The sequence below is a fragment of the Thiobacillus sp. 65-1402 genome (assembly GCF_001897685.1).
GTDB lineage: Bacteria > Pseudomonadota > Gammaproteobacteria > Burkholderiales > Thiobacillaceae > Thiobacillus.
This window is the reverse complement of record NZ_MKUG01000171.1, coordinates 1-54,264: the sequence shown is the minus strand read 5'-3', so window position 1 is coordinate 54,264 and position 54,264 is coordinate 1. Positions and strand designations below refer to the sequence as shown.

At 65.3% G+C, this 54,264-nt stretch carries 65 protein-coding genes and 2 tRNA genes (1 of these 67 only partly in view); 45 read left to right on the top strand and 22 right to left on the bottom strand.

From position 1 onward, the window contains the following. Positions 1–889: the 3' portion of a universal stress protein gene (locus BGO62_RS12990; RefSeq protein ID WP_296643189.1), read on the top strand. 8 nt of this gene lie to the left of the window's left edge; the window shows 889 of its 897 coding nt (coding positions 9–897); the start codon falls outside the window, past its left edge; its stop codon occupies positions 887–889. 155 nt (positions 890–1,044) lie between these two features. Here the strand turns inward: BGO62_RS12990 and BGO62_RS12985 are convergent. Both BGO62_RS12985 and gltX read right to left on the bottom strand, forming a co-directional pair. Next, positions 1,045–1,120, bottom strand: a tRNA-Thr gene (locus BGO62_RS12985). A gap of 30 nt (positions 1,121–1,150) precedes the next feature. Continuing rightward, a complete protein-coding gene (gltX, locus tag BGO62_RS12980) occupies positions 1,151–2,554 on the bottom strand; it encodes a glutamate--tRNA ligase (RefSeq protein WP_296643187.1) in 1,404 nt (467 codons plus the stop codon). 195 nt (positions 2,555–2,749) lie between these two features. Between gltX and BGO62_RS12975 the strand changes: the two genes are divergently transcribed. Then, a tRNA-Val gene (locus BGO62_RS12975) sits at positions 2,750–2,824 on the top strand. Positions 2,825–2,829: 5 nt separating this feature from the next. Here BGO62_RS12975 and BGO62_RS12970 read toward each other — a convergent pair. From BGO62_RS12970 to BGO62_RS12915, 12 genes are all read right to left on the bottom strand, one after another. After that, positions 2,830–3,780, bottom strand: coding sequence for a site-specific integrase (locus tag BGO62_RS12970; RefSeq protein WP_296643185.1), 951 nt, complete (start codon positions 3,778–3,780; stop codon positions 2,830–2,832). A gap of 163 nt (positions 3,781–3,943) precedes the next feature. Then, positions 3,944–4,408, bottom strand: coding sequence for a hypothetical protein (locus BGO62_RS12965; RefSeq protein ID WP_296643183.1), 465 nt, complete (start codon positions 4,406–4,408; stop codon positions 3,944–3,946). Next, on the bottom strand, positions 4,405–5,346 hold the full coding sequence (locus tag BGO62_RS12960) for an integron integrase (RefSeq protein ID WP_296643198.1): 942 nt from the start codon (positions 5,344–5,346) through the stop codon (positions 4,405–4,407). Before BGO62_RS12960 ends, BGO62_RS12965 begins: the two co-directional genes overlap by 4 nt. Before the next feature lie 111 nt (positions 5,347–5,457). Continuing rightward, on the bottom strand, positions 5,458–5,727 hold the full coding sequence (locus BGO62_RS12955) for a hypothetical protein (RefSeq protein ID WP_296643181.1): 270 nt from the start codon (positions 5,725–5,727) through the stop codon (positions 5,458–5,460). A gap of 56 nt (positions 5,728–5,783) precedes the next feature. Then, positions 5,784–6,125 carry a hypothetical protein gene (locus BGO62_RS12950; RefSeq protein ID WP_296643178.1) on the bottom strand — a complete coding sequence of 114 codons (342 nt, stop codon included), beginning with the start codon at positions 6,123–6,125 and terminating at the stop codon, positions 5,784–5,786. Next, entirely contained in the window at positions 6,126–6,740 is a 615-nt protein-coding gene (locus tag BGO62_RS12945; RefSeq protein WP_296643176.1) for a hypothetical protein, read from the bottom strand. Between the two features lie 97 nt (positions 6,741–6,837). Further along, positions 6,838–7,095: a hypothetical protein gene (locus tag BGO62_RS12940; RefSeq protein ID WP_296643173.1), complete on the bottom strand. Its 258-nt coding sequence runs from the start codon at positions 7,093–7,095 to the stop codon at positions 6,838–6,840. Positions 7,096–7,110: 15 nt separating this feature from the next. Further along, positions 7,111–7,971, bottom strand: coding sequence for a DUF2303 family protein (locus BGO62_RS12935; protein WP_296643171.1), 861 nt, complete (start codon positions 7,969–7,971; stop codon positions 7,111–7,113). 9 nt (positions 7,972–7,980) lie between these two features. Next, a complete protein-coding gene (locus tag BGO62_RS12930) occupies positions 7,981–8,325 on the bottom strand; it encodes a hypothetical protein (RefSeq protein WP_296643168.1) in 345 nt (114 codons plus the stop codon). A 50-nt stretch (positions 8,326–8,375) separates the two neighbouring features. Further along, entirely contained in the window at positions 8,376–8,951 is a 576-nt protein-coding gene (locus BGO62_RS12925) for a hypothetical protein (RefSeq protein WP_296643165.1), read from the bottom strand. A gap of 2 nt (positions 8,952–8,953) precedes the next feature. Continuing rightward, on the bottom strand, positions 8,954–9,187 hold the full coding sequence (locus tag BGO62_RS12920) for a hypothetical protein (protein WP_296643163.1): 234 nt from the start codon (positions 9,185–9,187) through the stop codon (positions 8,954–8,956). After that, positions 9,187–9,333 (bottom strand): hypothetical protein, encoded by a 147-nt coding sequence (locus tag BGO62_RS12915; RefSeq protein ID WP_296643161.1) that lies wholly within the window; start codon positions 9,331–9,333, stop codon positions 9,187–9,189. Before BGO62_RS12915 ends, BGO62_RS12920 begins: the two co-directional genes overlap by 1 nt. Positions 9,334–9,594: 261 nt before the next feature. Between BGO62_RS12915 and BGO62_RS12910 the strand changes: the two genes are divergently transcribed. Next, positions 9,595–9,900, top strand: coding sequence for a hypothetical protein (locus BGO62_RS12910; protein ID WP_296643158.1), 306 nt, complete (start codon positions 9,595–9,597; stop codon positions 9,898–9,900). A 105-nt stretch (positions 9,901–10,005) separates the two neighbouring features. Here BGO62_RS12910 and BGO62_RS12905 read toward each other — a convergent pair whose 3' ends face one another. The 3 genes from BGO62_RS12905 to BGO62_RS12895 form a co-directional block, all read right to left on the bottom strand. Then, on the bottom strand, positions 10,006–10,401 hold the full coding sequence (locus BGO62_RS12905; protein WP_296643156.1) for a hypothetical protein: 396 nt from the start codon (positions 10,399–10,401) through the stop codon (positions 10,006–10,008). Continuing rightward, complete coding sequence (locus BGO62_RS12900) at positions 10,398–10,796, bottom strand: hypothetical protein (RefSeq protein ID WP_296643152.1); 399 nt, start codon at positions 10,794–10,796, stop codon at positions 10,398–10,400. The genes BGO62_RS12905 and BGO62_RS12900 overlap by 4 nt, the downstream gene beginning before the upstream one ends. A 69-nt stretch (positions 10,797–10,865) precedes the next feature. Beyond that, on the bottom strand, positions 10,866–11,309 hold the full coding sequence (locus BGO62_RS12895) for a helix-turn-helix transcriptional regulator (protein ID WP_296643149.1): 444 nt from the start codon (positions 11,307–11,309) through the stop codon (positions 10,866–10,868). Between BGO62_RS12895 and BGO62_RS12890 the strand changes: the two genes are divergently transcribed. Next, entirely contained in the window at positions 11,308–11,748 is a 441-nt protein-coding gene (locus BGO62_RS12890; RefSeq protein ID WP_296643146.1) for a YdaS family helix-turn-helix protein, read from the top strand. The two genes, BGO62_RS12895 and BGO62_RS12890, sit on opposite strands and share 2 nt — an antisense overlap. Before the next feature lie 93 nt (positions 11,749–11,841). Here BGO62_RS12890 and BGO62_RS12885 read toward each other — a convergent pair whose 3' ends face one another. Then, positions 11,842–12,186, bottom strand: coding sequence for a hypothetical protein (locus BGO62_RS12885; protein ID WP_296643143.1), 345 nt, complete (start codon positions 12,184–12,186; stop codon positions 11,842–11,844). 222 nt (positions 12,187–12,408) lie between these two features. Here BGO62_RS12885 and BGO62_RS12880 point away from each other — a divergent pair, with 222 nt between their 5' ends. The 31 genes from BGO62_RS12880 (at position 12,409) to BGO62_RS12730 (ending at position 42,079) form a co-directional block, all read left to right on the top strand. Further along, on the top strand, positions 12,409–12,852 hold the full coding sequence (locus tag BGO62_RS12880) for a phage regulatory CII family protein (protein WP_296643140.1): 444 nt from the start codon (positions 12,409–12,411) through the stop codon (positions 12,850–12,852). A 177-nt stretch (positions 12,853–13,029) separates the two neighbouring features. Continuing rightward, the gene (locus BGO62_RS12875) at positions 13,030–15,285 is read left to right on the top strand and encodes a VapE domain-containing protein (RefSeq protein ID WP_296643137.1); all 2,256 of its coding nucleotides are present in this window, start codon (positions 13,030–13,032) and stop codon (positions 15,283–15,285) included. Between the two features lie 288 nt (positions 15,286–15,573). Then, a complete protein-coding gene (locus BGO62_RS12870; protein ID WP_296643134.1) occupies positions 15,574–15,774 on the top strand; it encodes a hypothetical protein in 201 nt (66 codons plus the stop codon). Further along, the gene (locus BGO62_RS12865) at positions 15,771–16,037 is read left to right on the top strand and encodes a hypothetical protein (protein ID WP_296643131.1); all 267 of its coding nucleotides are present in this window, start codon (positions 15,771–15,773) and stop codon (positions 16,035–16,037) included. Before BGO62_RS12870 ends, BGO62_RS12865 begins: the two co-directional genes overlap by 4 nt. Continuing rightward, positions 16,034–16,642 (top strand): phage tail protein, encoded by a 609-nt coding sequence (locus BGO62_RS12860; protein WP_296643130.1) that lies wholly within the window; start codon positions 16,034–16,036, stop codon positions 16,640–16,642. Before BGO62_RS12865 ends, BGO62_RS12860 begins: the two co-directional genes overlap by 4 nt. 140 nt (positions 16,643–16,782) lie before the next feature. Continuing rightward, a complete protein-coding gene (locus BGO62_RS12855) occupies positions 16,783–17,253 on the top strand; it encodes a terminase small subunit (RefSeq protein ID WP_296643124.1) in 471 nt (156 codons plus the stop codon). Beyond that, positions 17,253–19,409: a terminase gpA endonuclease subunit gene (locus BGO62_RS12850; protein WP_296643123.1), complete on the top strand. Its 2,157-nt coding sequence runs from the start codon at positions 17,253–17,255 to the stop codon at positions 19,407–19,409. The genes BGO62_RS12855 and BGO62_RS12850 overlap by 1 nt, the downstream gene beginning before the upstream one ends. After that, the gene (locus BGO62_RS12845; RefSeq protein WP_296643122.1) at positions 19,396–19,659 is read left to right on the top strand and encodes a hypothetical protein; all 264 of its coding nucleotides are present in this window, start codon (positions 19,396–19,398) and stop codon (positions 19,657–19,659) included. Before BGO62_RS12850 ends, BGO62_RS12845 begins: the two co-directional genes overlap by 14 nt. Before the next feature lie 312 nt (positions 19,660–19,971). Then, complete coding sequence (locus BGO62_RS12840; RefSeq protein ID WP_296643120.1) at positions 19,972–20,226, top strand: hypothetical protein; 255 nt, start codon at positions 19,972–19,974, stop codon at positions 20,224–20,226. A 72-nt stretch (positions 20,227–20,298) separates the two neighbouring features. Then, positions 20,299–20,862, top strand: a complete 564-nt coding sequence (locus tag BGO62_RS12835; protein ID WP_296643116.1) for a hypothetical protein — start codon at positions 20,299–20,301, stop codon at positions 20,860–20,862. Beyond that, positions 20,859–22,508: a phage portal protein gene (locus tag BGO62_RS12830; protein ID WP_296643112.1), complete on the top strand. Its 1,650-nt coding sequence runs from the start codon at positions 20,859–20,861 to the stop codon at positions 22,506–22,508. Before BGO62_RS12835 ends, BGO62_RS12830 begins: the two co-directional genes overlap by 4 nt. A 2-nt stretch (positions 22,509–22,510) precedes the next feature. Then, positions 22,511–24,619, top strand: a complete 2,109-nt coding sequence (locus BGO62_RS12825; protein ID WP_296643111.1) for a phage major capsid protein — start codon at positions 22,511–22,513, stop codon at positions 24,617–24,619. A gap of 60 nt (positions 24,620–24,679) precedes the next feature. Continuing rightward, positions 24,680–24,991 carry a hypothetical protein gene (locus BGO62_RS12820; RefSeq protein ID WP_296643109.1) on the top strand — a complete coding sequence of 104 codons (312 nt, stop codon included), beginning with the start codon at positions 24,680–24,682 and terminating at the stop codon, positions 24,989–24,991. A 42-nt stretch (positions 24,992–25,033) separates the two neighbouring features. Then, positions 25,034–26,083: a hypothetical protein gene (locus tag BGO62_RS12815; RefSeq protein WP_296643108.1), complete on the top strand. Its 1,050-nt coding sequence runs from the start codon at positions 25,034–25,036 to the stop codon at positions 26,081–26,083. Between the two features lie 184 nt (positions 26,084–26,267). Beyond that, entirely contained in the window at positions 26,268–26,564 is a 297-nt protein-coding gene (locus BGO62_RS12810; RefSeq protein ID WP_296643106.1) for a hypothetical protein, read from the top strand. A gap of 11 nt (positions 26,565–26,575) precedes the next feature. Next, positions 26,576–26,998: a hypothetical protein gene (locus BGO62_RS12805; protein ID WP_296643102.1), complete on the top strand. Its 423-nt coding sequence runs from the start codon at positions 26,576–26,578 to the stop codon at positions 26,996–26,998. A gap of 15 nt (positions 26,999–27,013) precedes the next feature. Continuing rightward, positions 27,014–27,781, top strand: coding sequence for a hypothetical protein (locus BGO62_RS12800; RefSeq protein ID WP_296643100.1), 768 nt, complete (start codon positions 27,014–27,016; stop codon positions 27,779–27,781). A 12-nt stretch (positions 27,782–27,793) separates the two neighbouring features. Beyond that, the gene (locus BGO62_RS12795) at positions 27,794–28,390 is read left to right on the top strand and encodes an HNH endonuclease signature motif containing protein (RefSeq protein WP_296643098.1); all 597 of its coding nucleotides are present in this window, start codon (positions 27,794–27,796) and stop codon (positions 28,388–28,390) included. Next, positions 28,387–28,881: a hypothetical protein gene (locus BGO62_RS12790; RefSeq protein WP_296643097.1), complete on the top strand. Its 495-nt coding sequence runs from the start codon at positions 28,387–28,389 to the stop codon at positions 28,879–28,881. Before BGO62_RS12795 ends, BGO62_RS12790 begins: the two co-directional genes overlap by 4 nt. After that, complete coding sequence (locus tag BGO62_RS12785) at positions 28,878–29,108, top strand: hypothetical protein (protein WP_296643095.1); 231 nt, start codon at positions 28,878–28,880, stop codon at positions 29,106–29,108. The genes BGO62_RS12790 and BGO62_RS12785 overlap by 4 nt, the downstream gene beginning before the upstream one ends. Before the next feature lie 2 nt (positions 29,109–29,110). After that, positions 29,111–29,299: a hypothetical protein gene (locus BGO62_RS12780; RefSeq protein ID WP_296643092.1), complete on the top strand. Its 189-nt coding sequence runs from the start codon at positions 29,111–29,113 to the stop codon at positions 29,297–29,299. Further along, positions 29,292–31,433, top strand: coding sequence for a hypothetical protein (locus BGO62_RS12775; protein ID WP_296643090.1), 2,142 nt, complete (start codon positions 29,292–29,294; stop codon positions 31,431–31,433). Before BGO62_RS12780 ends, BGO62_RS12775 begins: the two co-directional genes overlap by 8 nt. Continuing rightward, positions 31,433–32,062 carry a DUF2460 domain-containing protein gene (locus BGO62_RS12770; RefSeq protein WP_296643088.1) on the top strand — a complete coding sequence of 210 codons (630 nt, stop codon included), beginning with the start codon at positions 31,433–31,435 and terminating at the stop codon, positions 32,060–32,062. Before BGO62_RS12775 ends, BGO62_RS12770 begins: the two co-directional genes overlap by 1 nt. Continuing rightward, entirely contained in the window at positions 32,059–32,928 is an 870-nt protein-coding gene (locus tag BGO62_RS12765) for a DUF2163 domain-containing protein (RefSeq protein ID WP_296643085.1), read from the top strand. Before BGO62_RS12770 ends, BGO62_RS12765 begins: the two co-directional genes overlap by 4 nt. Beyond that, positions 32,925–33,350 carry an NlpC/P60 family protein gene (locus BGO62_RS12760; protein ID WP_296643083.1) on the top strand — a complete coding sequence of 142 codons (426 nt, stop codon included), beginning with the start codon at positions 32,925–32,927 and terminating at the stop codon, positions 33,348–33,350. The genes BGO62_RS12765 and BGO62_RS12760 overlap by 4 nt, the downstream gene beginning before the upstream one ends. Continuing rightward, positions 33,351–38,183 carry a phage tail protein gene (locus BGO62_RS12755; protein WP_296643081.1) on the top strand — a complete coding sequence of 1,611 codons (4,833 nt, stop codon included), beginning with the start codon at positions 33,351–33,353 and terminating at the stop codon, positions 38,181–38,183. 9 nt (positions 38,184–38,192) lie between these two features. Then, entirely contained in the window at positions 38,193–38,837 is a 645-nt protein-coding gene (locus BGO62_RS12750; protein WP_296643080.1) for a DUF2793 domain-containing protein, read from the top strand. Positions 38,838–38,849: 12 nt separating this feature from the next. After that, entirely contained in the window at positions 38,850–39,149 is a 300-nt protein-coding gene (locus tag BGO62_RS12745) for a hypothetical protein (RefSeq protein WP_296643078.1), read from the top strand. Position 39,150: 1 nt separating this feature from the next. After that, positions 39,151–39,684: a hypothetical protein gene (locus BGO62_RS12740; protein ID WP_296643076.1), complete on the top strand. Its 534-nt coding sequence runs from the start codon at positions 39,151–39,153 to the stop codon at positions 39,682–39,684. Next, a complete protein-coding gene (locus tag BGO62_RS12735; RefSeq protein ID WP_296643075.1) occupies positions 39,681–40,259 on the top strand; it encodes a hypothetical protein in 579 nt (192 codons plus the stop codon). The genes BGO62_RS12740 and BGO62_RS12735 overlap by 4 nt, the downstream gene beginning before the upstream one ends. 392 nt (positions 40,260–40,651) lie before the next feature. Further along, positions 40,652–42,079 carry a DEAD/DEAH box helicase gene (locus BGO62_RS12730; protein ID WP_296643072.1) on the top strand — a complete coding sequence of 476 codons (1,428 nt, stop codon included), beginning with the start codon at positions 40,652–40,654 and terminating at the stop codon, positions 42,077–42,079. A gap of 39 nt (positions 42,080–42,118) precedes the next feature. Here BGO62_RS12730 and BGO62_RS12725 read toward each other — a convergent pair whose 3' ends face one another. Beyond that, positions 42,119–43,036 (bottom strand): IS481 family transposase, encoded by a 918-nt coding sequence (locus tag BGO62_RS12725; protein ID WP_296643070.1) that lies wholly within the window; start codon positions 43,034–43,036, stop codon positions 42,119–42,121. A 113-nt stretch (positions 43,037–43,149) separates the two neighbouring features. On the opposite strand from BGO62_RS12725, the gene BGO62_RS12720 reads away from it, so the two are divergent. Continuing rightward, on the top strand, positions 43,150–44,646 hold the full coding sequence (locus BGO62_RS12720; RefSeq protein ID WP_296643062.1) for a class I SAM-dependent methyltransferase: 1,497 nt from the start codon (positions 43,150–43,152) through the stop codon (positions 44,644–44,646). A gap of 65 nt (positions 44,647–44,711) precedes the next feature. After that, positions 44,712–45,335, top strand: a complete 624-nt coding sequence (locus BGO62_RS12715; protein ID WP_296643060.1) for a nitroreductase family protein — start codon at positions 44,712–44,714, stop codon at positions 45,333–45,335. Between the two features lie 67 nt (positions 45,336–45,402). Here BGO62_RS12715 and BGO62_RS12710 read toward each other — a convergent pair whose 3' ends face one another. The 3 genes from BGO62_RS12710 to BGO62_RS12700 form a co-directional block, all read right to left on the bottom strand. Continuing rightward, positions 45,403–45,894, bottom strand: coding sequence for a hypothetical protein (locus tag BGO62_RS12710; protein WP_296643059.1), 492 nt, complete (start codon positions 45,892–45,894; stop codon positions 45,403–45,405). Positions 45,895–45,965: 71 nt separating this feature from the next. Next, complete coding sequence (locus BGO62_RS12705) at positions 45,966–46,718, bottom strand: DUF4197 domain-containing protein (RefSeq protein ID WP_296643057.1); 753 nt, start codon at positions 46,716–46,718, stop codon at positions 45,966–45,968. Positions 46,719–46,743: 25 nt separating this feature from the next. Beyond that, positions 46,744–48,141, bottom strand: coding sequence for a PhoH family protein (locus tag BGO62_RS12700; RefSeq protein ID WP_296643055.1), 1,398 nt, complete (start codon positions 48,139–48,141; stop codon positions 46,744–46,746). A 167-nt stretch (positions 48,142–48,308) separates the two neighbouring features. Here BGO62_RS12700 and BGO62_RS12695 point away from each other — a divergent pair, with 167 nt between their 5' ends. From BGO62_RS12695 to BGO62_RS12660, 8 genes are all read left to right on the top strand, one after another. Continuing rightward, on the top strand, positions 48,309–48,701 hold the full coding sequence (locus BGO62_RS12695) for an HIRAN domain-containing protein (protein WP_296643053.1): 393 nt from the start codon (positions 48,309–48,311) through the stop codon (positions 48,699–48,701). Continuing rightward, entirely contained in the window at positions 48,698–49,801 is a 1,104-nt protein-coding gene (locus BGO62_RS12690) for a PQQ-dependent sugar dehydrogenase (protein WP_296643049.1), read from the top strand. The genes BGO62_RS12695 and BGO62_RS12690 overlap by 4 nt, the downstream gene beginning before the upstream one ends. 193 nt (positions 49,802–49,994) lie before the next feature. Further along, positions 49,995–50,681, top strand: a complete 687-nt coding sequence (tsaB, locus tag BGO62_RS12685) for a tRNA (adenosine(37)-N6)-threonylcarbamoyltransferase complex dimerization subunit type 1 TsaB (protein ID WP_296643048.1) — start codon at positions 49,995–49,997, stop codon at positions 50,679–50,681. After that, positions 50,678–51,145 (top strand): ribosomal protein S18-alanine N-acetyltransferase, encoded by a 468-nt coding sequence (rimI, locus tag BGO62_RS12680; protein WP_296643045.1) that lies wholly within the window; start codon positions 50,678–50,680, stop codon positions 51,143–51,145. The genes tsaB and rimI overlap by 4 nt, the downstream gene beginning before the upstream one ends. Beyond that, positions 51,139–51,807, top strand: coding sequence for a uracil-DNA glycosylase (locus BGO62_RS12675; protein WP_296643043.1), 669 nt, complete (start codon positions 51,139–51,141; stop codon positions 51,805–51,807). The genes rimI and BGO62_RS12675 overlap by 7 nt, the downstream gene beginning before the upstream one ends. Before the next feature lie 11 nt (positions 51,808–51,818). Further along, a complete protein-coding gene (locus BGO62_RS12670; RefSeq protein WP_296643041.1) occupies positions 51,819–52,871 on the top strand; it encodes a class I SAM-dependent methyltransferase in 1,053 nt (350 codons plus the stop codon). A 33-nt stretch (positions 52,872–52,904) separates the two neighbouring features. After that, positions 52,905–53,543, top strand: a complete 639-nt coding sequence (locus tag BGO62_RS12665) for a LemA family protein (RefSeq protein ID WP_296643038.1) — start codon at positions 52,905–52,907, stop codon at positions 53,541–53,543. A 7-nt stretch (positions 53,544–53,550) separates the two neighbouring features. Then, positions 53,551–54,264 (top strand): YgcG family protein (locus tag BGO62_RS12660; protein ID WP_296643036.1); only part of this gene is annotated, 714 nt, incomplete at its 3' end.

Below are 54,264 nucleotides of genomic sequence, written 5' to 3'. Positions count from 1 at the left end.
CCTCCGATACATCGTTGCCGCCACCGATTTTTCAGATTTTTCCGAACGGGTGGTGCAGCGCGCCGCGCACCTGGCCGAACAGCACCAAGCCGAGCTGCATCTGCTGCACGTGGTGCGCCCGCTCGACCTTTATCCCGGCCTGACGCTGGCCCCGGATGAATTCAAGCATACCGACCAGGATTTGTTGCAGGCGGAGCAGACCCGGCTCGACGCCATGGCTGCCAGCCTGGTCAGCCGGCTGGGGATCCGCGTCCGCACCGCCACCCGTCTGGGCCGGGCGCATACCGAAATCGCCGCCTATGCGCAGGAGGTGTCCGCCGATCTGGTGGCTGCCGGAGTGCGCGGCGAAAACACGCTCATGGATCTGTTCCTGGGATCGACCGTGTCGCGTCTGCTGCGGGTGGCCACCTGCCCGGTGCTCATCGTCAGGAATCCCGCGGACGGACCCTACCGCCAGGTGCTGGCGGCGGTCGATTTCTCCCCGGTGTCGGCGGCAGTGGTCGCCCATGCGCTGACGCTTGCCGGCGGCGCGCCGGTGCACACACTGCACGTGCTGGGCAGCGAGGTCGAGCAGCGCTTGCGCAGGGCGAAGTCGGACCAGGTGGACATCACGGGCTGGCTCGCCAAACTGCGCAGCGAGGCCGAGAAACAGCTGGATGCCCTGCTGGCCCCGATCGACAACAGCCCGGCTGTCGTGCGCCTGATCCAGTCGGGTTTTCCCCCCGCTGCAATCTGCCAGTGCATCGAGGACAACCATGCCGACCTGGTCGTTCTCGGCCGCCATGGCTACGGCGGCGGCTTGCAGGACTGGCTGCTGGGCAGCGTGAGCAAGGATGTGGCCCTCGCCGCGACGTGCGACGTGCTGCTCATCAGCCCGGGCGGACAATAGGGGCTCTCGCCATGGCCGGCTGGCTTGGGATTATCAGCCTGCTGTGCCGGGGCCTTCCTTCCTTCGCCTTGCCTGGCTCAGGGACGCGGGCCGGCAGGAGGCAGTGGCCAGGACACAAACAAAAACGCCGCTCGGAGAGCGGCGTTTTTTACAACTGGTGCCGGCGATCGGAATCGAACTGACGACCTTCGCATTACGAATGCGCTGCTCTACCAACTGAGCTACGCCGGCGAAAAACAGCGCGCATTATAGCGGAATCGATCAGGCTTGTGCGGCCTGCAGCCCGGCTTTCAGGCGCGCGACCACCTTGTCCTGGCCGATCAGTTCGAGCGTGGCGTCGATCGCCGGCGTCTGCGGTTCGCCGGTGACCAGCACGCGTACCGGCATCGCCAGCTTGGGCATCTTGAGGCCGTGCGCGGCGAGCGTTTCCTTGAACGCCGCGCTGATCGCGCTGCGTTCCCAGTTCAGCGCTTCGAGGCGAGCGGCGAGTTCGCTCAAAGCGGGCAGCACCTCGGGGGTGACGTGCTGCGCCAGCAGCTCGGGCGTGGGATGCAGGGTGCGATAGAACAGCGTGGCGGCGTCGGCCAGTTCCACGATCGTCGCTGCGCGCTCCTTGACCAGCGCGCACACCGCGGCAAGGGCGGGGCCGTCGTCCGGATTGGCGCCGTTGCGCAGCAGGAAAGGGCGCATCAGTCCGGCCAGCCGCGCGTCGTCGGCTGCCTTGATGTACTGCTGGTTGAGCCAGCGCAGCTTCTCGGTATTGAACTGCGCGGCCGACGGCGTGATGCGGTCGAGGTCGAACCACTGCACGAACTGTTCGCGGCTGAAAATCTCGGCGTCGCCGTGCGACCAGCCGAGCCGTGCCAGGTAGTTGATCACGGCTTCCGGCAGGTAGCCGTCCTCGCAATACTGCATCACCGACACCGCGCCGTGGCGCTTGGAGAGCTTGGTGCCGTCGTCGCCGAGGATCATCGACAGGTGGGCGTACTGCGGCACCGTCGCGCCGAGCGCCCTGAGGATGTTGATCTGGCGCGGGGTGTTGTTGACGTGGTCGTCGCCGCGGATGACGTGGCTGATCCGCATGTCCCAGTCGTCCACCACCACGCAGAAGTTGTAGGTCGGCGTGCCGTCGCCGCGCGCGATGATGAGGTCGTCGAGCTCGGCATTGGAAAACTCGATGGTGCCTTTGACCAGATCCTTCCACGCCACCGTGCCCTCGGCGGGGTTACGGAAGCGCACCACCGGCTGCACGCCGGAAGGCGGCACCGGCAGCGCCTTGCCGGGCTCGGGGCGCCAGCGCCCGTCGTAGCGCGGTTTTTCGCCGCGCGCGCGCTGCGCCTCGCGCATGGCGTCGAGTTCCTCGGTGCTGCAATAGCAGTGATAGGCCTGGCCTTTTTCCAGCATCTGCGCGATCACTTCCTTGTAGCGGTACATCCGCTCCAGTTGGTAGAACGGGCCTTCGTCGTGCGCAAGATCCAGCCAGGCCATGCCGTCGAGAATCGCCTGCACCGCCTCGGGGGTGGAGCGCTCGATGTCGGTGTCCTCGATGCGCAGGATGAACTGGCCGCCGTGATGGCGCGCGAACGCCCACGAAAACAGCGCGGTGCGCGCGCCGCCGATATGCAGGTAACCGGTGGGCGAGGGGGCGAAACGGGTGCGGATCATGGCAAGACCGAATGGAAAAAGGCGCTATTTTACTGGATAGGCGCTGCCAAAATTGACCTTCCCCGCCGGGATGTGGTTTAATTCGCGCCGCTTCGGGGCAGTTAGCTCAGCGGTAGAGCATCGCCTTCACACGGCAAGTGCTTTCCTTGATTGGCGTGGCTTCCCGAGCGGTCTGTGTAATTTCCGGTGTAATCCGGGCGGTTAACTCAGCGGTAGAGTGCCACCTTCACACGGTGGAAGTCACTGGTTCGATCCCAGTACCGCCCACCATTCCCCTATTTGGCTTTGAACGCCCGCAGCATCGCGTCGCGCTGCTGTTCGATCTGCATGTGCGCGTAGCGCTCGGTCGTTTTCACGCTGCTGTGGCCGAGGATCTTGGACACGGTGAAGAGGTCGGCGCCGGTGGCGATGAGGATGCTGGCGCAGCTGTGGCGGAGGTCGTGGAAGTTGACGTCGGGCATGCCGGCGTCTTCGCGCGCGCGGCGCCAGGCGCTTTTGATTCCTTCGATGCCGACTTCGAGCGGGAAGTGCTTTAGCCACGGGCGCAGGGCCGGCACGATGGGCACGGTGCGGGTGCGCAGGGTCTTGGTGTTGCCGGCGTGGATGATGAGGCTGTCGCGGCCGATGTCTTCGCGGCGCAGTTTGACGATTTCGCCGCGCCTAGCGCCGGTGAGCAGGGCGGTCCAGATGGCGGCCTGCACCGGCGTGCTGCAATGGCTGGCGATGGACTGCACCTGGTCGAGGCTGAGGTAGGTGCTGCGGGCGTTGTTCTCGGGCAGGCGCTTGACGTGAGCGCTGTAATCGACGGGGATGAGTCCGCGCTCCCAGGCGAGGCGCAGGGCTTTCTTGAGGGTGCCGAGGCTGCGGTTGATGGTGCCGGCGGCGTAGTGGCCGGCCATGTCCTTGACGATGTGGGCGGCAGCCTGGCGGGCCTGACTGGCGCGGTATTTTTCGAGCCAGAGCGCGATGCGGCGGGCGTGGTCGAGGGCGGTCTTGGTGCTGCGCAGGGTTTCGGCGTGGGCGACGTACAGGCTGATGACTTCGGTAAGGCGCGGGTCGCTGGGGATACGCGGCGTTTTGGCGACGGCGAGCGCGGCGCGCAGGTCGGCTTCTAGCTGCTTGGCAGCACCCGCAGTTGCGTCTTGCGGCAGGATGCGGTGAACTCGGCGCCCGTCGACCATAATGCCGACGTGCCGGCGTCCCTTCTTGTCTGTCCAGATTGACATGGTTGATTCTCCCGCAGCCAGGCTTTGCACTCTTCCAGATCGTAGCGCTTGGCCCTGATCCCGACGGGAGTATAGGGCATGCCGTCCAGTTCGAGCCGCCGGACGGTGGACTCGCTGATGGTGAGGGCCGCGCAGAGCTGCTGGCGGGTGAGGGCAGGGGTGGTCATGCCGGCACGCGCTCCAGGATGTGGCCTTGCGCAGCCCGGCGTCGCGCTTCGAACAGGGCGTCGCGGCATTCGGCGCGCGGCACGTTGGCGATCTGCTGTTCGTGCAGTTCGGCGCCGCGGTTGATGGCCTGCATTTCGCTGCCGGAGAATCCCCATTTACCGGTGCGCTCGTGGCGGGCCTTGATCTCCATGAGGGCGTCCTGCAGGGTGTAGACGACGTCGATGTATTCGGGGCCGACGTCGCGTTCGCACAGGATGAGGCTGACGTTGGCCATGGCGGCGAAGGTCCAGAAGTCATCCTCGATGCCGAGTCCGTTGCGCATGCGCAGGATGCCGGTGTGGATGGCCTTGCCAAGGTCGTCGAGCTGGTCGCGGGTCATGCCGTGCTGCATGGCGATGGTGTTCTGCCAGGCGAGGGGGTCGGCTACCCAGCGGGTTCTGCGCTTGCCGTGTTTTCTCATGCTGTGATCCTGTCAAGCGGGCTGGTGGCGCCGCACGCGCCCCGGTTGAGTACGTGGGTATAGATCATGGTGGTGCTCACATCGCTGTGGCCGAGCAGTTCCTGCACGGTGCGGATGTCCGATCCGGTTTCGAGCAGGTGGGTGGCAAAGCTGTGGCGTAGGGTGTGCGGATGCACCAGTTTGTGGATTCTGGCTGCTTGAGCAGCGGCCTTTACAGCGCGCTGGATATTGCGCTCGTTCCAGTGGTGGCGGCGCACGCTGCCGCTACGCGGATCGGTGCTGTAGCTCGGCGCGGCGAAGACGTATTGCCATGCCCACTCGGACGCGGCGCGCGGGTATTTGCGGGCGATGGCGTCTGGCAGCTCGACGTCGGCGTGGCCGGTGGATAGGTCGAGGTTGTGCCAGCGGAGCCGCTCGTCGATGTGCTGTATCAGGTCTTCAACCAAGCTGGCCGGCAGCATGGTGACGCGGTCCTTGTTGCCCTTGCCTTCTCGAATGGTGATGAGGCGGCGCGCGAGGTCGACGTCCTTGATGCGCAGCCGCAGGCACTCCTTGATGCGCATGCCGGTGCCGTAGAGCAGCTTGATGATGAGGCCGTTGGTGCCGCTGACGTGTGCGAGCAGGGCGGCGATCTCCTGCTGGGTGAGCACGCTGGGCAGGCGCTTGGCCGTTCGGGCACGGGTGATGCCGTCGAGCCATGGCAGATCCACGCGGAGCACGTCGCGGTACAGAAACAGGATGGCGTGCATGGCTTGGTTCTGGGTGCTGGCGGAGACGTTGCGCTCGGTGGCCAGCGCGGAGAGGAATGCCTCGACCTCGGGCGCGCCCATCTCGGCCGGGTGGCGCTTGCCATGGAACAGGATGAAGCGCTTGGCCCAGTGCAGGTAGGTCTTCTCGGTGGAGTAGCTGTAGTGCCTGGTGCGGATAACCGCGCGCATCTGCTCCAGCAGCTTGGGCTTGGGCTGGGTGCCGTTCAACACTTGCGACGGTGTCGCGTTTGGTTTTTCGAGTGTGTGCATTGGCGCGGGTCTCCGTTGGGTGGGGTGGAGTTATGCGACAGGGGGTGTCGGAGAATTTAAGTTGGGCACCAGCAGTTCGGCCAGCTTTGTGTTGCCGTCGCCGCCGTAGGGGATGCACTCGCCGTCCCATCCGTGGCGCAGGTCGTCAACCTTCAACACCGCGCCATCCACTTCAATGCGCGGGTTCCAGTCGTCGCTGAAGATGTCGAGCTTGTAGCTATCTGCCACTTGGTGCGCGTGTGATTCATCCTCGGCCATCACCACGCCGTAGGTGGTTATTTCAACCATGTAGAGTTTCATGTCTTCGCTCCAGTCCGTGTCCAACAATCCGGTCGAGCCGAGGCCCGCCAGCGTCTTTAATCCTTGCCTGATTCCGTAAGGCCCGGCTCACCGCAAGCGTTAGATGACTCATCACCGAGCCTCACGCGGGCTTCCCATGCTCGCCCGTCGTCAGTCCAGCTTGCCGCCATCGCAGCGCAGCACTCCGAGCACCAGCGGTAGCTCATCAGCGAGCCGTCGAACACAGCCGCCAGCAGTCGCACGCGCTCGCCCGGCACAATCTCTTGCCGGCACATGCCGCAGGTTCCACCCTTGCGCGCGGTGCCAATCTTGTCCTTCAGCACCTTGTCGCCAGGGCTTCCGAAATCACCCTCGAAGGGGTTCGTTTTCAAACACTCAGCTTCGTCAAACGTCGTCATCTAACCCTCCGTTCGTTCGGACGCTCCGCCTGCGGCTCCGCGCCGCACAACTTGAGCGTTATGCCCCTTGCACCGTGCGGCCAGCTCAACCAGCCATTCCGCCAGCGCCGGGGGCGTGTGCTCCCGCTCTGCCTTCGTTATGTGCGGGCGGTAGTCCTCGCGTTTCCGGCTCTGCACCACGTAGGCCGCCTCGCCCATCACGTAGGGCAGCGCCGGTATCTCGCCAGGTGCGCAGCCGACCACATAAAACCATGTGGCCTTTTCTGCCTTGTGGCCCCACCACTTCTGCGGCGCAGCCAGCGTCCATCCTCCGAGCTGGTCGCGTTCGCCAGGTCGCGGTAGTTTCTGCGCATCCCAAAGCGTCGAGCCGGCCGGGTGTTCGAGCACGCCGCCGAATTCCCGCACCAGTGCCACAGCCAGGCGCCCGAGGTTCCTTTCGTCCGGCCTCGGGTTTGCAAAGGCCCGTAGCCGGCCCCAGGCTCGGCAAGGAGGGTGCGCTACCACAGGCCACGGCCCGTCGTAGGTGCGCGCGTCTCGCTCGGCATCAAACACGTCCACGTCGGAAAGTTCCTTGTAGTGGCTGTCGGCGCGTGCGAAGAGGATGGCTACGGTCATCGCGTTTCTCAATCGTCGGGGCACAACCCGTCGTGCGAAGGGACGCGCCGCGATGAAGCTGCATCGCGCCCCTCCACTCTGTCATTGAGTGGCCCGCTCACGCCGCACCCTTCTTCATATACCGCCGATGCACGTACATGCTGGCGGTGATTCCAAACGGGCCGCCGAGCATGTAGGCGGCGACCTCGCTAAAGCCGGCTTCCGGCATCAGCCGGTAGAGCGCCAGGTGGCCGGCGCCGATTAGAAAGCTGGTGAGGAATGCCGCCACGTAGTGCCCCTGGTTGACGTTCTGGCTCTGGAAGCCGAGGGCGAACACGCTCATGAAGCAGCTGGCGAAGAGGAGGAGTTCGTTCACGACGGCCGCCCTTGGTCAGCTGTTGGCGAACGGGTTGCCGAAGAAGAACGGGGTCCCGGTCTTCTCCTTGATCTGGCCGATCAGGGTCGAGGTGGCATCTTCGAGCACCTTGTCCTGGCGGATCAGTTCAAACCAGAAGGTCAACTTGCCGTCGCGTACGCGGTAGCGCAGCCGGGCGTCGATGCGATAGGCGTCGCCGTTCCAGAAGACCTGCAGGCCGATGCTGAAGCGGTCGAAGACCTGCATTTTCTGGATGGTCTGGGCGTCGTCATCCTGGGTGAAACTCATCTGCACGCCGCCGCTCTGCAGCCGGATCGCGCTTTTGAAGCGCATGTCCTGGTTGGCCTCGAAGGTGAGTGCCATTTCGAGCATCTGCGCGCCGGTGGGGCTGCCGTCGACGCTGGCGATGTCCTTGAGGTTTTCTTCGATGAACGAAGCGAAGTCGGGTTGGTTGAATGGCTGTTTGTTCTTGCCCACCCAGCGGTTCCACTCCTCCGAAAACTCGGGCGAGAAGCTGGCCTTGTGGTCGCGCCAGGCTGCTGCGTCCTTGTCCTCGCCGTGGTCGTTGAGGATGCCGGTGAACTTGACGTCGCCAGCCTTGTAATTGGCGATGCACCAGATCGTGCTGCTGTTGAGCGATCCGTGGCGCTTGATGTAGTCGACGAAGCTGTCGGCATCGTTGAGCTCGATGGTCGCTTTCTTGCGGCGCGGGGCGTCGAGCAGCTTTTCTTCGTCGCGCTCTTCCAGCTTCCAGCCCGGGGGCATGGCAATGCGCTTGATGTGCGACTCGGGTTTGCTGCCGATCTCGGTCGGCGCCTTCATCTCGCGGGACAGGGTCTGCGCGAGGTTTTCGGTTTCGGTGCTTGCGAGTTCCATCGTGGTTCCTTATGCGGATTTGAGTTGTGTGGGCGCGGCCTCGGAGGCGGACGGCACGCTCTTGAGATCCAGCTTTTGCTGGTGTGGATCGTCGGCGACCAGGTTGCCCTCGGGGGTGGCGAACAGCATCGCTTCCATCGGCTCGTCGGCGGGCTTGGTCACCTTGACCTTGCCGGTTAGGATCATGGCGCCGCCGCGCGTGGCCTTCTTCACGTTGATGCTCAGGTCGATGCGCCCGGACTTGCCGGACGAATCGACCGCCGCCACCAGCTCGGCGAGTTTGTCGCTGGCGGTGTCGATGAACACGCCGCCGCCGATATGGCGGAGGGTGTCGGTGATGGGTCTTGCTGACATTTTGATACTCCTTTTACGGCCTGGCTCGATGGGGCAGGCTTCCCGGGTGGTCAAGCGGTTTGCTCCAGGCGTTCGGCGACGGCGAGCGTGGTCAGCTCGCGGATGAGGTCGGCGTGTCGTTCCTTCAACGCCGGCAGGCCAGCCAGGACTTCCTGGCGCCTGGTCGCTGGGTCGAGCTTGTCGCGGGCGCAGGTGTGGGCAATTGAGTGGATGGCGTCGCGAGCCTTGGTATGCAAGCTATTTCCAACGGGGCTGCTGCGATCCCGGAACGACCGGAGCTCGAATCCGTAAAACGGTACGCGCTCGGCTGTTGCAATCAGCGCGATGCAGTCCGCCACGTCGGCATACAGCAGCGTGGCGAATTCCTTCCTGGCCGCCGTGAGGCGCTTCTCGTAGTCTTTCCTGATCGCGTCGGCCTCGCGGGCATCCTTCGCGAGCGAGGCGATCACCTTGTCCATCGCCGTGAGTGCGGCGCGGATGGCGGTCGACTCGCCTGCCGTGAGGCCGTAGTCGTTCGGGTCGATCTTGCGCAGGGCGGTGGCTGTGCGCGCCATGTGGGCCTTGCGCGCTGCGATCACGGCGCCACCGTCGTGGAGCGCCTGGCTTTTCTGGAGGTCGCTCAGCATGATCAGGCCGCCATTTCCTCGGCCGCCATCGGTTGCATGCCAAGTTGATGCGCATGCGCCACATGCGCCAGGGTGCGCAGGTCGTCGACGATCGGCGAGCCCGGGGTGTAGACCGAGGCGTTGACGACCATGGAAGACAGCATCTGCGTGAGGCTGTGCCAGCGCCCGATGCTGGGCCGGGCCAGCGCCTCCTGCCAGCGCAGCGAGACGATGGAGGGGATGACGATGGGCTGCATCACACCACTCCGGCGGCGGCCAGCAGCACCATGACGGCCATTCCGGCCAGGCACACCGCAGCGATGATGGTGTCTGCGCGTTCGGCCTGCTCGGCCCGGCGCTGGGCGTTGTATGCACTCAGTTCGTTTCTGGTTCCGAAGTTCATTGCGATTCCCTCTCCCGTGGTTAATCGGTTCACTGCTCCCCAACATCACCCTGCGTCTTCGTGAGGCTCCTAGCCGGTTGCCCGACCGTGGGATGGGTCCAGGCCCATCACGTCTGCCGCTTGGGGTGCGCAACGGGGCGCGCGGCTACGGGGTATGTCGTTACTTTATAACCATGGTTCTCAATCTGTCAAGAACCAAGGTTATATTTTGTGGCACAATGAAGCCGCGCCCGATGTGGGCGAGTCGAAAAGGAGTCAGGGATGGATCAGAAAGAACTGGCGGAAGCGGGGGCGCCTGGCCTGCTGTACCGGCGCGAGGATGGCGTGGAGATCCCGCTTGATCAGGGTAATGTGTGGGTGTGGCGCATGGGCCCGTCTGGCCGCTGGATGTTGGCGCGATACATGGATGGCATGATCGAAGAAAGCTATGCGCCTATGGAAGACGCTGAGCTTGGGATCGCGCTCGCCGCAATCAGTCGTGGTTATCAACCACCACGTACCCTTCATCGTCTAGAGACACTGTCTGGGCGAATTCCGCCTGAAGGTGGCTCGGTGCCCGAGGCTTGAACCGCCTGAACACGAGCCCGCCGAAATCGACGGTGTAGTGCGCTGGATAGTTGCGAAGTTCGTCCAGCAGCTCGCCGACGGTGATGGTGGGGTGGGGTTTGTTGGTCATGGCGTCGCCGGTGGGCGGTAGTTGCTTGAGCCGATCAGCGATGCGCCTTGCTCGGTGGTCGCGCTCGATGTGGACTGGAAGACGCCGTTTGTGTCGAGGCTGAAGGTGACTTCGTTGGTGCGCACGTCGCTGCCGCCCACCAGGCCGCCGATGAAGGGGATGAAGGTTTCGCCGCGCACCCGGACGTCGACGTGTTGATAGACGATTTCGGTGGTGCCGTCCGACTTGTTTCTCACCACGTTGGGGCGGCCCAGGGCGGCCTCGATCTCGGCGCGCGTGCTCTTGCCGGGCTGGAAGGCGCGGGCCTGGTCGGGCTTGACATCCATGCCGGCGGACATGCAGCCGGCAAGCACTGTGGCCGCGATGATTGTAGTGGCTAGAGTCGTTTTCATGGCTTTGCTGCCGCCACGGTGCGGTTGAAGTCCAGCGCCTTCTCGTACTGGTCGGGGATACAGCCAATCCAGTTGTCACACCATACCGTGACCAGCATCCGGTACTTGCCGCCACCCAGTGGCTCTTTCGTTACCCTGGCTGCAAGATACGGGCTGCTGTCGGCTGGGTTGTAGGTTTCGATCAGGACGTTCGTCGCCGTCTGGATTTTGTAGCGGGCGTTGTGAACCACCCATAGCTGAGCGGCTTCCCATTTGACGTTGCAGTCGTCGGCGCCGGCGCAGGTCGGGATCGTCCGGTTGATCTCGTTGAGTACGGCTTGGCGTTGCGGGTCGGCTGTGGTGGCGCAGCCGCTCAATGTGGCGGCGATCAGCACTGCCGTCAGTGTGTTCTTCATGATGTTTCCCTCTCCCCTGTTTATTCGAATTGAAGCTCCAACTGTACCGCGAACATCAACACTCTGGCGCTACGCTGGTTTCTTGGTTTTGGTGCTGAGTTCCTTAAGTGCATCGCCAGCCTGAACGAGCCTTTGCACGTCGTAATCGGCAAGGTCCTGGCATACCTGCACCAGGTGCTTGATCCTTTCGTCGTGCACGTAAAGGCCGTCAACCATATCGCCCTGCCCCTCTGCCAGCCACATTGCCCTGACGCCGCATGCCTCGGCGAACTGCGCTGTGAACTCCGAGCCCGTGGCGTCGCTTCTTTCCAGCTTGGAGATGTTCTCCTGCGTGCACACGTTATTGATCCTATCCGCCAGCTGCTGCTGGGTCAGTTTGGCGTGGACGCGTGCCGTGCGTAAGCGTTCTCCGTATTTCATGGCTTGGAACCTATAACCACGGTCATAAACAGTCAAAGAACTGTAGTTGTTGACATCAGTAGAACCTTGGTTATATTCTGAGGGCATGAGCATGGAATCTCTCCAACAGGCAGTCGATTTGGCACACGGCCAGGCGCAACTGGCGCGCGGCATTCGCGAGCGAATCCCCGGGTCGAAAATCAGCCAGCCACATGTGTACAAGTGGCTTAACAGCCCCAACCCCGATCAAATGCCACCGGCCGACGTGGTGCTTGCGATCGCGGACTTTCTTGAGTACCGGATGACGCCGCACGATCTGCGGCCCGACCTGTACCCCAACCCCGGCGATGCTCTGCCGTCCCATATGGCTCCGGTATGCAAGTGCGCTTCGACCTTCGGGGAATTCGGCGAGCCGCGCTCGGGTGTCGAGCGCCGCGATGGCGACCGCCGCCAAGTGAGCGATCCCGACTTTGGTGATTTCGGCGAGCCGCGCGACGGGGAGCGGCGGGAGGAAGACCGCCGGCGCAGCGACGGCGATGAGGCCGCCGCGTGAGCAAGCGCGGCTGGTGGGAACGCTTGTTCGGGCGCGGCGATGAAGCCGAGATGTCGCGTGTGCTGTCGATTTCGACGCGCAAGGCGAATGATCTCAGGGCGCTGCGGGACGATCCGAATCCGGCCGCTCCAGCTTCGCGCGTATATCGCTCGACTGAAGAATCGCAGCAGAGAATACGTCGAGTGCTCGACGCGCTGCGGCCCGAAACTCGTCGTCCGCTTTGTCGAGCTTGCTGTCGATGCTGTCGTATGCGATCACGAGTACGCTGCGGATCATCGGCTCGGGGGCAGAAATGAGCGGCAGCATGGATAGGCATAGCTGCTCCATGCCGATGAGCAGGGCCGCGCGCTCGTCGCTGGTTTTTTGCGTCTCGATGAGTTCCGAGGAGAGTGTCCGCACGGCGTTCTCCAGGCGCTTGAGCCGTTCTTCGGTTTCCATGTCCGTTCCTTTCGGTGTGTGGTTTGGTGAGACTTGCCATTCTACCGAGCCTGGAACGGGCGCCTTTTCCGCCCTGGCAGATGGCGGTGCTGTTCGTAATCTGCCGCATGCAGTCCTCCTCCAATCCTTCCCCGGCGCTGTCCTGGCCGGGGCTTTTTTTCGATCAATGGATGCAGGCTACGCAATGGCCCGGCCGGCGTCAGCGTTCACGAGGGAGAGGCAATGAACATCACCGATGCGGCGTTCGCGACGGTGCACGATTACCCGGGCGGGTCTGAGAGCCTGGGGCCGCGGGTTGGGCTTGATCCGGCGGTGCTGCGGAACAAGGTCAATCCCAAGAACACGACGCATCACCTGCGCCTGGATGAGTCGGTGCGCATTCAGGGGGTGTCTGGCGACCACCGCATGTGCCGGGCGATGAATGAGGCGCTGGGCTATCTGCCGCCGATTCCCCGCATCGATGTGGCGGTGTCGGATGCGGCGCTGCTGGAGACGTACACGCGCTTGATGAGCGAGCTGGGCGACTTTTCCGGCAAGTTCCACCAGGCGCTGGCGGACGGCAAGTTGACCTCGCGCGAGATCGATGGGCTGCAGTCCGAAATGCTGGAATTTTTCGCGGCGGGCGAGGAGCTGTTGAACCGTGCCCGCCAGATTGCGGAGGGTTGACTTGGCGGGCCGCGCGATGAGCCAACCGGAGCGCCAGGCATGGGCGCTTTCGTACGCAATGCGTGCGCGGCCTACGCCGGAGCTGGCGTCGCGCTATTTCGAAACACTCAAACGAATGCTGGGCGATGACCCGGCAAACAATCAGAACACGGGGCCGGCGACGGCCGAGGGGACGGCGTGCAGGACAAGACAGATACAGCAGGTCTGAACGCCGTGGCGTTCGATGCGATCCCCCCCACGCTGGCTGCGCGCGCGCAGTGGTTGGTGTGGCGATTCGAGTCGAAGCCGGGGGATAAGAAGCCGCGCAAGGTGCCGTATTACGTTTCCGGCGCGCGCCGCACGGGTGAGCAGGGTTCGGACGCGGATCGGGCGGCGCTGGTCGATCTGGCCACGGCGCGGGCGGCGGTCGAGAAGGCTGGCAGTCGTTGGACGGGCGTGGGCTTCGCCTTTCTGCCGGGGGATGGCCTGATCGGGGTGGACCTCGATGGCATGTTCGATCCGGCGACGGAGCTGATGACGGAGCGCGGCGCGGCGATCATCGCTAACTGCAACAGCTACACGGAGTTCTCGCCGAGCGGCAAGGGTGTGCACATCATCTGCTCGGGCGAGACGGAGACGTTCAAGTCGAACGAGGTTGGCGTGGAGGTGTTCTGCGGGCGCCAGTTCTTCACGTTTACTGGCAAGCGCTATCCGGCCACGCCGGAAGAGGTGAACCCGCTGCCCGAGAAGGTGCTGAAGCGCCTGAAGGCGACGGTTGAGAGCGGCAAGAAGCGCGCGGCCACCGGCAAGCCATCCACTGCGCCGGCGCCAGCCCTGGAGGGCCGCGCCAAGGTCGAGAGCGCGCTGGCGTTCATTTCGCCGGAGTGCGGCTACGACGACTGGATTCACATCGGGATGGCGATCTGCTCGGAGCTGGGCACGGGCGCGGGCGATGTGTTCGATGCCTGGTCGGCGAAGTCGGCGAAGTATCCCGGCAGCGCCCAGGTGGCGACGCACTGGAAGAGTTTCGAGCCGGGCAAGGGCGTGACGGGGGCGACGATTTTCAAGCTGGCGATGGATGCCGGCTGGTCTCCGCCCAAGCCGCCGAAAGCATCACGGGCGCGGGCGCAGCCCGGTGGGGGGGGCAAGGCTTCCTCGCTGCCGGACGATATGCCGGACTGGCGCAAGAAACTGCTGTACGACAAGGGCGACCTGAAGGCCTGCCTGGCGAACGTGTACGACATCCTGCTCAACGATCCTTCGTGGCAGGGGGTGCTGGCGTTCGACGAATTCGCTCAGCGCACGGTGAAGCGTGCGCCGCCGCCTTTTGAGGGCGGCATGGCCGGCGAGTGGGACGGCACCGACGATAGCCGCACCGCGATGTGGTTGGCGCGGACGTATCGCTTCACGCCGTCGTCGATCATGGTGGCGGAGGCGGTGGAGGTGCTGGGGCGCGCGTTTGCGTTCCATCCCGTGCGCGACTGGCTGAAGTCGCTGCGGTGGGACGGCACGGCGCGCATCGATCACTGGCTGGAAGATTACCTCGGCGTGGCGCGCACCGAATACACGGAGCGGGTGGCGGCGTGGTTTCTGCTCGGCATGATCGCGCGGGTGATGCGGCCGGGGGTGAAGTTCGATTACTGCCTGGTGTTCGAGGGTATCCAGGGGCGCGGCAAGTCGACCACGCTGTCGATCCTGGGCGGCGAGTGGTTCGGCGACACCGACATCGATCTGCACAACAAGGATTCGATGGCGGCGCTGCAGGGCAAGTGGCTGTATGAGTTCCCCGAGCTGGGATCGCTGGCCCGCACCGAGTCGCTCAAACAGAAGTCGTTTCTGTCGCGCCAGATCGATGAATATCGGCCGGTGTATGGCCGGCGCCAGATCAAGGTGCCACGGCAGACGGTGTTCTCCGGCTCCACGAACGAATGGGAATGGAACAAGGACCCGACGGGCGGGCGTCGCTTCTGGCCGATCGAGGTCGGCGAGATCGATCTTTCCGGCTTGGCGAAGGTGCGCGACCAGCTGTTCGCCGAGGCCTTCGTGCGTTACCAGCAGGGTGAGCGGTTCTACCCAACGGGCGAAGAGCAGCGCCTTCATTTCGATCCCGAGCAGCTGAAGCGCGAGCAGGGCGAATCGCTGGTCGACGCGCTGCACGACTGGGTATACGAGCAATACAAGCCGTTCTCGGTGGCCATGGCGGCCTTCGAGGGGCTGAAGGTCATCGATGCCAGCAAGCTCACCCGCGACATGCAGACGCGCATCGGCATCGCCCTGCGCAAGCTCGGCTGCGGGCGCGTGGAAAAGCGCAACGGCATGGTGCGCTACTGGTACACGGCACCGAAGAGGGACTCTGATCCAGCGACAAATGAAACGGCACCACCGGCAATGGAAACTGCGCGCGTAGGTGGTGTGCGACCCGGGGAAGGAGGGCTCGATGCCGCGCCATTCTAGCCCCGAGGTTAGGAAGGTTGGGAGCAGGTTAGGAAGCCTGAATCCCGCATGGATAAAGGAGGTTCCTAACCTTCCTAACCTTCCCAACCTGTTTTGCTTTTCCTTACACGTAGCGCGTGCATGGCACGCACGCACACGTATACGCGCGTGCGTAACACCCGCTACACACACAACACCTCGTTTCAGGTTAGGAAGGTTAGGAAGGTTAGGAACAAGCCCTGTTTATGCGGCTTCCACCCTTCCTAACCTGCTCCCAACCTTCCTAACCTCTGCCGGAAAGGATCTGTGATGCCCGAGAAACTGACCCGAGCCCAGCGCTCAGCCATCAACAAGCGCGCCCTCACACTGGCCAGCCGGCTGCGCGATCAAGCCTATTGGGCCTATCGCATCCGCCTGACCGAGCAGGCCAGGGTCGATCCCGATTCGATCCACGCCGACGATGCCACGCCCGGGCCGGACATTTCAGACCTGCTGGAGTTCGACGTATGACGGTCGAACTGAACACGATGCGGGCGGACTACGTCCTGGTGCGCCGCTGGTGGAAGGAATCCGAGGGTTGGACCGAAGCCGATCTGGCCGAGGCCGACCGGGGCGTGAAGGCCGCCGTCGACAGCAATGACGCCGAGCGGATCGCGTTGTGGGCGAACTGGCTGGCCGGGATGGCTGAGGAGATCCGGCGCTTCACCTCAATGGTGCACGCCGCCGAGGATCGCATGCGGGCAGCGGCGTCGGCGGAAAGGCAGGCGGCATGAGCACGATCAGCATCCGCAATAACTTCCCCGAGGTGGCGGCCAGGCTGAACCAGCTGGGCACGGACATCGGCAACAAGGCGGTGGTGCGGGCGCTGAACACGACGATCGATCAGGGCAAGACCCAGATGGCGCGGCAGATCAGCCAGGAGTTCAGGGTGAGCGTGGGCACGGCCAAGGATCGCCTCAAGGTCTACAAGGCCTCGGCACGCAACGGTGCGTTCAGGCTTGTGGCCACGCTGGAGGCCACGCGAAAAGACCCGGGCCGATCGATGAACCTGATCGCGTTCGTCACCAAGGGCAAGGTCAGCAAGGCGTCTGCCAAGCGCAGCGGGCGCACCGACCTGGCTGGCCAGCTGCAGTTCCAGATCAAGCGTGCCGGCGGTAAGAAGTCCATCAAGGGTGCGTTCGTCGGCAACATGGGCCGCACGGTGTTCATCCGCACTGGCAAGGAGCGGCTGCCGATCAAGGCGCTCAACACCATCGACATCGGGCAGATGTTCAACACCAGGCGCGTCAACAAGGTGGTGAAGCAGGTGATGCTCGACAAGTTCCCCGCTAACTTCCAGCGTGAGCTACGCGCCGTGCTGCAGGGGTACGCCAGATGATCAGGGCCGTCCAACCAGCATCGAACTTGTCGAGCGAGGGCGGGGCCCCATGTTTCACGGGTCCTTCCCAGCCCCTCCGCACACGGCGCGAAACGATCGCGGGAATTCGCCAGTTTTGTGATGTGCAGGGGGGTGCGTAAGTGTCGCGGATTGTAGGGCAGGAGCGGGTTGCGGAGGTGTTCGGGGTAGCGCCGAAGACGATCGTCGACTGGCAGGAGCAGGGGTTCCCGATCGCGTTCCGTGGCAGCCCCGGGATACCCAGCGAATACGAGTCGGCGGACTGCATCCGCTGGTATGTCGAGCGCGAGGTGAAGAAGGTTCAGAGCGAGTCGCCGAACGATCGGCTGGCGCGGGTGAAGGCCGACGCGATCGAGATGGACAACGCGGAGCGGCGCGGCAAGCTGATTCCGGCCGATCTGCTGGAGCCGAAGCTGAAGGCGGCGTTCGTGGCGGCGCGCGAGAAGTGGCTCGACGCGGTGCCGCGGCTGGCGCGCGAGCTGCCGGAGGATCTGAGCGCGCGCGAGACGATGCTGCAGGGCGAGCTGGAGTCCTTCCTGGTGCGCCTGGCGGACTGGCAGAAGGCGGACGAAGACCAGGAGGATGACGAGTAATGCCTGACGGCGGCACAGTCGACGTGGATTGCTGGGCCGAGCAGGCGCTCGATGCCATGCTCGCGCGCGTGTTTGCGCAGCTTCGCCCGCGCGAGCCGCTGTCGCCGCTGCAGTGGGTGGAGAAGTACCGCTGGCTGTCGCCGGAGGAGAACCCGGACTACGCCGGCCAGTTCGACACCGAGAACATCCCGGCGCTGCGCGGCGTGCTGGCTGCTGCCGGCGAGCCTGGCGTCGGGCGGATCGTGGCGCAGAAGCCGGCGCAGATATCGTGGACGGCCGGCGTGGTGTGCACGCTGATGGGCTATCACGCGCACTGGCGTCCTTGCGTGCAGGTGGCGATGTTCCCGCGGATCCAGTCGGCGAAGGATTTCGACGCCGAGAAGTTCGCGCCGATGGTGCGGGCCACGCCGGTGCTGGCCAAGCTCATCCGGTTGAAGTCGCGCTCCGACGGCAACAGCACCACGCGCAAGCACTACGCGGGCGGGCTGATCAAGTTCGTCGCGTCCAACTCGCCGGCCGATGTGAAGTCGACCAGCGCCAAGGTGCGCTACGTCGAGGAGCCGGACGACACGAACAAGGACGTGAAGGGCCAGGGCAACTCGATCGCGCTGCTGCGCGAACGCGGCAAGACCATCCGCAACACGCTCGAAGTCATTGGCGGCACACCCACCGCCAAGGGCGCGTCCGAGATCGAGAAGGAGATGCGCACCACCGACCAGCGGCGCTTCCTGGTGGCCTGCCACGACTGCGGCGAGCGGCACGAGCTCGACTGGTCGAACGTCACCATCCCCGGCCTCAACCTCGCCGACGACGAACTGAGGGCACCCGACCTCGACGCCCGCTGGCCCGATCGCGAGGTCTACGGCCGCGCCCGCTGGGAGGATGCGTTCTATGCCTGCCCGCACTGCGGCAGCGTGTGGACCGACGCGCAGCGCGCCGTCAACATCCGCGCCGCCGCCGCCGTCGCGCCGAACTACGGCTGGGAGCCGACCGCCGACAGCGCCGATCGCGGGTTCTACATGAATGAGTTGATGAGCGTTTTCGAGGGCAGCTACGTGCCGGTGCTAGTGGAAAAGTACCTCACCGCCCAGCACGAATTCGAGCGCGGCGAGCCGGAGAAGATGGTCGCCTTCTGGAACGCCAGCCGCGGCCTGCCGTGGGAGTACAAGGGTGAGCTTCCGGAAGAGGAAGAGCTCGCTGCGCGCGTCGAGAAATACCAGGAATGGACAACCCCTGGCGGCGTCTACCCCCTGCTCGGCGTCGACGTGCAACACGACCGCATCGCCGTGCAGTGCTGGGTGGTCGGGCGAGGCGAAGAGATGTGGCTTGCCTACTGGGGCGAGCTGTACGGCCAGACCGTCGTCGCCGGACAGGGTGCCTGGATCGAGCTCGAGCAGATGCTCGGCCAGACCGTCAAGCACGCCGGCGGCAGCGACCTGCGCATTGCCGGCGTCGGAATCGACTGCTCAGACGGCCAGACCTCGGACGCAGCCTATTCCTTCGTCCGCCGCCACAACCGCGCCGACCGCCCCGTGCTGGCCCTCAAGGGCGCACCCGACAACGAAGGCCGCGTCGAGATCTGGACGCCGCCCAAGCCCGTCGACCCTAACCACCGCAGCACCAAGGCCAGCCGCTACGGTGTGCAGATCCACCAGGTGGGCACCGCCAAGGCCAAAGACCTCATCCTCGGCTGGGCGCAGGAAGGCGGACGCGTGCGGCTGACTGGAAATGGCGCCGGCCGCATGCACTGGTACGAAGGCGTCCGCGCCGACTTCTTCGAGCAGCTGCTGTCCGAGATGAAGATCCCGCACCGCCTCAACCCGCGCAAGCGCTACTGGAAAGCGCGCACCGACCGCCGGCAGGAAGGCCTCGACTGCTGCGTCTACACCCTCTACATGAGCCGCCACCTGCGCCTGCACCTGCGCCGCCAGGTGCAGTGGGACATCGATGATCTGCGCCTGCGCCAGGGCGATCTGCTCGCCACGCCCGAGCCCAGTGCCCCTGCCCCCGATCCCGTGCAAACGTCTGCACCCGACCCTAGCGATGACGTCGCCGAAAAGGTCGACGCGCCGGCGGCGGACGTCGACGCCGAGCTGGCCGCGGCGCGGTTCCGCAACATCCTCAAGCAACGCCGGAGTCTGCGTGTCAACCGATAACCTGTTCCTGTTCCTGGACATGATTCGTGCCGAGCTGCAGGGCGTCAGCGACGACGACTGGGAGCGATTCAAGCGCTCGATCAGCGAGCACGCCGGCGGCTCGCGGCTCTATGTGCCGGCGCGCAGCCGCAAGCGCGATCACCTCGACCAGCTGGCCAAGCTCGGCGCGGAGGCCGACGCGCAGGAGATCTCGCGGCTGCTCGGCGTAAGCGTGCGCCAGGCGCAGCGGTTGAAGCGGCTGCGGGGGTGATGCCTGTATGACTTTCGCTTAACGGGAAATCAGGCTGGAAAAATTGCGTGATGAACATAGGGGGTAATTAATCAATGAAGTTTCTAGAAAGCGAAAGTTCCGACGGCACCGTGTTCCTGTTTGGTTTGGGTGTTGTAGATCGAATTTCTGGAGTTCCTGATGGAGCACGTGTGAGGCTTCGCCTGCGTTCCGATGACTTCGCTATGGCTTTCGTTCGAACGTTGTCCTCAGTCACTCAACACGCTCTTGTTCGCAGTCCTGATGGTGGTGTTGGGCTTGGTCCGGAGATCGCTATGAATTTACGGAGAATCAATGAAGTGTGACTGCCTGAACTGGTGCGGCGACGATTCGCGCGTCGCCGATGGCAAGGTTCGCGCGTGCGCGCATTGGAAGGCAGAGAGGGCGCGCGCTCATGAGCTTGTGCGCGTGCAGCAGATCGCGACTGCGCTCGCCGATTCCGCGCTCGCCAATGGGACGGTGCTCGTGTCGTCGACGGACATGGACGATATCCGGAATCTGATCGAAGGCAGGCCGACGAGCGGCTCGCCAGTCATGCCCGCGCGTTAGCCCAGGCCCCCTCCAACTCCCGCGACATTCCTTGCCTACAAATGTCGCACCCTGCCTGCCACGCTGGCAGGCATGGAACTCCCCACCAATGAACCCACTGCGATCCGCGCCGGCGATTCGGCGTCGTGGACGCGCGAGCTGCCGGAGTATTCGGCGGCCGATGGCTGGGCGCTGAAGTATCGGCTGCTGTATGCGTCGGGCACCGCGCAGACGTTCACCGCCACCGGCGCGGGCACGCTGCACACGGTGAGCCTCACGGCCGCGAACACGGCCGCGTGGGTGGCGGGTTCGGCGACGCTGGTGGCGTATGTGGAGAAGTCGGCAACGAGCGAGAAGGCCACGCTCGAATCGACGCCGGTGACCATCCTGCCAGACCTCACGGTCGCGGCCACGCACGACGGCCGCAGCGCCAACCGCATCGCGCTCGAAAACGCCCGCGCCGCGCTGGCGGCCTACGTGCAAAAGGGGCAGGTGCACGTCGCCGAGTACGACATAGCCGGCCGGCGCATGAAGTTCCGCGATTCGCAGCAGATCACCGACCTGATCCGCTACTACGAATTCGAAGTCGCCAAGGAAGACGCGGCGATCGCGCTGCTGAACGGCACCTCGCCTGGCCGCGTACAGGTGCGCATGTGAGTCTTTTCGGCAACCTCTTCAAGCCCCGCGAAACTTCCGCCCAGCGCGCCGAGTGGATGGAGTCCACGCTGCGTACGGTGGCCGGCCAGGTGCAGGCGCGCATGGTGCAGGATCTGCGGCAGGCGCAGCGCAACTTCGAAGCCGCCGAGACGCCGGCCTACACCGAGAGCTGGTCGACCAGCGAGGTGCACATCAACGAGGCGCTCGCGCGCCAGTTGCCCACGCTGTGGGCGCGGTCAGCTGGGCTCGCCCGCAACAACGAATGGGCGGCGGGCTATCTCACCGCGCTCGACGACAACGTGCTCGGGCCCAACGGCATCCAGCTGCAGATGCGCCTGAAAAAGGCGCGCAGTGAGGAATACGACCGCGACACGAACCGCGCCTTCGAGGACGCCTGGGCAAAGTGGGGCGAGAACGCCGACGTCTCCGGTCTGCCGTGGGATGAGGTCGAAACGCTCGCGATCAACACACTCGCCCGCCGCGGCGAGCTGCTCTATCGGCTGCTGCCGGGATCGGGGCCGATGGGCTTTCAGGTCCAGATGCTCGACCCAACGCTGCTCGATGTGACGCTCAACCGCGCCTGGGGCGGCAACCGCATCCGCATGGGCAAGGAAATCGACGACGCCGGCAAGCCCGTCGCCTACTGGCTGCAGGTCGCCAAGCAGGGCGACGCGCCAGCCGGCTATGTCACCGTCGGCCGCCACGTGCGCGTTCCCGCCAGCGAGATCGTGCACCGCTACGTGGTGGAAGAAGTCGGCCAGCTGCGCGGCATTCCCTGGCTGACCATCGGCGCGCGCCGGCTGTGGCTGCTGCACGACTTCGAGGAATCCGCCGCCGTCGCCAGTTCCAACGCCGCCAAGCAGATCGGATTTTTCGTGAGCCCGGACGGCAACGCCCCGCCCGGGTTTGCCGACACCATCGTGTCGTCGGTGCTCGACGCGGCCAAGGCCGCCGGCAAGGTGCTCACGCCGGACGAGATCAAGACCATCACCGCCGCCGCCGAGAAATTCCAGACGCTCGCACCCGGCACCTGGGACACCATCCCGCAGGGCTACGACGTGCGCTTCAACCAGTCGCAGTGGCCCAACGTCAACGCCGACACCTACACCAAGGGCCACGTGCGCGCCTGGTCCGCCGCGCGCGGCATCAGCTACGTCACGGCCGGCAACGACCTCGAAGCGGTGAACTACTCCAGCGCGCAGGTCGGCATCCTCGGCGAGCGCGAGCACCACAAAAAGACCCAGACCCGCCTGCGCAAATGGCTGCACGCGCCGGTGCTGCACGCCGCCGCGCCCTACCTCGCGCTTGCCGCGCAGGGTCTGCGCCCCAGCCTGGTCGATGCCTACCGTGCCGCCGCCACCTGGCAGCCGCGCCGCTGGGCCCCGCTCGACCCGAACAAGACCGCAAACGCCAACGAAACGAATTTGCGCCTCGACCTCACCAGCCGCCGCCGCATCGTGCTCGAACGCGGCGAAGACCCGGACGAGCTGTTCGCCGAAATCGCCGAGGAGAAAAAGCTCTTCGGCGCGATCGCGCCGGCCAACGGCAATGCCGCCCCCGCCGAGCCGGACGACGACGAGACCAAGCCCGCCAAATCCCGCCACCTGCATCTGGCCGCCGCGCGCGGCCTTGAAAACGGAGACTGACCATGCCGACCGCCACTGCCGAACAGCCAGCCAAGCGCCAGCGCATCGAAGGCACGCTGCACCGCAGCCTGCCCGCCACCCTCACCGTCCGCGCCGCCGAAGAGGGCGCCACCGACGACGGCCTGCTGCGGCTGCGCCTCTCGGTGTCGAGCGAAGAGCCCTACCTGCGCAGCAGCTGGTGGAGCGAGCCGTGGGTGGAAACCCTGGGCCACAAGGAAGGCGAGGTCGATCTCGTGCGCCTCAACGGCGGCGCGGCCGTGCTCGCCAACCATGACCGCTACACCGCCGTCGGCGCCACGCCGCTCGCCGCCATCGGCGCCGTCGAGCGCGCGTGGCTCGACGGCGACCGGCTGCTGGCCGACCTCGTCATCAGCCGCCGCGAAGCGCTCGCGGATCTGCGCCAGGACATCGCCGACGGCCTCGTGAAAAACGTCTCCATCGGCTACCAGATCAACGAGCGCACGCTCACCAAGGCTTACGACGACCAGCCCAACGAATACCGCGTCACGGACTGGACACCGTTCGAAATCTCCCTGGTGGATATCCCGGCCGACGCCACCGTCGGCCTGGGCCGCCAGGCCTCCGAGCAAGACACGCCGCGCTATCGCGTGGTCGATTTGCCCACCCCCGGCGCCGCCGGTTCACTCGAAACGAAAGGACATACCATGCCTGACATCATCACCGACCCGGCGCCGGTCAATAACCCCGCCGCCACCCGTTCCCACATCGAAGTCGGCGCCGACCCGCTGGCCGCCGAGCGTGCACGCGTCAAGGACATTACCGCCATCGGCAAACAGCACGGCCTCGCCGACCTGGCCGAGCGCGCCATCGAAGCCGGTACCGACCTCAACGTTTTCCGCGACCAGGTGCTGCAGTCGCTCACCGCGCGCGGCACGCTCAAGCCCGCCGAGTCGCCCGAGATCGGCATGAGCCAGAAAGACGTCGAGGAGTTCAGCTTCTGCCGCGCGCTGCTGGCCGCATCCGATCCGGTCAACGCGCACAAGTTCGCACCCTTCGAGCTCGAGTGCAGCCGCGCCGCGCAGGACAAGCGCGGCGACTCGCGCAGCAAGGACCGCGAAGCCGCGATCACCATCCCCGTCGACGTTCTGGCGCGCGGCATGGCCATGAACAGCACCATGGCCGCCAACGTCGCTCGCAGCCTGATCAAGCGCGCCATGGCGCGCGGTGACGAGGCGATGTTTGCCTACCGCGACCTCACCGTCGGCGCGCCCACCGGCGGCGGCAACCTCGTCGCCACCGAGCTGCTCGGATCGAGCTTCATCGACCTGCTGCGCAACGCGATGGTGCTCGACCGCTTGGGCATCACCTGGTTGCGCGACCTGAACGGCAACATCGCGATCCCCTCGCAGACCGGTGCCGCCACCGGGTACTGGGTTGCGGAATCCGGCGCGCCCACCGAGAGCCAGCAGACCGTCGGCCAGGTGCCGCTGTCGCCCAAGACTGTCGGCGCCTTCACCGACTTCAGCCGCAAGCTTCTGCTGCAGTCCAGCCTTGACGTCGAAGCCTTCGTTCGCGCCGATCTGGCCTCCGTGCTGGGTCTATCCATCCAGCTCGGCGCCCTGGTTGGCGGCGGCACCAACGAGCCCACCGGCTTGCTGAACCTCAGCGGCATCGGCTCCGTCGCCGGCGGCACCAACGGCCTCGCGCCCACTTACGACCACATGGTCGATCTGGAAAGCGCCGTCGCCAACGCCAACGCCGACAACGGCAACCTGGCCTACCTCACCAACACCAAGGTGCGCGGCAAGCTGCGCAAGACGCAGGAATTCGCGTCCACCAACGGCAAGGCGGTGTGGACCAGCATGGCCGGCCAGCGCGGAGTGGGCGAAGTGCTCGGCTACGAAGCCTTCACCAGCAACAGCATGCCGAGCAACCTCGACAAGGGCACCAGCACCGGCGTCTGCTCCGCGATCGCCTACGGCAACTGGGCCGACCTGATCGTCGCCATGTGGGGCGGCCTCGACATCATGCTCGACCCCTACACCGGCGCCACCTCCGGCACCCGCCGCGTCATCGCCCTGCAGGACCTCGACGTCGCCGCCCGCCACGCCGCCAGCTTCGCGGTGATGAAAGACGCGCTGACCGCGTAACCCAAACCGCACGGGCCCTGCCGCAAGGCGAGGCCTTGCCTCGTTCATCTGGAGAAAACCATGCCCAAAGTACTCATCACCGAATCCTGCCTCATCAACCGCGGCGACGACCGCGGCGGCGTCCACTGCGAAGTCGGAGAAATCGTCGAAGGCGTCCCCAAGGACATCGCCTTCGAGCTCGCCCGCATGGGACGCGCTCTCTTCGTCGACAGCAACGACGACCCCACCAAGGGCAACACGCTCACCGCCAGCAAGGAAATGCTCAAGGCCGCCGACGACATGCGCCGCGCCCGTGCCAAGGCCGCCAAGGAAGCCAGCGCCCCCGCAGCCGATGCAGGCCAGGGCGGCAACAGCGAATCCGGTCAGGCCTGAGCCGCGCGCTGATCCCCACCCCCACCCACTGCGAGACACGCCATGACCATCCAGCTCACCGCCCCCATTCTCGAAGCCGGCGTCGAACAGGCCACCGGGACACAGCTGACCTTGAGCGCGGATCGCGAGGCCGAGCTGGTGAATCGTGGGGTGGCGGTGTATGTGGGGGATGATCCGACGAGAGGGGGGCTGACGCCGCTGCTGTTCGATGTTGAGCGGAATGTGGCGGTGCATCCGACGACGGGGGGGAACATCTCTGTCGGTCTGCGCAACAAATCCGTTTGGTACCGTTTGCGCCAATATTCCGGAGGACCGCTGGTTGACGCGATGGGAAATGGCCCTGACATTCCGCTCGTCGATACGACAGGTACCCCCAATGTGTGGGCAAATGCCAAGTGGGCCACCCCACCGAATGATGGGACTGGCAAGGCTTCGACCTATGCCCGCGTGATCGGGAACGCATACCTTAATGATCTGTGCGCCATCGAAACGCTTATAGCTTCCCAGGGGCTGCTGTTTTTTGCCGCTGATATTTATCCGGCGACAACGGGCGCGACGGTGGATAAAACACAGACCATCTTCATGATGGGCGCCGGGGTGGGGAATGACTCGGTTCAGGCTTTCACCATGAGTCAACACATAGCAACGGGCGTCGGGCGGGTACGCATTTGCGACAAATTCGACGGAGTCACCCCGAACGTGATTGGTGTCGCTGAATCAGCGGCACTCACAGCCGGCGCGAGGTCCGCACTGTGCGGGTATATCGACACGCTCAATAACACTGTCGCCGTGTCCCTGAATGGCGGCGCGTTCACCACGGCTGCGATTGATTTCTCGACCGGAAACTGGAATGACGCGGAAGCTCAGTCTTTTGGTTTCTGTATGCTCGCACTAAATCCGGAGTCCGCAGTAGGTGCGACTCCGGTGCAGTTTATGGGAGGCAGCGCCGCAACGCTTGGAACTCGCTGCTCTGGCTTGTTCATTACTCGATTCGATACACACCCCGGACTTGATTTTGTGCGTCAACTGGCTGTCGCGTTTAGCGATGCGGCTGGAGTGTTCCCTGACGATCTACGGACTGGCAAGTATTAAAAGCCGCAGCAGAGGTTCGGATGATCAAAATGACCGCCCCATCAAGTTCGAGCCGCCGAGGGGCGGGGTGAGAAGCGATAAATTATCACAGCAGATTCGCGCCGCCTTCGGGCGGCTTGTTTCTTTCCACCCCGCGACATTCCTTGCCTACAAATGTCGCACCCCTCCTGCCACGCTGGCAGGCATGGACTTCTCCGACCTTGCTCCCTTTTATGCCGACTTCGGCGTCGCGGTGACGCACACGCCGCAGGCGGGGGCGCCGGTCACCGATCGCGGGATTTTTGACGCGCCGGGCATGGCGATGGTCGGCGGCGAAATGATCGGCACCGACTACAGCGTGCGCTATCCCGCGGTCACCTTCAACGTCGTGCGCGGCGACAGCTTCACGATCAACGGCGGCACCTACCAGGCGCGCGAGAACCCGCAGCCGGCGACGTTCGACGGCCTCGATCTCGTGGTGCCGCTGAGGAAGGTGAGCTGATGGCGGCGAGCGTGTTCGAGCTGATCATGGCGCGCGTGCACGCGGTGCTGCTGGCCGGCTCCACGGCCGCGGGCACGCACGTTTTCCGGGGGCGCGACGACGCGTTCGGCGACGACGAGCTGGACGCGATCAACGTGCGCCGCGCCGACAGCGGCGGCGACGTGCTCACCTCCAACGGCGAGCGCCACCAGCTCGCCTTCACCCTCACCTGCATGGCCGCCGGCGACGACTGGGAAACCGCCGTCGACGCGCTGCACATGCAAGCCCACGCGCTGCTGCTGGCCGACGCCGTCATCGCGGCCAAAGGCAAGGGTCTGCGCCTGCTTTCCACCGATCTGCAAAACGACTCGGCCGACCGCGTGCGCGGCCGCCTCACCGCGCGTTACCAGATCCAGATTCTCGTTCGCCCCGGCGATTTTTCCGTCGCCACTTAACCAGGAGCACACACCATGGCAATGATCAATTTCGGAGTCGGCCGCATCATCACGGTCCCGCAGAAGCTGGCGGACGGCACGGCCATCGCCAACCCCACGCCCGTCATCATCGGCGACCTGCAGGACGTCTCGGTCGACATGTCCGTCGAGATGAAGACCCTGCGCGGCAACAAGCGCTACCCCATCGCCGCCGGTCAGGCCGGCGGCAAGATCGAGATCAAGGCCAAATACGCCAAGCTCGACGCCGCCATCATCGGCAGCCTGTTCCTCGGCAAGGCCGCCACCACCGGCATCAAGGCGGTCAAGCTCGACGACGCCTACACCATCCCTGCCACGCCCGGCCCGTACACCGTCACCATGGTGCCGCCCAGCTCCGGCACCTTCGTCGCCGACATGGGCGTGGTGTTCACCGCCACCGGCGTGCAGCTCACGCGCGTGGCGAGCGCACCCGCCACCGGCGAGTACTCGCTCAACGCCTCCACCGGCGTCTACACCTTCGCCGCCGCAGACCAGGGCAAGGCCATCAAGGTCAGCTACGAATACAGCGCGGCGACCGGCGGCCAGATCCTGACGCTCACCAACGAGACCATGGGCTACATGCCCAGCTTCACGCTCATGCTGCAGAACAGTTACGACGGCAAGAACCTCGTCTGCAAGCTTAATCGCGCGGTGTCCAACAAGTTCGCGCTGCCGCTCAAGTCCGACGATTTCGCGATCTACGACTTCGAGGCGGAAGCGTTCTCCGACGCCGCTGACGAGCTCGGCTACATTTGTCTTTTTTAGAGTGGGTGCTGAATGAAGCACTGCACGAAGTGTGGCGTTGAAAAGCCGCTGTCCGAGTTCTCGATGCATAGGTCCAGTCGAGACGGGAAGCAGTCGCGGTGTAAGGCGTGCGCTAACGCCTACGCTGCGTATGCCGCTGACCCCGAGCGCAAGAAGGCAAAAAGCGCCGCGTGGTACAGGGCAAATAAAGAGAAGGCAGATGCCACCGCCGCCGCCTGGAGTAAAGCGAACGCGGCGCGCAAAAGAGCAACCAACGCGGCGTTGTATGCCGCGAATCCCGAGCGCAAAAAGGCAGTCATGTCCGCGTGGGTGAAGGCGAATCCAGAGAAGGTCCGCGTCATCCAACACAATCGCCGCGCACGTAAACGCGATATGGGTGGCAGGTTGTCCTCCAGTTTGCCCGCGCGCCTGTTTTCGTTGCAGCACGGGAAATGCGCGTGCTGTGGGCAACCGCTCGGCGACAAATACCATCTCGACCACATCATGCCGATCTCGCTCGGTGGCGCTAATACCGACGACAACATTCAGCTTCTGCGCCAGCGTTGCAATAACCAAAAACACTCAAAGCACCCGGTTGAGTTTATGCAATCACGAGGGTTCCTGTTATGAGTGCCGTCGTCGTTTCCGTGTTGCCGGGCGCCGGGGTGTGGCCACGGCTGGTTGCCTTTGTGCGCAGCGTCTTCTCGCGCCGCGTGCTGCTCGCCCTCGCGGGCGTCGATACCGTCGTGCTCGCCGGCCACGTGTACGCCGTGCGCGCGCGTCCGCTCGGCGTCGACCGTGAACTGGTCCCGGCGCTGATCCGCTGCAGCCAGGCCTTCGTGCGCATGGAGGTCACCGACGCGCTGTACGACGACATCGTCAAGACGCTGTCGCTCGGGCTCAACGCGCCCGCGCGCCAGATCGAGTCGCATGCCGTCTCGCTGTGGGACCTCGCCCCGGTCATCGACCTCATCGCGCGCGTCAACGGCCTGCAGACCATGGAGGCTGGCCGGGCCGACCTGGGAAAGATTCTGGAGGTGCTGGCACAGACTGGGACGGACTCTATGCCTGGATCGTCAGTGCCACCGGCTGGACCTGGGACCACGTCGACCAATGCGTGACGCTGCCGCAGGTCGACGCGCTCTCGGCATTCTGGGCCAGCGTGCCGCCGCCCAACGTGCAGCTCAAGCGCATCGCGCTCGCGCTCGGCCTGCCCGACACCCAGCCCCTGCATACGTCTGCAACGCCGACCAGCGCCGAGGATGCGATGCGCGCCGCGCTGGCTGCCGGCCTGCCGGTGATGGAAGGTCGGCCGGACGATCCCATGCTTGATCTGATCGGACTGTGACGATGGCGACCCAGATCACGATCCGACTCGAAGTGCGCTATGCCTGGTGGCTGATGCCTTACGTCTACACGCTGGCATTCTTCTGCGCCCTGTTTGCCGCCGAGCCCAATCAGGAAAAGCTGAACCGCGTCTTGAATCGCGCCGTCACTGTCCGTGCCGTGCGCGAAAAACAAGGGGCGCGCGGTGGCTGACAATAAAGCCGAACTCACAATCGACGGCAACATCGCCCCCCTCAAGCAGAAGCTGCGCGAGGCGGGCGACGAGCTGAAGCGTTTCGGCGCCAGCGGCGGCCCGGCCGTCGACGGCGTCGCGTCGTCGGTGATGAAGCTTACCACGCGCTTCACCGCGCTCGGTGCGGTGCTGTCGCTGGGTGGTATCGCCTCGATGGCGCGGCAGTCGATCGACGCCGCCGACTCGCTCAACGACCTGGCCGACCGTACGCAGACCAGCGTCAAGGCGCTGGCCAGCTTCGAGCTGATCGCCAAGCAGTCCGACACCAACCTCGAAGCGCTGGGCAAGGGCCTCAACAAGCTGTCGATCTTCATGGCGGAGAACGCCGCCGAGGCGAAGAAGCTCGGCATCACCGCGCGCGATCCGGTGCAGGCCTTCATCCAGTTCGCCGACGCCCTGGGCCGCGCTGCCACGCCGCAGGATCGCGCCGCCATTGCCAACCGCGTGCTCGGCAAGAGCTTCCAGGACCTGCTGCCGCTGCTGCAGCGCGGCGCCGCGGATCTGCGCGAGGCGGCCGCCGCCAGCGAGGAATACGCGACGAAGCTCGAAAAGCTTGCCCCGCGTGCGGGCGAGTTCAACGACCGCCTCGACGAAATGCGTCTACGGTGGGACGCGCTCAAGGTCTCGATGGGCAGCGCCTTCCTTGACCTGCTGCCCAACAGCATGACGATGGACAAGGCCTCGGCCCGCATCATCGAACTCAAGGGCAACATCGGCACGCTTGAGCGCGCGCTCAAGGGCAGCGACGGCTCCGGCCTGCTGCACAAGATGCTGTACGGCACCAAGGACGAGATCACCGCCAAGCTCGCCGCAGCGCGCAGCGAACTGGCCGCCCTGCAGGCGCAGAAGTCCGCCGCACCAGGCGGCAGCGCTGCCGGCAGCGGCGGCCCGCTCACCTTCGGCGAGGTATTCGACAGCGGCAAGAAAGCCAAGAAGGCCAAGACCGGCGACCAGGTCAGCGATGCCGAATGGGCGATGGAAGAAGCCGCCCACCTGCAGCGCACGCTGTACGAAATCGACCAGCAGCGCAACGAGTACCACGAGGCCGCGAACCAGGCCGTGCTCGAAGCCGACAAGAAGCTGATCAAGGAGATGGACCAGATCCAGCTCCTGCGTGTGGAAGGCGCGAAGAACGCCGAGATCGCCCGCATTGATGAGATGGAGGCGATGGCAGCCCATGAACTCGAGATGGGTAGCATCACCCAGGCCGAATACCTTGATCGCTTGAGTGAGTTCAACCAGCAACGCCTGGCAGCAGAGGCTGATCTGATCGAGAAAAAGATCGAGCTTGCAAAACAGGACCCGACGCAAGACCCCGTCGAGATCGAGCGTTTGGAACAGCAGCTCCTCGAGCTGCGCCGTCAGTACGGCCTGAAGAAAAAAGAAATCGATCTGAAGCAGGCGGAGGAAACCGCGAGCATCTGGAGAGATCTAGGCGATCGTGTTAGCGGGCTGTGGGACAAGGGCGTGCAGGCGCTTATGAATGGCACGCTGACGTGGAAGAACGCCATGCAGGCCGTCGGCGCGGAGGTGGTGCGCTGGTTCGCCGACAAGGTTGTGAACGGGATGGTCAAGGATTGGGCGCTTGGCTTGGCGAAGAGGCTTGCGGCGCTGATGGGGTTCACCACCGCCGAAAAGGGTGTCCAGGTTGCGGGTGCTGCCGCCACCGTCGCCACCAAGACCGCCGAGACAACCGCCGTGGTCGCCGGCAACGCCGCGCAGGCCGGCTCCGGCGCTGCAGCCTCGCAAGCCTCGATTCCCTACGTCGGCCCGATCCTCGCCCTGGCGGCAATGGCTGCGGTGTTTGCCGCCGTGATGGCGATTGGCAAGCGCAAGTCCGCCGCCGGCGGCTACGACATCCCGCGCGGCCTGAACCCCGTCGTACAGACGCACGAAGAGGAAATGATCCTGCCGAAGAAATACGCGAACGCGATCCGCGACATGACACGGGGCGGCTCGGGCGCCGCACCGGGCGGAGGAAATGTCTACATCGACGTCCATGCGCAGGATGCCGACAGTTTCCGCTATTCGCAATCGCAAATCCAGGCGGACATGGGCCTCGCTTATGAGCGCATGGTCAAGAGGAACACCTGATGCCAGCCCTGCCGCCCTTCATCGAAACCGTGTTGCCTGTGCTGAATAATGATTTCGGCACCGTCGGCGGGCCTCAGTGGCGCACTGGCATCATAGAAAAGCGCACCGGGCACGAGCAGCGCAACATCGACCTCGACGATCCGCGCCGCGAGTGGTCGATGGGCGAACGCGGGATGCTCGAGGCCGACCTGGACGCGCTGCTCGAGTTCCACACGATGGTGCGCGGCGCGGCCATTGGGTTCCGGTTTCTGGACCAGGCCGACCACAAGGCCAGCACCAAGCAGTTGTTGGGGTTTGGCACGGGTGCGCTCGCGACCTTCCAGCTGGTTAAGCACTACGGTGAATCGGCATACGAGTATGTGCGCCCGATCACCAAGCCGATCGCCGGCACGGTCGCGGTGTATGTCGACGATGTTTTGCAGGCCAGCGGCTGGACGCTGGACGCCGCCACCGGGATCGTTACCTTCGCTGCAGCGCCCGCGCTGGATGCCGTCGTCAAGGCGACGTTCCAGTTCCATGTTCCGGTGCGCTTCAAGGAAGACCGTATTCGCCACAAGTTCGAGATGTTCACGAACGATGGCAAGTGGTTTTCCGTCAGCCCGGTCACCCTGATCGAGCTGCCTCAGTGAAAACCCTGATCGCCACCCTGCGCGCCGCCTTTGCCGCCGAGGTGGCGCAGATCACCACCTGCCTGCGCATCACCCGGCGCGACTCCCAGCAGTTCCACTATGCCGCCAACAGCCGGGACCTGGTGTTCGCCGGAAAGACGTGGTCGGCGCGCGGCGCTGACGACACGACGGCCATCACCAACTCGCTGCGGGACAGCGTCGGCAACGTCGATATGGACGGCTTTTTCGAGTCGGCGCAGCACCGGACGGACCTCCGCTCCGGCTTGTATGACAACGCCAGGGTCGAGATATTCCAGGTCGACCGGGCCAACCTGCCCGCGACGGTCACGCCCGAAACCACGCTGTGGCTGTTCACCGGCTATACCGGCCAGGCCATCGTGAAACCCGACGGCCACGGCTACAGCATCGAGGCGCGCAGCCTGATCCAGCTGCTGCAGCAGAACATCGGCACGCTCACGTCCGGCATCTGCCGCGCCGAGTTCGGCAGCCTCACCGGCGACGAGCCGTGCCTGGTCAATCCGGCAGGCTACACGGCCACGGCCGCGGTGGAATCGGTAAGCATGAACCGCCTGCTCAAGACCCCGGCACTGACACAGGCCGTGAGCTGGTTCAGTGCCGGGCGCCTGACCTGGCTTACTGGAGGAAACGCCGGCGCCGTCGAATATGTCGCGCAGTACGCGCCGGGCTTCGTGGTGCTGTTGCGCCCTGGGGTCGCCGCGATCCAGGCCGGCGACACCTTCAGCATCGTCGCGGGCTGCGATCACACTCTGGGCACCTGTGCGGCCAAATTCAACAACGCCATCAACTTCCAGGGCGAGCCGTTCCTGCCGGGCCTCGACCCGGTATTCGCGAGGTCTGTGCTATGAGCAAACACGGCGAGCGCATTGTGTCGATTGCGCGGCAGTACATCGGCACGCCGTATCACCACCAGGCGCGCGTGCCAGGCGTCGGCATCGACTGCGTCGGGGTGCTGGTGTGCGTCGCGCGCGAGCTGGGCATCCTCGCCGAGGACGCGGATTATGTGACGTACGCCCGCCACGCCCGGGACGACGAGCTGCTGCGCATCCTGGACGCGCACCTCGAGCGCCTGCCCGACCCGGCGCTGGCAGAGGCGGGCGACGTGCTGACGTTTCGCATCGGCCCGTGGCCGCACCATGTCGCGATCAAGACCGGCCCCGACACCTTGCTGCATTCCTATGCCGGCATCGGGCGCGTGGTCGAGACCCAGATCGGCCGCAGCTGGCAGCATCGCATCATCGCGGCCCATCGAATCCCGGAGGGCAGCTAAATGTTAGGGGGCGGCAGCAGCAAGGTCGTCACCACCGAGCGCGTCGTATCCGACCGGCGCGGCGTGGTGATGGGGCAGGACGGCCTGCCCCAGACGCAGGAGGGTGTGGCCATCCCGGTCATTTCCGGCACCGCGCGCGTCAACCCGATCCTGATGTGGCTCGGCCCGCGGCGCATCGTCGTCACGGCCACCACCACGAGCCAGAACGTCGGCAAGGGCGGCGGCGGCGAGACCATCACGCAAACATCCTATTCGGAGCGGCATTACCAGACCTGGGCGGTGATGATCGGCAAGGGCCCGATCCGCGCGATCAAGCGCATCTGGTTCAACTCCGTGCTGGTGTATTCCGCCGAGCACTGGCGCGACGATGACACGAAGGCGGAGTCGGCCAAGCTCGCCGACAAGATCGCGTTCTATCCGGGCACCTTCGACCAGATGCCCGACCCGACGATGCAGGCATACATGGGCTCGACCTCGACGCCCGCATTCCGTGGCCGCGCCTACATCGTGTTCAACGAAGTCGACATATCGGCGTTCTCGAACACGGTGCCGCATGTCACGGTGGAGGCATGTGCGGACGGCCACGGCGGCATCACCGAAGCCGCAGACGGCCCGGCGCCGCTGCACCAGATCATCGGCAGGGTCTGTCGCATGTGTGGACTCGATGACGCCGACATCGACTGTTCGCAGTTGTCCGATAACGTGCTTGGGCACATCATCGACTCCGTTTCGGCTGGCCGGAATATTCTGGACGCGCTCAAGACCGCGTACCTGTTCGACATCCGCGAGTCGGCCGGCAGGATCGAGTTTCTGAAGCGCCCGCAGCCGGCGTTCCGCCCGGAGTATGAAGACCGGGTGTTCCTGAACGAAAAAGGCCTGCTCATCAACGCCTACCACGGCGAGCTCGGCCGCGCCGGCCTGTTCTCGGGATCGGCGGGAACGTCCGAGGGGATGACGCTGCTGCTGCAGGCGTGTGCGCACGCCTACCGCATCACCGGCAAACAGTCGTGGCTTGACCGTGCGCTGCTGGTGTGGCAGGGCCTGGAGGAGGTCTGCTATCGCGCCCCCATCCCGAACGGCGCCACGCTGTGGCTGCCGCACTGGCTGGTCAACGTGCGCGCCCCAATCGAGGCGCAGTCCTACCGGATGCACACGTTGCTGCGCTTCGAACCCGTCACGGGGGGCGTCGAGGCCACCATCCCGGTCGGCCCGGGCTACTACAGCGAGTTGGCGAACCAGGTGTTCGTGGTCTTCAACCCCGAATCGTTCCCGATTTCCGATCTGCCGAACGCCGAGATCGTCGGCGACGCGGTCGCCGTCACAAAATACCCGTTCGAGCTGCGCAAATCGCCCGACGGCATTCAGCCGTCGACGGTGTACCTGCCGGGGCCAACGGCGGCGCTGGACGCCGTGGTGGCCTACAGCTACAACGCGGGCGCGCTGATCGATGTCAATGAGCCGTTCGAGGTCGACCCGGTGTGCCGCGTGCTGCGCGACGGCGAGATTTCGTGCGCGCCTGACGCTGCCGAGTGGGCCGTGGCTTCGTTCGATGAGATGTACCTGGCCACCGGTGAGTCGCGCTGGCTGGATGCCAGGGCAGCAGCGGTCGAGTCGCTGAAGCAGATTTGCGACATCGACGACGGCCGCTCCTGGTTCCGTCCGCAGCCGACCACCACCGCATTCAGCCTGACCGGCACGGCGTCCTATTCGAAGCGCATGGGAATGAGCGCAGCGAACTGGCGGCGCGACCCCCTGAGCGGCAACGTCACGGGCTTCATTCCGGCTGCCACCGATCTGTCGCGCCAGTTCGAGGCCCAGATCATTCGCGGCCTCAGCGGCGAGGAACGCAAGGCGCAGGACACGCATATCCGCGTCGAAATCGGGTGCTCGGTGCCGTCCGTCAACCGCGTCTGGGTGTTCCTGCGCCGCTCGATCAACTTCGACGCCGACGACACCTGGTATGCACCGCTGACCCTGACGGGCGGCAGCGCACTCCAGACGCTCGATATTCCGATCAACCTGTTCCGCCGCTACGTCTCACAGGGTAGCAACGGCGCGATCAGCACGGGCGAGGGGCTGGTGTCCGCCGTGTGGCAGGCCAGCCACGCCTACAGCGCAGGGAACCGGCGCACCAGCACGACCTACAACGGCTATGCCTACACGGCGACCGACGGAACCTCGGGCGCGACCGAGCCCGCCTGGCCGCTGGTGATCGGCAACACCGTCGCCGACGGCTCGGTCACCTGGACGTGCAGCGGGTATGCCGGATTCCCGGTCAACGAGACCATTCGCAACGTCGGGATCTCCGATTGGGAGGCGTCCGAACACACGCTCACGATTCGCCGGGTGCGCCCGATCCCAGAGATCCCGATGCCCTACACGCCCTATGTGACGGCCTTCACGGTCATCACGATGGGCGGGCAGATTTCGGACTGGCGCGGCCCGCCTGGGAGCGGCTACCAGTTCCCCGACGCATGGGCACGGTCGAGCGAGCCCACCTATATGCAGGGCATGCTGGATTTCCTGCTGGACGCAGCCGACGAGTACGCCACCAACTACGGCGCGCGCGGCCCGATGATGCCGGTCTATGTCTGGTATCGCGCCGACAATGAAGAATATGGCGCCGTCAATACGTGGACCTGGCAATGGACCGACCCCAACACGATGTGGGCCGGCTATCAGTACCGGCCGATGCAGTCCATCGCCAACGCGGCGCGGCGCACGGGCAATGCAACGGCCAAGACGCTCGCGGGCGACTTCTACCAGTGGCTCAACGGCCTGTGGCCCGGCTGGCCGAACTACGTCATCACGGAGATCCCGGAGGCCATCGCGCCATGGGAGGCGACGACCGACTATCACACCGGCAGCTTCAACAGCGACACGTCGCTGATCCGCCCGACGGTGGCGAACGGCTACCTGTACCGCTGCGTGCAGACCGGCAGCAGCGGCGCCACGGAGCCCGCAACGTGGCCGACCACGCTCGGCGGACAGGTCGCGGACGGCACGACGCTGTGGGAGTGCTGCGGCTACGCCTACTCGGTGACGACGCCGGCTTTCGGCAACTACCACGAGCCGCACTTCGCGGCGATGATCTGGCGCGGCGCCCTCTACACCCGCATGTGCAATATCTCGGCGCCGGTGAACAGCGCGTGCGAGGCGCTGATGGGCAAGTGCCACACCTACCTGTCGAACCTCTACAACACCACCGGCGAGATGGCCGGGACGTTCTGCGCCTATCCGGCGACACAGGACTGGTACGGATTCTGGCACGCCGAGATCGTCGAGACGTTGTGCTGCGTCAAGGAGTTCGGCAGCGCGTGGCACACCGCCGGCCAGCTGTCCGACTGCGATACATGGCTCGACGGCCTGGATGCGTGGACAACCTCGAAGACACGCACCCTCGTTCCGCTCGATTGGCGCGACTTCGGCGCCGGCCTGCCCAACGGCAAGCCACGGCCGTGGTACGAGATCAAGACGACGCAGGACAAGGAGCTGCCGAACGAGGTGTCGGTCAGCTATTCGTCGCCCGAGCAGGACTATGCCAAGGCGCTGCAGTATTCCCGCCTGCCTGGCGTGTCCGGCAGCGCGCAGAAAGCGAACGTCGACCTGCCTGTGGCGATGGCGCCCGAGGAAGCGAACAGCATCGCGTTCAGGCATCAATACCTGATGTGGGGGGAGCGCGACAAATTCACCTTCAACGTCACCCGCACGCTGGCCGAGTACGAGCCGGGTGACACCATCCCGATTCCGTTCGACGGCGTCGAGACCCCGTTCCGCATCGAGCGCGTCGACCGGGGGGCGAATGGGCTCATCAAGATCGAGGCAGTCCCGCACCTGCCCGACGTGGTTCGCTACACCGCGACCTTCGCCGGGGCGCGTACCGCCAGCGGCGCGCGCTCCATGCCGGGCCCCGTGGCCACGGTGTACGAGTTCTTCGAGGCACCGCTCGCGCGCGACGCAGAGGAGAACCCGGAGGGATTCCTTGCGCCGCTGACGGGATACTCCGGCTGGCGCGGGGCGGACGTTCTGCGTTCGCCAGACAGCGGCGCGTCGTGGACAACCGAGGCCACACGCCGCGCGCCCGCGCGCCTCGGCACGGCCTATGGGCCGTTCGGTGGCGGCGTCTCGGGTGGGCTCATCGACCGCAAGACCTACATCGCCGTGAGCCTGCCGCAAGGCACGCTCGAGAGCGTGACGCTCGACCAGATGCTGGCGGGCGCGAACCCGGCGATGATCGGCGACGAGGTCGTGCACTACCAGAACGCCGTGCTCCAGGGCGACGGCTCGTATCTGTTGAGCGTGTTTCTGCGCGGGTGCCGTGGTACCGAATGGGCGATCGACGGACATGTGGGCAATGAGCGGTTCCTCGTGCTTGACGAGAACGTGAACCGCATGCCGATGCCGCTGGCAAACATCGGCCGGCCGTTCGACTACAAGGTGGTGTCGGTCGGGGAGGACCCCGTAGACATCACAGCGTGCCTGTACATAGCGCTCGGCCGGGCCCTCAAGCCCTATTCGCCGTGCCACCTGAAGGCGACCCGCAACGGCTCCGGCGACATTGCGTTGACCTGGTTGCGACGCACGCGCATCGGTGGGCTGTGGCGCGACAACGTCGACGCGATGCTGTCCGAGGACTTTGAAGCGTATGAGATCGATGTGCTGTCGGACGCCGACGTGGTGCTGGCTACCTACACCGCGACATCACACACGGCCACCATCACCGCCGCCCAGCAGACTGCGCTATTCGGCGGACTGAAGCCCGGCATGAAGGTGTTGATCTATCAATTGTCGGCGAGCGTTGGACGTGGCTACCCGCTGGCCGGCACTGTTTAAGGAGCATCAATGACTACACCGCGTGCGGGCCTGCCCGAACTGGCCGCCTCCCAGGAGGCAAAAGAGGTTGTCCACAATGAAGCGCTGCGCATGATCGAGGCGCTGACTGTTGGAGGCGTCGTCACCCTGTCGCTATCCACACCGCCGGGCTCGCCGACCGAGGGCGGCGTATGGGTGGTGGGGGCGACCGCGACCGGCGCATGGGCCGGCAAGGAAAAGCAGCTCGCCCACTACACCAATGGCGCGTGGGCGTTCTATGCGCCTGCCGACGGCTGGCAGATCCACGTGATCGACGAGGACAAGCAGTATTTCTACAACGGCACCGCGTGGACGGCTTATGCAGTTGCAACGCAGGTTGACAGCGTGCAGGAAAGCGTGGCTGCGGCTGGCTCAACGGCCGGCACAGCAACCGCCCTCACCGCGCGCCTGTGCGAGGTCACAAGCAGCACGGCGGGCACGGCGGACGGCGTCAAGTTGCCCGCCATCGCCCAGGGCGAACGCTGCACGGTGTTCAACAAGACGGCCAACGCACTCAAGGTGTATCCGCCATCCGGCCAGCAGATCAATTATGGCGGAGCCGATGTCGCGCACACGCTGGCGGCGTGGGGGACGACCACCTACTACGCCGTGAAAACAGACAGCTACTACACCTGATCGGAGGAAACCATGCAGGAAAAAATCGCAGCAGCAGCAACCTGGTGGGACAACATTTTCCAGGCGCTGGTCTTCACCGGCATCGGCATGCTGATCGCCATTGGGCAGATCCTGCAGACCAAGGAGCCGATCACGCTCAAGCAGGCGCTGGGGCGGTGCATCACCACCGGAGGCCTCGCGCTGGTGGCGGGGTCGGTGCTGGCGCTGTTCCCGGGCCTGCCGTTCATTGCGCAGATCGGCATCGCTGCGATGCTGGCCAGCCTGGGCAACTCCGGGCTGGAGCTGCTGATCCAGCGGATGTTCGGGCGCTGATATGCGCATCACGCTCGATCAGATCAGGGCGGTGATGCCCAGGGCATTCAGGCCAGAGCGGCTAATCGATCAGATCAATGACGCCATGACGGAGTTCGCCATCACCTCGCCCGCGCGCCAGGCGGCGTTTCTGGCACAAGTCGCGCACGAGTCAGGCAGCCTGCGCTACGTCGAGGAGATCGCATCCGGCCGCGCCTACGAGGGCCGGGCCGACCTCGGCAACGTGCATCCCGGCGACGGCGTGCGATTCAAGGGCCGCGGCCTGATCCAGATCACCGGGCGCGCCAATTACCGCGCCTGCTCGCTCGCGCTGCACGGCGACGAACGCCTGCTCGATCACCCCGAGATGCTGGCGGGCGTGGTCGATGCATGCCGCTCGGCGGCATGGTTCTGGCACAGCCGCCATCTCAACGATCTCGCCGACGCGGCGGACGACGACGCGTTCCGCAGGATCACCCGGCGGGTGAATGGCGGATACAACGGCCTGGCCGACCGGCGGGCGTACTACCAGCGCGCAATGGAGGCGCTGGCATGATGCCGCGCAGATTGCCCCTCGCCGCGATCGCTATCGCCATCTTCGCCGCCGCCGCGGCGGGCTGGTGGTTTGGCCAGCCCAAGCCCGTGCAGGAAACCGCCGCGCCGGAGCAGCACCAGGCCGACGGCTCGGTGATCCTCGAGCGCCGGCCGGATCCGAAGGCCAAGCCCAAGCAGCAGATCCCGCGCAAGGCCAAGGTCGAACGCGTCGCACAGGTCGTCGTGCAGCCCGATGCGATCGCCGAGGCCGGCAAGCCCTGCCCGCCGGTCACCGTCGACATGACCCTGATCCGCGAGCCCGACGGCATGCGCCGCGTCCTGGCCAGCAGCCCCGACGGCCAGATCGTCGGCGGCATCGATGTCCCTGTCGACACCGCAGCACCGCCAGAGCCGCCCAAGCGCTGGGGCGCGGGCATTTCATGGTCGCCGGCGGATTCGACTGCGGGCGTGTGGATCGAGCGCGACGTGCCGGTGTTCAGCCGGGTCGTGCGGGTGGGGGCGGAGGTCAACCAGGCGCGCGTCGGGATCGATGCGGGCGGGATCGAGACCCGGGTGCGGGTGGGGTTCGCGTTCTAGGGAAACTGGGCCGCGAGGATTGCCGCTGTTGCGTTATTTCGTTTCGGGCTATACCTTGGCCCATCCGTGAGCCTTCAACGCAACACGGCGCGATCTGGCCCGCCTGTGTAATCCCGGTGTAATTTCTACACCAGCGGCACCCTTTCCAGCCCATCAGGACACGAAGCGGCGCTGGTTTCCGGGCGTTCCAGACCGTTCACACGCCTTCACACGGCGGGGGTCACAGGTTCAAACCCTGTACTGCCCACCACCCGAACATTTCCCGTCTGGCTGTCAAGCCAGGCCGCCCGCTTCCACCAATCGATGCGGGTTTTTTATTGATCTCGCGATCACTGTCCGTCTGCCTCGATTGGTGTTGCCACAAGCGCAACAGGCCGTCGCAGGAAACCACCATGACTACTGAAACATCCGCAGCCAGCCCGGCTTTTGTCGAGCTCGGCTTGGCCGAACCCATTTTGCGTGCGATTCATGACGCCGGCTACACCACGCCCACCCCGATCCAGGCGCAGGCGATTCCGCAGGTGCTGGCAGGCGGCGACCTGCTCGCCGCGGCACAAACGGGAACGGGGAAAACCGCCGGCTTCACCCTGCCGATCCTGCATCATCTGTCGACGCGCGCCGCGCAGGCCGTGAAGCCGGGCCGCCCGCGCTGCCTGATCCTGGTGCCGACGCGCGAGCTTGCCGCGCAGGTCGAGGAATCGGTCAAGACCTACGGCAAATACCTGTCGCTCACCTCGATGGTGATGTTCGGCGGCGTCAACATCAACCCGCAGTTCAAGGCGCTGAAATCGCGCGTCGACATCCTGGTGGCGACGCCGGGGCGCCTGCTCGACCACCTGGGGCAGAAGACGGTGGACCTCTCCGGCGTCGAAATCCTGGTGCTCGACGAAGCCGATCGCATGCTCGACATGGGCTTCATCCGCGACATCAAGAAAGTGCTCGCGGTGCTGCCGCGTCAGCGGCAGAACCTGCTGTTCTCGGCGACCTTCTCCGACGAGATCCGCACCCTCGCCAACGGCCTCCTGCACAACCCGAAGAGCGTCGAAGTCGCGCGCCGCAACACCACGGTCGAAGTGGTTGAACAGTCGATGCACCGGGTGCCGCAGGCGCACAAGCGGGATCTGCTGGCGCACCTGATCAAGCACCACGACTGGCAGCAGGTGCTGGTGTTCACCCGCACCAAACACGGCGCCAACAAGCTGGCCGAGAAGCTCAACAAGGACAACATCAGCGCCGCCGCGATCCACGGCAACAAGAGCCAGTCGGCGCGCACCAAGGCGCTGGCGAGCTTCAAGGACGGCAGCGTGCGCGTGCTGGTGGCGACCGACATCGCCGCGCGCGGCATCGACATCGACCAGCTGCCGCAGGTGGTGAACTTCGAACTGCCCAACGTGCCGGAAGACTACGTCCACCGCATCGGCCGCACCGGCCGCGCCGGCGCCACCGGCTCGGCGCTGTCGCTGGTCGACGACGAGGAAGTGGGCTACCTGCGCGACATCGAGAAGCTGATCAAGCGCTCCATCGTGCGGGTCGAAATCGAACCCGGCTTCGTTCCGCCGGCCAAGGCCGACCTGATGTCCGACGAGCGCCCGCCGCGTCCGCCGCAAGGGCGGGGCGGCCAGCGCCAAGGGCAAAATTCCAGGCAGCCGCAGCCCGGCGGCCGCAACGCCCCCGGCCGTGCGCCGCAGGGAAAACCCGCGGCTGGCGGCGCGAAGCCGGCGGCCAATCGCGGTGCGGCAGCGAACCCCTCCGCCCAGCCGCGCAAGCCGCGCCCGCAGGCTGCCCTGTTCTCGTCCAAACCGGGCTCGCGCGGGCATTGATTGCAGGGGGCAGGATTCAGGGGCTAGGATTCCGGGGCCCTAGCTGTTGAGTTGCAATAGGTTGTTCCCGGCGAGCCGTGAAGCTGGAGGCTTGTAGCCGAGAGCCGAGTGAGGCCTTCTGGCGTTGTAGTAAGCCAGGAATGCCGGTAGCCAGGCAGTGCGTTCCGCACTGTTGTTCCAGACCCGACCGTAGGCCCATTCGCGCAGGCAGGTTTGAATGAAACGCTCGGCCTTGCCGTTGGTTTGCGGCCGATAGGGCCGCGTGAAGGTATGCTTGATCCCCAAGGCCTGGCACGTCCTGGCAAACAGGTGGGAGCGGTAGGCGCTGCCGTTGTCGGTCAGCAGGCGCTTGATCTTCACGCCAAGGGCAGCGTAATGCGCCACCGCCGAATCCTTGCGCTCGTCTGCGTACATCTGCACAAAGCTTGCTCTGGAATGGTCGTCGATGGCTACATGGGCGAACTCCCACCCCGCGCCATCGACGCTGTCGCGCCGGTTGCCGGTCACGCGATGGCTGGGGCGCACGATCCTGCCGAGTTTCTTGGTGTCAATGTGCAGAAGTTCGCCGGGCGCGTCGCGCTCATAGCGCAGCACCGGCGAGGCAGGGTCGAGCGCCTTGAGGCTGGAAAGCCCCTGCCGCGCCAGTACCCGGCTGATCGTTGCCACGCTGCGCCCCACGATGGCGGCGATAGTCCGCATCGGCATGCGCGCACGACGCAACTGTTCGATTCGTCGGCAAAGCGCCGCATCGACGGTGCTGCGCGTCTTGTGAGGCCTGGAACTGCGGTCGAGCAGGCCGGTCGGCCCGAATTGCTTGAACCTACCGTACCACTTGCGAGCAGTGCGCATGCTGATGCCGGCGGCCGACGCGGCTGGTTTCAATCCCATCGCAGCAATGCGCTCGATCAGCAATTTGCGCCCTTCATAAGTGGTTCTGGCATTCTTATGGCTGTTCATCCGGTTGGCCCTCTGAGAGTACTGAAGCTTCGAGAACTCCAGTTTCCCAGATCCTTCCGGGTGAACAACCTATTGAAACATCACACCTAGCCCCTGAATACTGATCACGCGCCATGGATACCCTCGCCAGCTACGACGAACTCCCCTACGACAGCCTGCCGCTGCCGGAAACCCAGCCGGATTTCCTGGCAGCGGTGGCGCGGCTGCACGGTTTCGATGCGCCCGATCCTGGCCGTGCGCGCATCCTCGAACTCGGCTGCGCTTCCGGCGGCAACCTGATTCCGCTGGCATGGCGCTGGCCCGAATCGCGCTGCGTGGGGGTGGAGCTGTCGCGCGTGCAGGCAGAGGCGGGCGCGGCTTTCATCCGCCATCTCGGTTTGTCCAACGTCCGCATCATCCATGGCGATCTGGCCGCGTTGCCGGACGATCTCGGCGAATTCGATTACATCATCGCGCACGGCGTGTTTTCCTGGGTGCCGCCTGCGGTGCAGCAGGCACTGCTTGAGGTGTGCCGGCGCCATCTGTCGCCGCACGGCATCGCTTATCTCAGCTTCAATGTCGAGGCCGGCTGGAATCCCCTGCAGCCCCTGCGCACTGCGCTGACCGAACGCACTGCGGCCGACCTGCCCGCGCCTGCCCGATTCGAACAGGCGCTGCGCGTGCTGGACGCACTGGAAGCCGAGTGGAGCGATCCGGTGTTGCTGAAGGAAATCGCCTATCTCAAGTCGGCTGCGCCGTCCTACCTGTTCCATGAGTACCTTGCCGAATTCAATGCGCCGATGCGGTTTGCCGAATTCGCTGCGCAGCTCGATACGCACGGGCTGCGCTATGTCGGCGAAGCCGGTCCGCGTCGTGCCGTGGTCGAGCTTGAAGATGGCTGGGGGCTGATTCCCGAAAGCATGGCCGGGCGCTGGCTCGACGCCGAGGCGGCGCTCGACGAGGCGCTGGCAACCCGCTTTCGCCGCGCAGTGATCGCGCGCGCCGACGCCCCCTGTGCGCAGCCACCGCAGGCCGAGGCGCTGAGCCGGCTGGCGTTTTATGCCGATGTGCGGAGCGACGAGGAAATCGATCTGGGCGCCGCCACCGAGCAGCGCTTCGTCAATCCGGCCGGCAACACTTTCCCGGTGTCGCTGCCTGCGATGAAAGCGGCCGCCATGGCCCTGGCGGCCGCCTATCCCGGCGCGCTGGATTACGCGGCCTTGTTGTCTGCCGCCAGGCAGGTGTTGGCCGAATTCGACGTCAGCGGGGAGGTGGACGAGGCCGGATTCCGCGAGGCGCTGTTCCGGCTGGTGATCACGCATGGCGTCATGTCCACGGTGTCGGCCGGGACGGTCGACGCCGAGCTGGAGGGGCGCCCTTGTGCGCATGCACTGGCCCGCTGGCAGGCAAAGTCGCCGGGCTGGATCGTAAGCGGCGCGCGCCATGTGGCGATGGACCTGGACCCGTCGGGGCGGGTATTGCTCGGCCTGCTGGATGGCAGCCACACGATCGAGGAACTGGTGGCCATCATGCAGACCACGCTGGCCGAGACAGGGCTGGCGCCGGAAACCGTCGGCGAACTGACCCACCAGCAATTGTGGCTGTTTGCCCGTCAGGGCCTGCTCGTGTAAGGGGATTCCCGCCCTGCGTTCGGGCTGAAAATCCGCAGCGCCTGCCCGGTCAGCGGCGATGCGCTATGGTTGAAGTGCCGCCGATCCAAGGAGCCGCCCCGATGTCCGCCATACTGCTCGAAGCAATTCAACGACGCTACGCTTGCCGCCGGTTTGTCGCGGGCCGGCCCGTCGCTGCGGGCGAGCTGGCTGTGCTGAGGGAGGCGGGCCGCCTGGCGCCGTCGGCCTTTGGCCTGGAGCCATGGCGTTTCATCACGGTGGAAGACGGGGCGGGACGGGCAGCCGTTGCGCGAGCCTGTTACGACCAGCCTGCTGCTGCCAGCGCTGCGGCATTCATCGTGATCGTGGCGCTGGTGGCGGCGCTCGATCCGGATTCGGATTACGTGCGGGCACGTTTTGAGGCCGAGGCGCGCGGCCAGGACATTGCGCCGACCGACGCGGCTTACCGTGCCTTCTATCGCGCGGAATCCATCGCGGTCTGGGCGCAAGGCCAGTGCAACTTTGCCGCAGCACAGCTGCTGTTGCAGGCCTCGCACCTGGGCCTCGGCAGCTGTCCGATCGGCGGGTTCGACACAGCGGCGCTGGCCGCTGCCTTGCGGGTCCCGCCGGGTGAAACGCCCGCCCTGGTCATTGCCTTGGGGCGCTGCGCGCATGCGGCGCCGCAACGGATGCGCAAGCCTGCGGACTGAATGCCGCGCCGAGAAGCAGGACGCATGTTTACGGCGGTGTCGCGGCCTGCCGCCGTGGCGGGTGGGGCTAACGCGGCGCCTGCCAGCAGTTGTTGTTGATCTGCCAGGTCATCGACAGCTGCTCGCTGCTCGGGTACAGCGCGTATTTCAGGCCAATGTAGTCGGCGCCCTTGCGCCAGAACATCGCCAGCAGGCTTTTTTCGCCGCTGGCGATGACGCTGGTGTAGGGAATGACCTTGAGCGGGTTGCCGTAGAGGTTGGCGTAGTTCGAGGCGATGACGACGAAATGGCGGAAGGCCGGTTCGATTTCCTGATCGAACGCCACCAGCTTGTCGTTGCAGAAGGTGAACAGGAAACGGCGGCCGGCGGGGTTGCTGGGCAGATCGTAGGCAAACAGACCGTCGCTGCCGGCCGGCAGGGTCTTGTCGAAGTTCCAGGTTTTGAGCGCCTGTTCGACCTCGGCGCGGCTCATGCCGTTTTTGAATTCGCCGACTTCCCACGCGTGGGCGGGCAGGGCGAGCAGCAGCCCGGCAAGCAGGCCGAGCGTTGTCATGCTCATGGCGATCCCGATCGCGGCTGCCAGCCAGCCGCAGCATAACGTAGCCTGGCCGTGCCGCTCTGCCCGGGGCATCACTTGCCGCTGACCGCGCCGAAGACCTTTTTCAGCAAGTCGCTGCCGGCCTGCAAGGGGTTGGCGCGAATGGCCTGCTCCTTTTCGCCGATGAGCCGATACAGGCGGTCGAGCGATTGCTGGGTGACGTACTGCTCGACGTTGGCCTGGCTTTCGTCGACCAGGTTGAACTGCGCGGCCATGCCGGCATAGCGGTTGTATTGCTGCGCGAGGCCGGCCTTGTCGGTGGTCGCCTTGACGGTGGGCATGAAGCGTTCGGTCAGCCTGGCCTCGGTTTTCCTGCGGAAGAAGTCGGTGGCCGAAGTCTGGCCGCCGGTCAGGATGCCGCGGGCATCTTCCAGCGTCATTTCCTTCACCGCGTCCACCAGCAGGATTTTGGCTTCGGGCACGGCGGCCTCGGCGGCGCGGTTCATCGACAGCACCAGTTCGTCGGCCTGCTTGCCCATGCCGACCATGCGCATGGCTTTTTCGGCTTTTTGCAGGCTGGGCGGCAGCGGGATTTTCAGCGCGGCGTTGCCGAAGAAGCCGTCCTTCTGCCCAAGCTGGGCGACGGCGGCGTCGGCGCCGCGGGTCAGGGCCTCCTTCAGGCCGGCATTGATCTCGGTCGTCGACAGGGCGTCGACCCCGCTGCGCGTGGCGGTCTCGCCGGCCGGCTTGGTGATCACGCCCTTCAGCATCTCCTTCCAGTCGATCGCGTGAGCGGGCAGCGCCAGGGCGAGGCCGGCGGCCAGAATCATCCAGTGTTTCTGCATGGTGCGTCTCCTTGCGTGATTGGGGTCAAAGCACTTCTGCAGCATAGTCGGCCAAGCGCGAACGTTCGCCCCGCTGCAGCGTGACGTGGCCGTTGTGCGGCCAGCCCTTGAAGTGGTCGACCACGTAGGTGAGGCCGGAACTGCCTTCGGTGAGATAGGGCGTGTCGATCTGCGCGATGTTGCCCAGGCAGATCACCTTGGTGCCGGGCCCCGCGCGCGTGATCAGCGTCTTCATCTGCTTGGGCGTGAGGTTCTGCGCCTCGTCGATGATCAGGAATTTGTTGAGGAAGGTGCGCCCGCGCATGAAGTTCAACGATTTGACCTTGATGCGGGAGCGGATCAGATCCTGCGTCGCCGCGCGTCCCCAGTCGCCAGCCTCGTCGTCGCTCTTGTTCAGCACCTCGAGGTTGTCTTCCAGCGCGCCCATCCATGGCGTCATTTTTTCCTCCTCGGTTCCGGGCAGGAAGCCGATGTCCTCGCCTACCGGAACGGTTACGCGGGTCATGATGATTTCACTGTAGATCTTTTTATCCAGCACTTGCGCCAGGCCCGCCGCCAGGGTGAGCAGGGTCTTGCCGGTACCGGCCTGGCCGAGCAGGGTGACGAAATCGATCTCGGGGTCCATCAGCACGTTGAGCGCGAAATTCTGTTCGCGGTTGCGCGCGGTGATGCCCCACACATTGTTCTTGTGGTGGCTGAAATCGCGCACCGTGACCATCTCCGCCTGCTTGCCCTCGACCTTCAGCACTTTCGCGTAGAGCGGGTTGGGGCCTTCCTGGAAGACGAATTCGTTGGGCAGCAAGCTCGCAACCAGCGGTCCCTTGATGCGGTAATAGGTGTTGCCGTTGGCCTGCCACGACTCCATGCCCTTGCCGTGGCTGTCCCAGAAATCGGCCGGCAGTTCGCGCAGCCCGGCGTACAGCAGATCGGTGTCTTCCAGCACCTTGTCGTTGAAGTAGTCCTCGGCGGGCAGCCCCAGCGCGCGGGCCTTGATGCGCATGTTGATGTCTTTCGACACCAGGATGACCTGACGCTTGGGATAGTGGCGCGACAGGAACAGCACCACGCCGAGAATCTGGTTGTCGACTTTGCTGGTCGGCAGGCTCAGCGGAATGTCGCCGCTGATCGCCTGGGTCTGCAGGAACAGGCGGCCGGTGGCGGCGCTGTGGCTGTGTGGCGCGAGCGGCACGCCTTCCTCGATGTTGTCGAGCTTGCTGACGATCTCGTCGAGGAAGCGGCTGGCCTGGCGGGCGTTGCGCGAAACCTCGTTCATGCCCTTTTTGTGCTGATCGAGTTCTTCCAGGGTGGCGATCGGCACATAGATATCGTGTTCTTCGAAGCGGAACAGGCTGGTTGGGTCGTGCATCAGCACGTTGGTGTCCAACACGAACAGCTTGGTTTTGGCGACGGCTTTTCTCGGCATGGTGGGCTTGGCAGGCGTGGGGAAGTTGAGAATGCATTCATCCTACCTCAAGCGGCTGGCCGCTTGTCGAGTGAAAAAAGTAAAGCCGAAAGCTTCGGGCCGGTGCGAATCGGGAGACGGATTTCCCACTAAAATGCTTGGTTTGGAACCAGAGATTCGGATTCCCCATGCGTCGTCGGCTGGCGTTGCTGTGTCTGATCGGGCTGTGGATGCAACCGCTCCACGCACAAGTTGCCGCGCACATCCTGCTGCAGGATTCGCCGCTGGCGGGGTTTCAGTACCACGCGGGCAAGGCGCTGTGGCCGCAGATGCGGGCCGGCGATGCGCTTGCCCTGGTTCGCGAGCCGGACAATCCGCACGATGCCCGGGCGGTGCGGGTGGAATGGCGGGGCCACAAGATCGGCTACGTGCCGCGCCGCGAGAATGCCGACGTGGCGCGCCTGCTCGATCGGGGGCAGACCTTGAGCGCACGCATCGTGCGGCTGGCCGAGGTGCGCGATCCATGGTCGCGGGTGCGCTTCGAAATCCTGATTCCGCTGCAGGCGGACCGAACACCATGAAGCAACTGATCGTCTTCATAGCCATGGCGCTGGCCTGGCTGGCGCAAGCCTCGGCGGCTGCGTTGTCGGTGCCGGCTTTGCCGCTGTCCAGCCTCAGGCTGCCGCCGGGATTCCAGATCGAATTGTTTGCCAGCGTACCCAACGCGCGGCAGATGGCGCTCGGAAAAAATACGCTGTTTGCCGGCAGCATGCGCGCGGGCAAGGTCTACGCAATTCCATTGCAGGCGCCGCACACGCCGGTGGTGATTGCCGCCGGTCTCGAGATGCCGGTGGGGGTGGCATTCCGCGATGGCGATCTGTACGTGTCGGCGGTCAACCGCATCCTGCGGCTGCGCAATATCGAAGCGCGCCTGAAAAACCCGCCGCGCCCGGAAATCGTCAGCAGCGCCTATCCGGCCGACACCCACCACGGCTGGAAATTCATCGCCTTCGGACCGGACGGCAAGCTCTATGTGCCGGTCGGCGCGCCATGCAATATTTGCGCGCCCGATCCGGACAAGTACGCCATCATTACCCGGCTCGATGTGGCCAGCGGCACGGTCGAGGTGGTCGCGCGCGGCGTGCGCAACAGCGTGGGCTTCGACTGGCAGCCGCAAAGCGGCGAGCTGTGGTTCACCGACAACGGCCGCGACTGGCTGGGCGACGACGCGCCGCCCGACGAGCTCAATCGCCTGAGCCGGCCGGGCCAGCATTTCGGCTACCCGTATTGCCACGGCGGGAGCTTCGCCGATCCCGAATTCGGCCAGTCCCGCCGCTGCGACGAATTCGAGCCGCCGGTGCAGAATCTGGGCGCGCACGTGGCGGGCCTGGGAATGCGCTTTTACCGTGGCAAGCAGTTCCCCGAACGGTACCGGGACGCCGTCTTCATCGCCGAGCACGGCTCGTGGAACCGCAGCCGCAAAAACGGCTATCGCGTCAGCGTGGTGCGCTTGCAGGGCAGCCGCGCGGTGAGCTACGAGCCCTTCGTCAGCGGCTGGCAGCAAGGCGAGTCGGCCTGGGGGCGTCCCGCCGACGTGCTGGTGATGCCCGACGGCAGCCTGCTGGTGTCGGACGACCAGGCTGGAGCGATTTACCGGGTCAGCTATCGCGGCAACCGGTAAAATATCAGTGCTCCGAATTGGAAATTAGCGACATAAAAATGCCGAAACCGTCCCCATCCTTTGTTGCCGCGCTCGTCGGGTATCCGACCCGGCTGCGCGTGCCGTCGCGGCTGGAAACGGTTTCGGCATTTTTATTCTGCGAAGGTCTTTTTGGGGCAAAGTTCCAGTCGCGAATGTCCAGTTCGGAGCACTCATGAAACTGCTCGTTCTCGATACCTCGACCGAATGGTGCTCGGCTGCGCTGTGGCTGGATGGCCGCGTCCAGGCGCGCCGGGTGCTGGCCGAACAGCGGCACAGCAGCCTGTTGCTGCCGATGGTGGACGAGCTGCTGCGCGAATCGGCCATGAGCTTGCGCCAGCTCGACGGCATCGGCTACGGCGCAGGCCCCGGTTCGTTTACCGGCCTGCGCATTGCCTGCGCCGTGACGCAAGGCCTGGCGTTGGGCGCCGGCCTGCCGGTGGCCGGCGTCTCGACGCTGCAATCGATCGCCGAACAGGCTGGCGCGGAGCGGGTGCTGACCGTGCTCGACGCGCGCATGGCCGAGGTCTACTGGGCGGCGTATCAGCGCGATGGTGCAGGCTGGCGTGCCGTCAGCGAACCCGCCCTGGCGCTACCCGAATCGGTGAGCGTGCCGGCGGGCGGCGGCTGGGTCGGCGCCGGCAACGGTTTCGTCGCGCTGGGCGAGGCGTTGCGCCCGCGCCTGGCGGCGCTGGCGCGCATCGACGGCACCCTGATGCCCGATGCCGCGGCGATGGCGCCGCTTGCTGCCCGGGCATTCGGGCGCGGCGAAGGCATGGACGCAGCGCTGGCCGCCCCGATTTACCTGCGCGACAAGGTGGCGCTGACGGTGGACGAGCGCCGCCGGAAAAAAACCGCATGAGCGCCGTATTCGAAATCGCGCATCGCTTGCGGCCGATGACCGAGGCCGACCTGCCGCGCATTCACCGGATCGAGCTGGCGAGCTACGAATACCCGTGGAGTCCGGGCAACTTTGCCGACTCGCTTCATGCCGGCTACAGCATGTGGGTGCGCGAAGCCGAGGGCGAGGTGATCGGGTACTACGCGATGCTGGCGGCAGCCGGCGAGGCGCATCTGCTCAACCTCACCATCGCGCCGATGTGGCGGCGGCACGGCCTCGGGCGCGACCTGCTCGACCACTGTCTGGCGCGTGCCTGCGATCATCATGCCGACAGCGTCTTCCTGGAGGTGCGCACTTCCAACAGCGCCGCGATCGGGCTGTATCGCGGCAGCGGCTTCGTCGATCTGGCGGTGCGGCGCGGCTACTACCCGGCGCGCGACGGCCGCGAGGATGCGCTTATCATGAAAAAGGACTTGTCGTGCTGAGCCGGGCCGACGTGTTCGACGAACTGGGCATCGGCCCGGTGTGGCGTCTGCGCGAAGCCCCTGTCGCACAAGCGGCTGCCGCGCCGGTTCGGCCGCGCCTGAACTGGGAGGAGCTTGCCGATGCCGTCGCCCACTGCACCGCCTGCAAGCTGCACCTCACCCGCACCCAGGGCGTGCTCGGCGTGGGCGACCGCAACGCCGACTGGCTGATCATCGGCGAAGCGCCGGGGGCGGACGAAGATCGGCTGGGCGAGCCGTTCGTCGGCCAGGCGGGCAAGCTGCTCGACGCCATGCTGGCAGCCATCTCCCTGCAACGCGGCGACAATGTCTACATCGCCAACCTGCTGAAATCGCGCCCGCCCGGCAACCGCAATCCGGAGCCGGACGAGGTGGCGGCGTGCCGGCCCTATCTGCTGGCGCAAATCGAACTCATCCAGCCGAAACTCATCCTCGCCCTGGGACGCTTTGCCGCGCAAAATCTGCTCGATACCGACGAGGCGATCGGCCGCCTGCGCGGCCGCGTGCACCGGTTCCAGGGCGTGCCGCTGGTGGTGACCTACCACCCGGCCTACCTGCTGCGCAACCTGGCCGACAAGGCGCGCGCGTGGGAAGACCTGTGCCTGGCGCGGCGGACTTATGCCACCCTGACCCCTGACTCCTGACCCCTGTACCCATGAAACTCCTGCATTCCGCGCTGCGCTTTCGCGTCAATTATTTTTCCGATCTAGGCCGCCACCAGGTGGTGGTGTGGATGCCGGGCGACACGCCGCCGGTCGACGCGCAGGTCGATGTCGGGCCGAAGATCGAACACGAGGTGCCCAACGAGGTGTTCCGCAGCGACATCGCGCCGCTCAAGACGGGGCGCTTCTACCCGTCGCAGCTCTTGCACGCCGACGACGCCCCGGCGCCGATGTTCCGCGTGACGAAGCTGAACGAAACCAGCTTCGTCGCCAATTTCAGCCATCCGCTGCAGGGCCGTATTTTCAGCATCGACAGCGGCAAGAGCGATGTCTCGACCGAGCCGGTCGGCCAGGTCACGCAACTGCTCGAATGGAGCGGGATGGAAACGCAGATGCCGACGCCGACCGACTTCGAGGGGGCGGATGCGTTCAGCCGCGAAGACGAATCCCCCGACCCCGAGTTCTACGCGCTCGCCCGCAAGGTCGCCCACGTCGATGCGGTGTGCGCGCGCCGCATCCAGGCGCTGTACCGCACCGTGCTGCCGGAGAACGCGCGGGTGCTCGACCTGATGGCGGGCTGGCGCTCGCACCTGCCGGACACCGTGCAGTCGGCGGTGGGGCTGGGTCTGAACGCCGAGGAGCTCGCCGACAACCCGCAGCTCGCCGAGCGCATCGTGAAGGACATCAACGCCGACCCCACGCTGCCGTTTGCCGACGCCAGCTTCGACGCGGTGGTGTGCACGGTGTCGTTCGAATACCTGACGCAGCCGCACCGGATCGTGGCAGAAGTCAAGCGGGTGCTGAAGCCGGGCGGCATGTTCGCGGTGACGCTGTCGCACCGCTATTTCCCGCCCAAGGCGATCAAGCTGTGGACCCAGCTGCACCCGATGGAGCGCATGGCCTGGGTCGGCATGCTGATCAAGCGGGCCGGCTTCAAGAAGGTGGAGACCTACGTCGAGCGCGGCCTCAAGCGGCCGAAGGACGACCGCTATGCCGACGCGCTCGCCGAATCCGACCCGCTGTTCGCCACCTGGGGCGTGGCCTAGACTTACATCACTCAACCATCCCGGGAGACCGACATGTTCAAATGGCGCAACATATTCCAATGGCTAAGCGTGACTTTCATCGCGTTGGCACTTTCCGGCTGCGGCTACAACACCTTGCAGACGACGGACGAGGACATCAAGGCGACCTGGGCCGAGGTGCTGAACCAGTACCAGCGCCGCGCCGACCTGGTGCCGAACCTGGTCAACGTGGTGAAGGGATATGCAGCGCACGAGAAGGACGTGTTCATCAGCGTCACGCAAGCGCGCGCCCGCGTCGGCGCGATTCAGGCGACGCCGGAACTGATCAACGACGAAGCGGCATTCCAGAAATTCATCGCGGCGCAGGGCGAACTCACTGGCGCGATTTCGCGCTTGCTGCTGGTCGCGGAAAACTATCCGCAACTCAAGGCCGATGGCTTGTTCCGCGATTTGCAGGCGCAACTCGAAGGCACCGAGAACCGCATCACCGTCGCGCGCAACCGCTACATCGCCGCGGTGAAACTCTACAACGTCACGGTGCGCTCCTTCCCGTCCAATCTCACCGCGATGCTGTTCGGCTACAAAACCAAGCCGACTTTCACGGTGGAAAACGAAAAGGCCATCGCCGTGCCGCCCAAGGTCGATTTCGGTGCGCCCGCCCCGGCACCGGCCGCGCCTGCAGGCGGCTCTTGATCCCCGGATGAGCCGGTTGGCCCGGACGTTCGCGTCCGGCTTCTTTCTGCTGCTGTGTGCGCTGTCGGCCTGGGCCCAGGTGGCGGTGCCCGAGCTGTCGCGCCGCGTCACCGACCTGACCGGCACCCTCGACGCCGGGCAGGTGGCCGCGCTTGAAGGCAAGCTGGCTGCGTTCGAAGCGCAAAAGGGCAGCCAAATTGCCGTTCTCATCGTCCCCACCACCCAGCCCGAAGACATTGCACAGTTCGGCATCCGCGTGGCCGAGCAATGGAAAATCGGGCGCAAGAAAATCGACGACGGGGTGATCCTGATCGTCGCCAAGGACGACCGCAAGCTGCGGCTTGAAGTCGGTTACGGGCTGGAGGGCGCGATTCCTGACGCCATCGCCAAGCGGGTGATTGCCGAAACCATCACGCCATATTTCAAGGTGGACGACTATTACGGCGGAATCGACGCGGGTGTGCAGCAGCTGATGCGGCTGATCGAGGGCGAGCCGTTGCCGGCGCCCAGCGCATCAGCCGGCGGCGGGGGCGATGGCCTCTTCGTCATCCTCATTGTCGGCGGTATCGTCACCGGCTGGCTGCTTTCCATGCTGATGAGCCGTCCGGCTGCGGGCGGCATCGCCGCGCTCGGCAGCGGAGTGGTGGGGGTGCTGCTGCTGGGCCTGACCCCGGTGCTGCTGTTCATTGCCGTGTTCGTGTTCGTCGGCGTGGCCACGGGA

Bases quoted from the DNA above. Each gene is read 5' to 3' on its own strand.
- gltX (WP_296643187.1), bottom strand. From the start codon at position 2,554: ATGATCCGCACCCGTTTCGCCCCCTCGCCCACCGGTTACCTGCATATC.
- BGO62_RS12970 (WP_296643185.1), bottom strand. From the start codon at position 3,780: ATGTCAATCTGGACAGACAAGAAGGGACGCCGGCACGTCGGCATTATG.
- BGO62_RS12965 (WP_296643183.1), bottom strand. From the start codon at position 4,408: ATGAGAAAACACGGCAAGCGCAGAACCCGCTGGGTAGCCGACCCCCTC.
- BGO62_RS12960 (WP_296643198.1), bottom strand. From the start codon at position 5,346: ATGCGCGCGGTTATCCGCACCAGGCACTACAGCTACTCCACCGAGAAG.
- BGO62_RS12955 (WP_296643181.1), bottom strand. From the start codon at position 5,727: ATGAAACTCTACATGGTTGAAATAACCACCTACGGCGTGGTGATGGCC.
- BGO62_RS12950 (WP_296643178.1), bottom strand. From the start codon at position 6,125: ATGACGACGTTTGACGAAGCTGAGTGTTTGAAAACGAACCCCTTCGAG.
- BGO62_RS12945 (WP_296643176.1), bottom strand. From the start codon at position 6,740: ATGACCGTAGCCATCCTCTTCGCACGCGCCGACAGCCACTACAAGGAA.
- BGO62_RS12935 (WP_296643171.1), bottom strand. From the start codon at position 7,971: ATGGAACTCGCAAGCACCGAAACCGAAAACCTCGCGCAGACCCTGTCC.
- BGO62_RS12930 (WP_296643168.1), bottom strand. From the start codon at position 8,325: ATGTCAGCAAGACCCATCACCGACACCCTCCGCCATATCGGCGGCGGC.
- BGO62_RS12925 (WP_296643165.1), bottom strand. From the start codon at position 8,951: ATGCTGAGCGACCTCCAGAAAAGCCAGGCGCTCCACGACGGTGGCGCC.
- BGO62_RS12920 (WP_296643163.1), bottom strand. From the start codon at position 9,187: ATGCAGCCCATCGTCATCCCCTCCATCGTCTCGCTGCGCTGGCAGGAG.
- BGO62_RS12915 (WP_296643161.1), bottom strand. From the start codon at position 9,333: ATGAACTTCGGAACCAGAAACGAACTGAGTGCATACAACGCCCAGCGC.
- BGO62_RS12910 (WP_296643158.1), top strand. From the start codon at position 9,595: ATGGATCAGAAAGAACTGGCGGAAGCGGGGGCGCCTGGCCTGCTGTAC.
- BGO62_RS12905 (WP_296643156.1), bottom strand. From the start codon at position 10,401: ATGAAAACGACTCTAGCCACTACAATCATCGCGGCCACAGTGCTTGCC.
- BGO62_RS12900 (WP_296643152.1), bottom strand. From the start codon at position 10,796: ATGAAGAACACACTGACGGCAGTGCTGATCGCCGCCACATTGAGCGGC.
- BGO62_RS12890 (WP_296643146.1), top strand. From the start codon at position 11,308: ATGGAATCTCTCCAACAGGCAGTCGATTTGGCACACGGCCAGGCGCAA.
- BGO62_RS12895 (WP_296643149.1), bottom strand. From the start codon at position 11,309: ATGCTCATGCCCTCAGAATATAACCAAGGTTCTACTGATGTCAACAAC.
- BGO62_RS12885 (WP_296643143.1), bottom strand. From the start codon at position 12,186: ATGGAAACCGAAGAACGGCTCAAGCGCCTGGAGAACGCCGTGCGGACA.
- BGO62_RS12880 (WP_296643140.1), top strand. From the start codon at position 12,409: ATGAACATCACCGATGCGGCGTTCGCGACGGTGCACGATTACCCGGGC.
- BGO62_RS12870 (WP_296643134.1), top strand. From the start codon at position 15,574: ATGCCCGAGAAACTGACCCGAGCCCAGCGCTCAGCCATCAACAAGCGC.
- BGO62_RS12865 (WP_296643131.1), top strand. From the start codon at position 15,771: ATGACGGTCGAACTGAACACGATGCGGGCGGACTACGTCCTGGTGCGC.
- BGO62_RS12860 (WP_296643130.1), top strand. From the start codon at position 16,034: ATGAGCACGATCAGCATCCGCAATAACTTCCCCGAGGTGGCGGCCAGG.
- BGO62_RS12850 (WP_296643123.1), top strand. From the start codon at position 17,253: ATGCCTGACGGCGGCACAGTCGACGTGGATTGCTGGGCCGAGCAGGCG.
- BGO62_RS12840 (WP_296643120.1), top strand. From the start codon at position 19,972: ATGAAGTGTGACTGCCTGAACTGGTGCGGCGACGATTCGCGCGTCGCC.
- BGO62_RS12835 (WP_296643116.1), top strand. From the start codon at position 20,299: ATGGAACTCCCCACCAATGAACCCACTGCGATCCGCGCCGGCGATTCG.
- BGO62_RS12825 (WP_296643111.1), top strand. From the start codon at position 22,511: ATGCCGACCGCCACTGCCGAACAGCCAGCCAAGCGCCAGCGCATCGAA.
- BGO62_RS12820 (WP_296643109.1), top strand. From the start codon at position 24,680: ATGCCCAAAGTACTCATCACCGAATCCTGCCTCATCAACCGCGGCGAC.
- BGO62_RS12815 (WP_296643108.1), top strand. From the start codon at position 25,034: ATGACCATCCAGCTCACCGCCCCCATTCTCGAAGCCGGCGTCGAACAG.
- BGO62_RS12810 (WP_296643106.1), top strand. From the start codon at position 26,268: ATGGACTTCTCCGACCTTGCTCCCTTTTATGCCGACTTCGGCGTCGCG.
- BGO62_RS12800 (WP_296643100.1), top strand. From the start codon at position 27,014: ATGGCAATGATCAATTTCGGAGTCGGCCGCATCATCACGGTCCCGCAG.
- BGO62_RS12795 (WP_296643098.1), top strand. From the start codon at position 27,794: ATGAAGCACTGCACGAAGTGTGGCGTTGAAAAGCCGCTGTCCGAGTTC.
- BGO62_RS12790 (WP_296643097.1), top strand. From the start codon at position 28,387: ATGAGTGCCGTCGTCGTTTCCGTGTTGCCGGGCGCCGGGGTGTGGCCA.
- BGO62_RS12780 (WP_296643092.1), top strand. From the start codon at position 29,111: ATGGCGACCCAGATCACGATCCGACTCGAAGTGCGCTATGCCTGGTGG.
- BGO62_RS12770 (WP_296643088.1), top strand. From the start codon at position 31,433: ATGCCAGCCCTGCCGCCCTTCATCGAAACCGTGTTGCCTGTGCTGAAT.
- BGO62_RS12760 (WP_296643083.1), top strand. From the start codon at position 32,925: ATGAGCAAACACGGCGAGCGCATTGTGTCGATTGCGCGGCAGTACATC.
- BGO62_RS12755 (WP_296643081.1), top strand. From the start codon at position 33,351: ATGTTAGGGGGCGGCAGCAGCAAGGTCGTCACCACCGAGCGCGTCGTA.
- BGO62_RS12750 (WP_296643080.1), top strand. From the start codon at position 38,193: ATGACTACACCGCGTGCGGGCCTGCCCGAACTGGCCGCCTCCCAGGAG.
- BGO62_RS12745 (WP_296643078.1), top strand. From the start codon at position 38,850: ATGCAGGAAAAAATCGCAGCAGCAGCAACCTGGTGGGACAACATTTTC.
- BGO62_RS12740 (WP_296643076.1), top strand. From the start codon at position 39,151: ATGCGCATCACGCTCGATCAGATCAGGGCGGTGATGCCCAGGGCATTC.
- BGO62_RS12735 (WP_296643075.1), top strand. From the start codon at position 39,681: ATGATGCCGCGCAGATTGCCCCTCGCCGCGATCGCTATCGCCATCTTC.
- BGO62_RS12730 (WP_296643072.1), top strand. From the start codon at position 40,652: ATGACTACTGAAACATCCGCAGCCAGCCCGGCTTTTGTCGAGCTCGGC.
- BGO62_RS12725 (WP_296643070.1), bottom strand. From the start codon at position 43,036: ATGAACAGCCATAAGAATGCCAGAACCACTTATGAAGGGCGCAAATTG.
- BGO62_RS12720 (WP_296643062.1), top strand. From the start codon at position 43,150: ATGGATACCCTCGCCAGCTACGACGAACTCCCCTACGACAGCCTGCCG.
- BGO62_RS12715 (WP_296643060.1), top strand. From the start codon at position 44,712: ATGGTTGAAGTGCCGCCGATCCAAGGAGCCGCCCCGATGTCCGCCATA.
- BGO62_RS12710 (WP_296643059.1), bottom strand. From the start codon at position 45,894: ATGAGCATGACAACGCTCGGCCTGCTTGCCGGGCTGCTGCTCGCCCTG.
- BGO62_RS12705 (WP_296643057.1), bottom strand. From the start codon at position 46,718: ATGCAGAAACACTGGATGATTCTGGCCGCCGGCCTCGCCCTGGCGCTG.
- BGO62_RS12700 (WP_296643055.1), bottom strand. From the start codon at position 48,141: ATGCCGAGAAAAGCCGTCGCCAAAACCAAGCTGTTCGTGTTGGACACC.
- BGO62_RS12695 (WP_296643053.1), top strand. From the start codon at position 48,309: ATGCGTCGTCGGCTGGCGTTGCTGTGTCTGATCGGGCTGTGGATGCAA.
- BGO62_RS12690 (WP_296643049.1), top strand. From the start codon at position 48,698: ATGAAGCAACTGATCGTCTTCATAGCCATGGCGCTGGCCTGGCTGGCG.
- tsaB (WP_296643048.1), top strand. From the start codon at position 49,995: ATGAAACTGCTCGTTCTCGATACCTCGACCGAATGGTGCTCGGCTGCG.
- rimI (WP_296643045.1), top strand. From the start codon at position 50,678: ATGAGCGCCGTATTCGAAATCGCGCATCGCTTGCGGCCGATGACCGAG.
- BGO62_RS12670 (WP_296643041.1), top strand. From the start codon at position 51,819: ATGAAACTCCTGCATTCCGCGCTGCGCTTTCGCGTCAATTATTTTTCC.
- BGO62_RS12665 (WP_296643038.1), top strand. From the start codon at position 52,905: ATGTTCAAATGGCGCAACATATTCCAATGGCTAAGCGTGACTTTCATC.